This is a genomic window from Streptomyces sulphureus DSM 40104, assembly GCF_000381025.1.
Lineage (GTDB): Bacteria > Actinomycetota > Actinomycetes > Streptomycetales > Streptomycetaceae > Streptomyces > Streptomyces sulphureus.
In genome coordinates, this window is sequence record NZ_KB905832.1 from 1 (window position 1) to 53237 (window position 53237).

Sequence of the window (53237 nt, forward strand, 5' to 3'; positions counted from 1 at the left end):
ACTGGGTTGATAGGCCGGGTATGGAAGCCCTGTGAGGGGTGGAGTTGACCGGTACTAATAGGCCGAGGGCTTGTCCATAGAGGCTTCGCGTCCACTGTGCAGTTCTGAAACAACGAACAGCACATACCGGCCCCCTGTTGTGGGGGGGTTGGGTGTGTTGGTGTTGTGTGTGTTTCGGTGGTTATAGCGTTGGGGAAACGCCCGGTCACATTTCGAACCCGGTAGCTAAGCCTTTCTGCGCCGATGGTACTGCATACGGGAGTGTGTGGGAGAGTAGGACACCGCCGAACTACCATTAAAGGCCCCTGGCCCCCAGCGTTCAGACACTGGAGGCCAGGGGCCTTTTTCGTTTGTGGAACGGATTCTGCCGCGCTTTCTTCGTGGGGAAGAGAGGGGAGGGAGAGTAGGGGAAACCGCTCCGGGGATACCGGGATGGTCTTCTGTACTCTCCCTCTTTCCATACCTGACGGGATTCCAGCACCGTTCAGTCAGTCGAGGTCCAGGCCCGGGAGAGGGAGGACCGTGGTGAGTGGTGGGTCGAGCCGGCCGGGGGATGACCGTGCGGCCATGCGGCGGCCGTGCTCGACCACGTACTGGGTGAGGGCGTTGAGGAGCGGCATCGTCTGCGGCTCGTTGCCCACTACGTAGAGGGTGCCCAGTTCGTCGAGGAAGGATTCCAGCGCGATGCGGTCGGCTCTGCGGGCCGTGCAGGAGTCGCGGACGTGGAGGCGGTCGAGGGGCGAGAGGGCGGTGCGGACCAACTCCGTTGCGTCCTGGCGGAGTCGGGGATGGCCGGTGAGGAGGGATTCCAGCTCGCCTGCGGTGCCCGGTGCTGCCTGGGGGTGGGTGCGGAGGGTTTGTACGGGGTCGGTGGCGGGGGTCTTGGCCTGGGCCCAGCGGTGCACCTCGCGGAAAGGGCGCTCGTCGAGGGCTGCTGCGTGGAGCCAGCAGCGGAGGAGGGTTTCGGCCGCGGTGTGCGTCGTCGCGTCGATGGGGCGCGGGGACCGGAGCGGGGCCAGGAGGGCTGCTGCGCGTGAGGTTGCTGCGTGGCGGTCGGCGCAGCCGTGGTGCGGGGACCAGCGGAGCCGGTCGGGGGTGTCGCACTGGTGGGTCGGGTCGAAGAGGTGGACGGGGCCGATTTTTGCCCGGGCGTCCTTGGTGCCGGCCCACAGGGCGGGGTCGTCCGTCGCGACGAGGACGGCGCCCGGGGCCTCCAGGATGCGGAGTCGTGCGTCGTCCGATGGGTCCGCCGCGTCGGGGACCGTGGCTGGTCGCTTTGAGAGGGACGGGGCGGCTGTCGGGGCTTCGGGCTCGGTGTCGGGTTGCGGGGAGTCCGGCAACTGTTGGGTTTCGGTGAGGTGTTGCTTGCGTGCGCGGTGGGCGGCGCGTGCTGCTCGCGCGCGGGCGACGGTCCCCAGGGTGAAGACTGTGAGGACTGTGAGGACGAGGAAGTGGCCTATGAAGATGCCCCAGAAGAGCCCGTAGCCCGAGAGTTGGGAGGGCGGGGTGCCGGGCCAGGCGCCTGCGAGGTCGTGGGGCTCGGTGACGAGTTCGCGCAGGGCCAGCGGTGTGCGGCCGAAGGTGACGCCCTCCGGCCAGGCACCGTGCGAGAGGAGGCCGGAGATGCCCGTCGCCGTCCAGGTGAAGAGGGCGAGGCCGAGGAGGAAGGCGAGGACGGCGAGGAGGAGGCCGTCCGGGACGCCGCCTTGGCGGCCTTGGGCGGGCTGGGGTCTGCGCGGCTCCGGGGCGGTCTCGTGCGGCATCGGCATCGGCGTCCCGTGGTGGTGAGGGGGTTGGTCAGGCGACGGTGTGGTTGCGCGTTGAGCGTTCGATCGCCAGGGCGCGGGCCTCTGCCTCGGCCTCCAGGTCTGCTTCGAGCGCGCCCTGGAGGGTGTCGGGGGCCTTGGCGGATTCGGTCATGGCGCGGTCGGTGAAGACGAGCGGGCGTTCGGCCTCCGTCACGAGGTGTTTGACGACCTGGACGTTGCCGTTGACGTCCCAGACGGCGATGCCCGGGGAGAGCGTGGGGATGATCTCCACCGCCCAGCGGGGGAGGCCGAGGACCTTGCCGGTGGCGCGGGCTTCGTCGGCCTTCTGCGCGTAGATGGTGCGGGTGGAGGCCATCTTGAGGATGGCGGTCGCCTCCCTGGACGCGGCGCCGTCCATCACGTCGGAGAGGTGGTGGACGACGGCGACGAAGGAGAGGCCCAGGCGGCGTCCGAACTTCAGCAGACGCTGGAAGAGTTGGGCCACGAACGGGCTGTTGATGATGTGCCACGCCTCTTCGACGAGGAAGATCCGCTTCATCCGGTCGGGGCGAATCCAGGTGTGCTCCAGCCAGACGCCGAGGATCGCCATGAGGATCGGCATCGCGATGGAGTTGCGGTCGATGTGCGAGAGGTCGAAGACGATGAGGGGGGCGTCGAGGTCGATGCCGACCGTGGTCGGGCCGTCGAACATGCCGCGGAGGTCGCCGTCTACGAGGCGGTCGAGGACGAGGGCGACGTCGAGGCCCCACTCCCGTACGTCGTCGAGGGCGACGTTCATCGCTTCCGCCGCCTCGGGCTTCGGGTGGCGGAGTTGCTCGACGATGTCGGTGAGGACGGGCTGGCCCGCGGCCGTGGTGGCGTTGACGTACGCGTGCGCGACCTTGAGGGCGAAGCCCGAGCGCTCGTCGAGGCTGTGGCCGAGCGCGACTTCGATGATGGTGCGGAGCAGGGCGAGTTGGCCCGTCGTGGTGATCGCCGGGTCGAGCGGGTTGAGGCGGATGCCCTGGTTGAGCGCGTTGGTGGGGTCGAGGCGGATCGGGGTGATGCCCATCTGCTCGGCGATGAGGTTCCATTCGCCGACGCCGTCCTCGCCCTGCGCGTCGAGGACGACCACCTGGCGGTCGCGGAAGCGGAGTTGGCGGAGCACGTACGTCTTCTCCAGCGCGGACTTGCCGTTGCCCGACTCACCGAGCACGAGCCAGTGCGGGGCGGGGAGTTGCTGGCCGTAGAGCTGGAAGGGGTCGTAGATGTAGCCCTTCCCGCTGTAGACCTCGCGGCCGATGATGACGCCCGAGTCGCCGAGCCCGGGGGCCGCCGTCGGGAGGTAGACGGCCTGGGCCTGGCCCGTCGAGGTGCGGGCGGGCAGGCGGGTCGTCTCCGTCTTGCCGAAGAGGAAGCTGGTGAACGCCTCGGTGAGGGCGTTGAGGGGATCGAGCGCGGTCATGGTGGGCTACTCCCTCAGCGGCGGATGCCGGTCGCGAACGGCAGGGTGTTGACGAACGCCCTGTGGTGCTCCCGGTCGCACCACTCCAGCTTCAGGTAACTCTTCCCCGCCGAGGCCCGTATCGTGCGCTTGTCCCGGGAGAGCGCGTCCGGGGTGCGGGAGGAGACCGTGATCCAGCCGACGAGGTTGACGCCGGCGGCTCCCGAGGCGAGGTCGTCGCCGCGCTGGTCGATGCGGCCGTGGGCTGCGACGTCGCGCGGGTCGACGGTGCGGTTCATCTTCGCTGAACGGCTCGCCTCCGCCTCATCGTTGGTCTTCTCGGTGAGCATCCGCTCGATCGCCACCTCTGTGGGCTCCAGGTCCATCGCCACCGCGACCGTGCGGATGACGTCGGGGGTGTGGACGAGGAGCGGGGCGAGGAAGTTGACGCCGACGGGGGTCATCGGCCACTCCTTCACCCACGCCGTGGCATGGCACCAGGGCTCGCGGGTGCTCGACTCGCGGGTCTTGGCCTGGAGGTACGTCGGCTCCAGTGCGTCGAGCTCGGCCGGCCAGGCGTTCCGCTTCGACATCGCCTGGATGTGGTCGATGGGGTGGTCGGGGTCGTACATGGAGTGGATCAGCGAGGAGAGTCTGGCCTGGCCGAGGGGTTGGCGCACGCGGATGTCGGCCTCGGCCAACCTGGCGCAGATGTCGGTGAGTTCGCGGGCCATGATGATGGCGAGGCCCTCGTCCCTGGAGACCTTGCGGCCCGCGCCGCGTCGTGCGGCCTTCGCTATCGTCGCGCCTTCGGCGGCGAGTTCGCGGCCGTAGTGCATGCAGGCGACGAGGTAGGCGCGGTGCTGCTCGCTCGACGTCGACACCATGGACTGCAGGTGGTCGTAGGACTTGCGCAGCCATTCGTCGGCACGCTCGTCGCCGCGCTGCTCGACGTCCTTGGCGTGCGCGTCCGGGTCGGCGGGGAGGGTGCGGGCGAGCATCTGGAGGCGGGAGACGTATCCGTCGCCGTTGGCGACGTGCTTCAGCAGGGTGCCGAAGCGGTCGACGAGCGCCTCCTGGTCCTCGCTGTCGCGCAGGCCGACGCCGGGACCCTCGATCTCTATCGCCGCGGTGACGGTGCGGCGGTCGGCGTGGAGGAGCACCGCGAGTTCGTCCGGGCCGAACGGCGCCGAGAGCCAGTTGATGCGCCCGACGCCGGGCGGCGGGCCGATCTCCACCTCGCGGCCGTCGAGCGAGGTGCCCGCCTCGGCGGCGGCTGAGCGGTACGTCGTGCCGTTCCGCCGGAGCCGGCGGAACGAGCGGTTGATCTCGTACCACTTGTAGACGGTGCGGCCCCTGTACGGGACGTAGACCGCGGCGAGAGCCAGGATCGGGAACCCGACGAGCGCTGGGATGCGCAGCGAGAGGACGGGGATGATCAGGCCGCTCATCATGCCGAGGAAGGCGCCGGCGACGATCAGCGCGATCTCGCCCGTCTCGCGGTTCTTGCCGATGATCGCGTTGGGCCTGGCCCGGCCGATCATGTAGGTGCGCCGCGGAGTGGCGACGGGGGTGGACGGGGTGGTCAACGAGGGTCACCTCTCTCCGGGGCTGTTGCTGCGTGCGGTACGGGAGTTGTCGGGGGGCGGGGCCGCGCGGCGCGGCGGCTCCTTGCGTGGCGGTTCGGGCGGTGCGCCGCCGCGGCTGCCGTGTGCGGCGACGCCGCCCGAGACGGGGTTCGACGGTTTCGCCGAGGCCGCCTCGCCGCCGCCCGCGGGTGCCGCGCCGCCGCCTCCTCCGCCGCCGCCTCTGCCCCCGTGGGTGTTGATGCCCTGGCGGACGAGGGAGGCAGGGGACGAGACGATCGCCGCGCCGGCGCGGGAGGCCGGGTCGCTGCTGGCGTTCCGCTGGTTGACGATCTCGTCGCCGAAGCCGGGTACGAAGCGGTAGATCATGGCGCTGGCGAAGATCGCCAGCAGGATGATGGCGAGTCCGGAGACGATCGCGGAGAAGGAGTCGGGCCCCTCGGACCCCGAGAGCGCCCCGGCGAGGCCGAGGACGATCACGATCACCGGCTTCACCAGGATCACGGCGATCATGATTCCGGCCCAGCGCCGTACGTGGCCCCAGAGGTTCTTGTCGACGAGCCCGGCGTAGACGGCGGTGCCCAGCAGCGCGCCGACGTACAACAGGGCGGCGCGGATGACGAGTTCGAGGTAGAGGACCCCCGCGGCGAGCACGGAGATGAGCGACACGACGATCAGCATGATCGGGCCGCCGCCGATGTTCTCGCCCTTCTCCAGCGCCTTGGAGAAGGTGCCGAAGAACTGGTCGGTCTTGTCCGTGGTGCCGCTGGCGATGACGTCGGTGACCGCGTCCGTCGCCGAGACGACCGTGTAGAGGATCAGCGGGGTGAAGGCCGAGGCGATCACCGTCAGCCAGAGGAACCCGATCGCCTCGGAGAGCGCCTGGGTGAGCGGCACCCCGCGCACCGCCCGCTTCGCCACGGCGAGGAGCCACAGGGTGAGCGTCAGGACCGTCGAGGCGGCGAAGACGACGGCGTACTGGCGGAGGAACTCGGGGTTGGTGAAGTCCACCTTGGTGGTGTCGTTGACCAGGTCCGAAAGCTTGTCGACGGTCCACGCCGCGGCCTTGGCGCAGCCCTTGGCGAGGGAGGTGAGCGGGTCGAGGGTGGAGAGCGGGCTCTCCGGGTCGCTCGGGCCGCCGCCCGATCCTCCCCCGGCGCCGCCGCTGCCGTCGCCGGATTCGCAGTAGTCCCGCGCGGGGCCCGGGACCGATTCGCAGGGGTCGTCGTCGGGCGCGGCCGCGGCCTTGCCCGAGAACGCGACGGCGAGTGCCTGGAGGGGGACGAGGAACCCGGCGACGGCGGCGAACCGCAGGCGGCTAGCGGGCATAGGTGAAACCTCCGAAGCCATCGACGGCCCCCGCGATCTCCTCGGCGCCCGAAGCGGTGCTGTCCCCGCTCACCGGGGCGGGGCCGGCCTTCTGGGCCTGCGCGGTCGCCTTCCAATCCCCGTTGTTCCAGGCGAGTTTCATCGTGAGGGTGAACCAGCTGTCCGTCACGGGTTTCTTCGACCCCTCGCCCGCCAGGCCGAGGAGGCCGGAGCACCAGACCTGCACCGTCGCGCGGGAGTCGCTGTAGTTGACGGTCTTGGTGCCGACGGGCGTCGTACGCGAGACGAACGCGTAACCCTCGGGTGCCGAACCGTCCTTGTCGAGGCCGACCTTCTTGAGGAACGCGGGGGAGTAGGTGTCGTCCAACCTGCTGCGGAACCGCTCGACCGCCTTCGGTGCGATGACCGCGTCGAGGACCTCGTTGCGCTTGTCGGCGTCGAACATCTCCGTGCCGCCCAGCGCCACCGCGTAGTTGGCAGCCGCGCTCTGCGCCCCTTGTTCCGTCTGCGCGAACCCGGAGGGGATGGCGCCCTCCTCGGTGTCGACGGGCTTCTTCCCCGTGGGCGCCGTCGGTTGGGCCGCTCCGCCCTTGCCGTCGGCGGCTTCCTCGCCGGAGCCTTCGGGGCTGCCGGAGCCGCCGCGGTTGGCGAACGCGATCGCGGCGATGAGGAGGACGACGACGCCGAGGACGGTGACGAGGCTGCGGCCGGGGCGTGCGGGCTGTCTGGTGACACGTTCGCCGTCGGGGAGGCGTGTCCTCGTGGTGAGGCGGCCGGAGGCGTCGCGACCGTGTGCCGGCCCGTCCTCGCCGGTGTGGTCGCGCTCGCCGTAGCCGCCGTCGCCGATGCTCATGTCGGGCGTGCCCCCTCGACCTGTGCCGCTCAACTGTCGTTCAAGCGTGGTGATGTGCCGTCAACTGCCGTCCCTGCATTGTCCCCTCACCCGACGTTAGCTGTGCCACCGCGCGGATGTGCGCGGTGCGCTCAGGGAGTCGGGTCACAGGGTGAATCGTTACGCTCGGTGGTTGCTCCGACGCACCGCAAGCACCTCCAAGACACCCTCGTATCACGGGTATCCACAGCTTGTGGAGGGTTGCCGGGCGTTCGGCCGCCGCTCCGGGCCTGGTCCAGGCCCGGAAGCCGCAGCTCCGTTACGACTGTCCGTGTGCGGGAGGCCGTCCCCGTAGTCTCCGTCACATCCCCCGATGGGGCCGTTCCGAGGCGCGGGGGCGTGGCGGCGGGGCGTGTGCGGGCGCGACGGCCTGGAATCGGTGCATGAGTGAGCACCGCCACCGACCGCTCCGGGTTCCGAGGTTCTCCTGGTACCGCCCCATGCGCGGCCGTACGGACGAGGAGGAGGGGCGTGCGGCGACGCCGCTGGAGCTCCTCTTCGACCTGTGCTTCGTCGTCGCCGTCGCGCAGGCGGGCTCCCGGCTCGAACACACCGTCGTGGAGGGACACTTCGGCGCCGGGCTCCTCGGTTTCGCGGTGACGTTCTTCGCGATCTGGTGGGCGTGGATGAACTTCACCTGGTTCGCCTCCGCCTACGACACGGACGACGTCCCCTACCGGATCGCCACGCTCGTCCAGATCGCCGGAGTACTCGTCCTCGCCGCCGGGGTGCCGAGGGCGTTCGACCAACTCGACCTGACCATCCCCATCCTGGGGTACGCGGTCATGCGCACGGCCCTCGTGGCGCAGTGGCTCAGGGCAGCGGCGGGGGAGCCCGACGGGGGGCGCCGCAGCGCCTGCCTCCGGTACGCGGGCGGCATCGGCGTCGCCGAACTCGCCTGGCTCGTCTGGCTCTTCCTTCCCGAACGCTGGCAGCCGTGGTGGTTCCTCCTGGGGGTGCTGCTGGAGGTTGCGGTTCCGGTCGCGGCCGAGCGGCGTGCGGTGACGCCCTGGCACACCTCGCACATCAGCGAGCGGTACGGACTCTTCACGATCATCGTTCTGGGCGAGAGCATCTCGGCCGCCACGAGGGACGTGCAGGAGGCCGTAGAGGGCGAGGTGCACGCCGGTTTCGGGGAGTTGACGAGCGTGATCGTCGGGGGGCTGCTGATCGTCTTCTCGATGTGGTGGCAGTACTTCGCGCTCCCGGCGTCCGCGATGATGCAACAACGAGCCGGGTCGCTGCGCTCCGTGCTGGCCTGGGGGTACGGGCACGTCCTCGTCTTCGCCGGGGCCGCGGCCGTCGGGCCCGGGCTCGTGGTCGCGGCCCATCAGGCCATCGGCGGCACGGAGTTGACGCAGGTGGAGGCCGGTTCTGCGGTGACGGTGCCGGCCGCCGTCTACGTACTCGCCGTCGAGTACCTGCAGTTGCGGCCGTTCCAGCGCAGCCGGCTGGTCCGCGGCGTCTACCCCTGCTGCGCGGCTGCGGTCCTCGGGGCGACGTGGACGCCGGAGCCGGTGCTCGTCACGGGGTTGCTTCTCGTGTGCGCGCTGCTCGTGGCGATCGCCGGGCGCGTCAGGGCGCAGCGGGCGGCGGGCTAGACCGCCATCCCGTAGACGATCGTGAAGAGCGTGCCGAGCGAGCCGATGATGAAGACGCCGGTGAGCCCGGCGACGATCAGGCCCTTGCCCTGCTCCGCCGAGAAGGTGTCGCGGAGCGCCGTCGCGCCGATCCGCTGCTTCGCGGCTCCCCAGATGGCGATGCCGAGGCAGAGGAGGATCGCTATCGCCATCACCACCTCGATCATCACGCGGGCTTCGTTGCCGAGGGACCCGAAGGGGCCCCAGTCGGGCGCGATGCCGCCGATGATGGTGGTGATATCGCCTTTGTCAGCCGCCAGGAACATGGTGAACTCACCGACCTAGTCCGAGGGTTGTCCCCTCGGATTGTGCCATGACGGTGTGCTGCTCGCCGATCCGTATCCTGACGGGGCGCCACCTCTCGGACCGCGCCCATGAGTTCGACGATCCCCGTACCGTGGTGCGTACGTGCGGTGTCCGTCCGGCGGTGGACGCGTTCACGCCGTTCACCCGGGAGCGGTACTGAACACGCGGGTGGTGGGGGAGGGTTGGAGCGTGCAGGGGAAGAAGGTCTGGCTGCTGGGCGCGGGCGGAGCACTCGGGTTGCTCGCGCTCTTCGTCGCGCTGCTCGTCGTGGGAACGTACGTCGCCGCGGCGAACCTCGCCGGCGGTGCGAGCAACACGTCCGTCAGCCTTGCGCGCGGCACGGTCCCGGCCGCCTACTCGGGGCTGGTGCAGAAGTGGGGCAACCTCTGCCCCGCCCTCAACCCGGCGCTCCTCGCCTCCCAGCTCTACCAGGAGAGCGGCTTCCGCGCGGACGCGCAGAGCCACGCGGCGGCGCAGGGCATCGCCCAGTTCATCCCCGAGACCTGGGCGGCGCACGGCTTCGACGGCGACGGCGACGGCGAGGCCGACGTCTGGAACCCGAAGGACGCCATACCGTCGGCGGCGAGCTACGACTGCAAGCTGGCCGAGTACGTCTCGGACGCCTCGGGCGACCCGACGGAGAACATGCTCGCCGCCTACAACGCGGGCGCCTACGCGGTGATCAAGTACGACGGCGTGCCCCCGTACGGCGAGACCGAGAACTACGTGTCGACCATCCGGAAGCTCGAGAAGTCGTTCGCCTCCAGCAAGCAGAAGGTGGAGCCGTCCAAGCAGTCGGCCGGCGCCATCTACTACGCGCAGGAGAAACTCGGCACCCCGTACCTCTGGGGCGGCGACGGGACGCCCGAGGACAACGGCAGGTTCGACTGCTCGGGCCTGACGAAGGCGGCGTACAAGAGCGTCGGCGTCGACCTGCCCCGCGTCGCGAACGACCAGTGGAACACGGGGCCGCACCCGGAGCGGGACGAGCTCCTCCCCGGCGACCTCGTCTTCTTCGGGACCAACCTCGACGACCCGCGCTCCATCGACCACGTCGGCATCTACGTGGGCGGAGGCCACATGATCGATGCGCCGTACACGGGCGCGGAGATCCGATTCGATCCGATCGACACCCCCAACTACTTCGGAGCGACCCGGCCGACGGCGGGATGAGCCCGCGCCCCTCACTCCGAAGAGGGGTCACCCTTCGATAACGTCCGGGTGATCTTGGCCGCAGGGCGGAACGCTGTCACTGTCCGGCGGCGTTCTAGTGGGGGTGTACGGAACCCGCACGGGGTTCCGGCAGCCGCGGGGGATCGGCAAGCAGACGGGCAGGGCGCCGGCCGCACCGGCGACGACGCAGAGCAGAGTGAAAGGGCCGCACCACGATGGCTGTTTGGGACAACCCCGATGTCGACCTGCTCTACGACATCAACGGCCTGGCGAAGGACGCCCCCGGCTGGACCGACCGCACGATGGAGTTCATCGGCGAGTACGGCATCGCCTTCGGCCTCGTTGCGCTGGCGCTGTGGACGTGGTGGGGCATCGTGCGCAAGCGCGAAACGCAGCAGGACGCGGCGAGCGGGTTCGCCGGCCTCATCTGGGCACCGTTGGCCGCGGTGATCGCACTGCTCGTCAACTACCCGATCCGGGAGTTGGTCGAGCGTCCCCGCCCCTTCCTCGACCACCAGGACCTGGAGGTCCTCATCGAGGGGAAGACGGACTACTCCTTCGTCAGCGACCATGCGACCCTCACCATGGCGATCGCCGTCGGCATCCTCCTCGTCAGCCGCAAGTACGGGATCGTCGCGATCCTGCTCGCGGTGCTGGAGTGCTTCTGTCGCGTGTACATGGGCGTCCACTACCCGACGGACGTCGTCGGCGGGCTCGCGCTCGGTACCGCGGTCGCGCTGCTGCTGGCTCCGCTCGCGATGTGGGCGCTGACACCCCTCGTGCGCTACGCGATGCGCGTCTCGCTGCTCTCCACGCTGATCTGGGCGGGCCCCGTCACGCAGCGCCCGGGCGGCGGTGCGGCCGGCGGTGAGCGCGAGAACCGGGACAGCGACCTCGCCGCCTGATCCCCCTGCCCTGCGGTGACGTTCCTCCGCCGGCCGTGACGGGCGGCCGGCGCGCCTCGTTGCACTCGTCAGTGGACGAGGAGTGAGCCGGCGGCGAGGGGCTGCGGACGATGAGGGTGCGGGCGCGAGGGCGGGGCCGACGGGCGTTGCTGCCCGGGGTGCTCGGCGCCGCTCTGCTCGCCGGTGTGCTCGGCGCGGGCGGCTGCGCCCGCTCCGGCGCTCCCGCGGAGCGCACGGTCCCGGGCCCCGAGCAGGTGCGCCGGGCGGCGGCGACGCTCGCCGCCACCGGCACGTCGAAGGTGCGTACCGCGATGGAGACGGCAAGCGGCGGCACCCGCGTGACCCTGGAGGGCGCGGGCGTCTTCGACTACGTGCAGCGCACCGGCCGCCTGCGGGTGTCGCTCCCGCCCGGCGCCTCCGGCGCACGCGCGGGCGAGCGCCGTACGGTCACCGAGGTGCTGGCGCCCGGCGCGCTGTACATGAAGAACCGAGGCGCAGGGGTGCCGCAGGGCAAGTGGGTCCGGGTCGGCACGGAGCAGGCGCCGGACGGCAACCTCGTCACCGCGGGCGCGACCGACCCGCTCGTCGCGGCCGAACTCCTCCGCGGGGCACGCGGTGTCACACTGCGCGCGGTGGAGCGGCGCAACGGCGTGCGCGTCTGGCACTTCACGGGGACGGCCGCGCTGGCACGCGCCGTGCGCGACGCGCCTGCCGGGGCGAGGAAGCAACTCGCCGCCGCCGAGCGTGCGTTCGCGCGCGCGCACGTCCCGTTTGACGCCTACCTCGACGGGCAGGGGCGGCTCAGGGAGGTCACCCACCGCTTCAGCTACACCGGGGGCGAGGGCACGGCCGGAGTCCCCGTCTCCTCGACGGTCCGGCTCCACGGCTTCGGTACGGCGGTACGGGTCGCCGCTCCGGCGCGGGGCGAGATCTACTCGGGCCGGGTCGCGCACTCCTGACCGCGGTACGGCTGCTTCGGCGGCCGTGGCGCGGGCGGGGCCGTGACGGGCGGGTGGCGAATGGTTCGGAAGTGCCATGCCCGGACGGTGCGTACCTCCCTACTCTGGGGAGGCGTCCCGGAGTTACCGGAGTGGGTGTGCCTCGCGTTGCGACGGCGGGCACAGGAGGTGATGTGTGTGTCGACGCCGACGACGCCCTCAGGCCGCGGCGCCGCCGCCGGCCGCCGGGTGCGTCAGGGTCGCCGGTCCGCGGTGCAGGACCACGTCGCCCTCGCGGAGATCGAGCTCTGCGGCGAGCTGATGATCGCCGCCTCGGCCGCAGAGGAGGCCGGGGAGGAACGTCTGAGCCGGGAGCGGATCGACGAGGTCCTCAACCGCGCCCCCGCGGAGCTCGACGGGACGCTGCCGCCCCGCTTCGCGGGTGGGCGCGGGTCCGTGTGAGCCGCCTCACCCGTCGCTCGGCTCACGTGCGCAGCATGCGCGCGATGGCGGCCGTGGCCTCCTCGACCTTGGCGTCCATCTCCTCGCCGCCCTCGACCGCCGCGTGCGCGACGCAGTGGCGCAGGTGCTCCTCCAGGAGTTGCAGCGCGAAGGACTGGAGGGCCTTCGTCGAGGCGGAGACCTGCGTGAGTATGTCGATGCAGTAGACGTCCTCCTCGACCATCCGCTGGAGCCCGCGGACCTGGCCCTCGATCCGGCGCAGCCGCTTGAGGTGCGCCTCCTTGTCCTTGGTGTAGCCGTGCTCGCCGGTGGCGGCGTGCGCGGAGCACTGGTCGGGCTCGGTGGTCACGGGGTCCTCCTGGGGGCTTCGGCGTGCGCCTGCCTCAAGACGGTACGGGCGCGGGAGCGGTTGCGGTACAGGGGCGACGGAGGCGCGGGTCCGGGTGCGGCGACCGCCTCGGCGGGACCCTTGAGCGGAGCCCCTGAACACCCGCGTCGGCCATACCCCGCCCGGGTATAGGGTAACGGTTTTTTCGGAGGCAGATTCAAGCCAGCCACCTCGATAAGCGACACTGGGAACGCCGGTTCGCCGTGGCCGGATGGTGCGCCTAGCATCAACAGGACCGATACCGAGGCATCCGAGGAACCCTAGTGCGCTTTCGTCTTACCCCAAGGGAGACGAGCTTCTACGACATGTTCGCGGCCTCCGCGGACAACATCGTGACCGGCTCAAAACTCCTCATGGAACTGCTCGGGGCGGAACCCTCCGCACGCACCGAGATCGCCGAACGAATGCGCGCAGCGGAGCACGCGGGCGACGACGCCACCCACGCGATCTTCCACCAGCTCAACTCGTCGTTCATCACGCCGTTCGACCGCGAGGACATCTACAAACTCGCCTCCTCGCTCGACGACATCATGGACTACATGGAAGAGGCGGTCGATCTCGTCGTCCTCTACGAGATGGAGGAGCTGCCGCGCGGAGTGGCGCACCAGATCGAGGTGCTCTCCCGGGCCGCCGAGCTCACCGCGGAAGCGATGCCCAACCTGCGGACCATGGACAACCTCACCGAGTTCTGGATCGAGGTGAACCGACTGGAGAACCAGGCGGACCAGATCCACCGCAAGCTTCTCGCGCACCTCTTCAACGGGAAGTACGACGCCATCGAGGTCATGAAGCTCAAGCAGATCGTCGACGTGCTGGAGGAGGCGGCCGACGCCTTCGAGCACGTGGCCAACACGGTCGAGACCATCGCGGTCAAGGAGTCCTGACCTTCCGTGGACACGTTCGCGCTGATCCTGACCGTCGGGGTCGCACTCCTCTTCACGTACACCAACGGGTTCCACGACTCGGCGAACGCCATCGCCACCTCCGTCTCCACGAGGGCGCTCACCCCGCGGGCCGCGCTCGCGATGGCCGCGGTGATGAACCTCGCCGGCGCGTTCCTCGGCAGCGGCGTCGCCAAGACCGTCAGCGAGGGGCTGATCGAGACCCCGCACGGCGACTCCGGCATGGCGATCCTCTTCGCGGGCCTCGTGGGCGCGGTGATCTGGAACCTGATCACCTGGTACTTCGGCCTTCCCTCCTCCTCAAGCCACGCGCTCTTCGGCGGCCTCGTCGGCGCTGCGCTCGCGGGCGGGATCACGGTCTTCTGGAGCGGTGTGCTCGAGAAGATCGTGCTGCCGATGTTCATCTCGCCGATCATCGGCCTCGGCCTCGGCTACCTCGTGATGTGCGTCATCATGTGGCTCTTCCGCAAGTCCAACCCGCACCGCGCGAAGCGCGGCTTCCGCATCGCGCAGACCATCTCGGCCGCCGGCATGGCGCTCGGGCACGGCCTCCAGGACGCGCAGAAGACGATGGGCGTCGTCGTCATGGCGCTCACCATCGCCGACGTCCACCGGAGCGACCAGATCCCGGTCTGGGTGAAGATCGTCTGCGCCATGATGCTCTCGCTCGGTACCTACGCGGGCGGTTGGCGGATCATGCGGACGCTCGGGCGCCGCATCATCGAGCTGGACCCGCCGCAGGGCTTCGCGGCCGAGACGACGGCGGCCTCCGTGATGTACACCGCGTCGTTCATGTTCCACGCCCCGATCTCGACGACCCACGTCATCACCTCGGCGATCATGGGCGTCGGCGCCACCAAGCGTGTCTCGGCGGTGCGATGGGGCGTCGCGAAGAACATCGTCCTCGGCTGGTTCATCACCATGCCGGCGGCGGCCGTCTCCGCGGCGGTCTGCTACTGGCTGGTGCTTCTCTTCTTCGGCTGACGCGCCCCCGGCACAAGAAACCCGGCCCCCGGACAACCCGCCGAGCGGGCCGGGGGCCGGGCGGGCTCGCGGTGGCACCGCCATGCAGCACCGCGAGGCAGCCGGGGCTCGACGGCGTCAGCCGAAGCGCCCGGAGATGTAGTCCTCGGTCGCCTGGACGCTGGGGTTGGAGAAGATCCGCTCGGTCTCGTCGATCTCGATCAGCTTTCCCGGCTCGCCGACGGCGGCGAGGTTGAAGAAGGCCGTACGGTCCGAGACCCGGGCCGCCTGCTGCATGTTGTGGGTCACGATGACGATCGTGTACGCGGACTTGAGCTCTTCGATCAGGTCCTCGATGGCGAGGGTCGAGATCGGGTCGAGCGCCGAGCACGGCTCGTCCATCAGCAGCACCTGCGGCTCGACGGCTATCGCCCGGGCGATGCAGAGCCGCTGCTGCTGACCGCCGGAGAGCCCCGAACCCGGCTTGTGGAGCCGGTCTTTGACCTCCTCCCACAAGTTGGCGCCGCGCAGCGACCGCTCGACGACGTCGTCGAGCGCCGCCTTGCGGTGGCCGCCGTTGAGCCGCAGCCCCGCCGCGACGTTCTCGTAGACCGACATCGTCGGGAAGGGGTTGGGTCGCTGGAAGACCATGCCGACGGTGCGGCGGACCGCGACGGGGTCTATCTCGCTGCCGTAGAGGTTCTCGTCGTCGAGCATCACCTTGCCCTCGACGCGGCCGCCCGGAGTCACCTCGTGCATCCGGTTCAGGGTGCGGAGGAACGTCGACTTGCCGCAGCCCGAGGGGCCGATGAACGCGGTCACCGAGCGGGGCTCGACGGTCATGGAGATGTCGTCGATGGCGCGGAAGCCGCTGTAGAAGGCCGTCAGGCCGCTCACATCGATGCGCTTGGCCATGTCACTCACTTCGCTTCCTCGGGTGTCCGCGCTCGCGCCCGGACGGTGGTTCTTCGGGTCTGGTCGGCCGCGCGCCTCAACTGCGGCCCTGCGCGGGCGCCTTCCAGCGGGCGAGGCCGCGGGCGAGGAGGTTCAGCGCCATGACGAAGGCGATGAGCACCAGTGCGGCGGCCCAGGCGCGGTCGTAGGAGGGGGCGTTGCCGTTCGCCCACTGCTCGTAGATGTAGTAGGGGAGCGAGGACTGCGCGCCCTCGAACGGGTTGGCGTTGATCTGCGCCGAGCCGAAGACGAGGAGGAGGACGGGCGCCGACTCACCGGCGATGCGGGCGACCGCGAGCATCACGCCTGTGGTGATCCCGCCGATGGCGGTGGGGAGCACGACCTTGAGGATCGTCTTCCACCGCGGTACGCCGAGGGCGAGCGACGCCTCCCTGAGCTCGTTCGGGACGAGCTTGAGCATCTCCTCCGTCGAGCGGACGACGATCGGCATCATCAGGATCGCGAGGGCCATGGCGCCGGCGAACCCGGAGTAGCCGAAGTCCAGCAGGATGATCCAGAACGAGAGGACGAAGAGTCCGGCGACGATCGAGGGGATGCCGGTCATCACGTCGACGAAGAAGGTGATGGCGGAGGCGAGCCGTCCGCCCCCGTACTCGACGAGGTAGACGGCGGTGAGCAGCCCGATCGGGGCCGCGATGAGGGCGGCGAGGCCGACCTGTTGGACCGTGCCGAGCAGGGCGTGGTAGATGCCGCCGCCCTCGTCGAGGGTGAGGACGCCGTTCATCGAGTGGGTGAGGAAGTGGCCGTCGAGGACCCTGCTGCCGCGCGCGACCGTCTCCCAGAGGAGGGAGGCGAGCGGGATCACGGCGACGAGGAAGCTCACCCAGACCACGCTCGTCGCCAGGCGGTCGCGCGCCTGCCTGCGGCCCTCGACCGCGGCGGCGAGCAGGTAGCTCGCGACGACGTGGAGGGCGGCGGCGAGCAGCCCCCACTGGACGCGGCTCTCCCACCCCGCGAGGAGGCCGAGTCCGCAGCCGGCGAGGGCGGAGCCGAGGGCGGTGGCGGCCGGTGCCCACCGCGGGAGCCGCGGTTGCCGCAGTTGCGCCGGCGCGGGAGAGGGCGCCGGGGTCGTCTGCCTGGTCATGGTCTTGCTCATGCCGCTGCCCCCGAGTACTCCTTGCGCCGGGCGATGATGAGGCGGGCCGCTCCGTTGACCAGCAGGGTGATCAGGAAGAGGACGAGCCCCGAGGCGATCAGCGCGTCCCTGCCCATGGTTCCGGCCTCCTTGAAGCCGGCCGCGATGTTCTGCGCGAAGGTGCCGCCGCCGGGATCGAGGAGGCTCGCCTGGAGGACGAAGCTCGGCGAGAGCACGGTGGCGACGGCCATCGTCTCGCCGAGCGCGCGCCCGAGCCCGAGCATGGAGGCGCTGATCACGCCGGAGCGGCCGAAGGGGAGGACGGACATCCGGATCACCTCCCAGCGCGTGGCGCCGAGGGCGAGCGCGGCTTCCTGGTGGGCGGCCGGCGCCTGCCGGAAGACCTCGCGCGAGACGTTGGTGACGATCGGCAGGATCATGATCGCCAGCAGGATGCCGACGGTGAAGAGCGACCGCGGCGCCCCGCCCGCGTAGCCGAACACCCCGGTCCAGCCGAGGAACTGCTCGAACCACTCGTAGAGCCCGCTCAGGTGCGGCACGAGGAAGAGCGCCCCCCACAGGCCGTAGACGATCGAGGGGACGGCGGCGAGGAGGTCGACGACGTAGCCGAGCGCGGCGGCGACCCGGCGGGGCGCGTAGTGCGAGATGAAGAGCGCGATGCCGACGGCGACCGGCACCGCGAGAAGCATCGCGAGCACCGAGCTGACGGCGGTGCCGAAGACGAGCACCGCGATGCCGAAGACCGGCGGGTCCGCGTTGGCGTCCCACTCGAAGGTGGTGAGGAAGTTGCCCTCGTCGGCTTGGATCGCGATGGCGGCGCGCCAGCTCAGGAAGGCGGCGATGGCGGCCATCACGACGAGGAGCGTGATCCCCGAGCCGCGGGAGAGCCCGCGGAAGACACGGTCGCCGCGGTGGGTCGCGCCGCGGCCGGCTCGGAGCGCGGGGCGGTCGGGCCGCTCCTCGGGGGATGGCGCCGGCGGGGGGTGGACGGCGTCGGTGGTCATGGGCTCTCCGGTCTGGTGCGGGCCCCGTGCGGGGGCCGTGGCGGTGCACCGGATGGTTTCTGCCGCGTCCGCTGCGGGACGGCGGCGGTGTGCGGGACGGCCGGCCGGGCGCCCGAGTGCGGCGCCCGGCCTCGGGCCTGTGTCAGGCGAGGCCGTCGACGGTCTGGCGGACCTTCGCGGCGATCTCGGCGGGGAGCGGTGCGTACCCCTTCTCGGCGAGGACGTTCTGGCCGTCCTCGCCCGCCGTGTAGCGGAGGAAGGACTTGGTGGCGTCGAGGGTCTCCTTCTTGTTGCCCCGGTCGCAGACGATCTCGTAGGTCATCAGGACGATCGGGTAGGCGCCGGGCGCCTTGGTGCGGTGGTTGAGCTCCAGGGCGAGGTCCTTGCCCTCGCCGACGATCTTGGCGTCGGCGATCGCCTTCGACGCGTTGTCCGTGGTCGCCTCGACGGGCTCGGAGGCGCCGGTGTCGAGGTCGACCGTGTCGAGGTCGTTGCCGGTGGCGTAGGAGAGCTCGACGTAGCCGATGGCGCCGTCGTTCTGCTGGACGTTGGTGGCGATGCCGGAGGAGCCGTCGGCGCCCTGGCCGCCCTTGGTGGGCCACGCCTTGGCCGGCTCGTGCTGCCATGCCTTTGGGGCCGCTGCGTTGAGGTACTCGGTGAAGTTGTCGGTGGTACCGGACTCGTCGGAGCGGTGGAACGCCTGGATCTTGGTGTCCGGGAGGTCGGCGTCGGGGTTGAGCTTGGCGATCGCCTTGTCGTTCCACGTGGTGATCTCGGAGTCGAAGATCTGCGCCAGCACGTCGGCGTCGAGGACGAGGTCGTCGACGCCCTCGACGTTGTAGGTGACGGCGATCGGGCCGCCGACCATCGGCAGGTCGATCGCGCGGCCGTCCTTGCAGACCTTCTGGGACTGCTGGACCTCGTCCGGCTTCAACGCCGAGTCGGAGCCCGCGAAGGCCGTCTTGCCCTGGAGGAACTCCTGGATGCCGGCGCCCGAGCCGGTCGGCTTGTAGTTGATCTCCGTGGTGTCGCACGCCTGCTGGTACGTCTGCGTCCAGATGTCCATGGCGTTCTTCTGCGCGCTCGACCCGGACGCGAGCAGCTTGCCGTCGCCGTCGCACTTGATGTTGCCGGCCGCCTTGCTCGTGGCGTCCCCGCCGCCCTCGGAGTTGTCGTCCGAGCCGCAGGCGGTGAGTACCAGGGCGCCGGAGGCCGCGACGGCGCAGAGCGCGACGGCGCGGGACCGGTTGGTGCGCTGAGGCTTCACGTTGGTTCAGTTCCTTCCATGGCCGCGCCGCCGGTGCGACGCGCACGTGGGGCGGGGCGGTGGCCCCGTCTCCTTCGGTGTCCTGAGTGAGTTGTTCTGCTTTCGCCGGCCGGCCCCGTGGTCCGGTCGGCGCCTCTCGGGTGCGCCCCTTCCCAGCGGGGGCGGCCGACTCCCCGACTCGGCGCGAAGCTCGGGCGTACGGTCGAAATTAGGCAGCACAAGTGAATCGACCTGCCGGGACCGGTGAACGGGCGGTGAATCTCGGCCGTCGGGGCGGTGGCTGCCGTCATCTTCTGCGACGCCGGCGGGGCAGTGTGGCTGCGGGGCCTCTGTCGGAATTCGTTCCGGCATGGCAGCATCCGCGGAGTCGGTAGGGCTACCTGCGGGTAGCCGCGGGAGCTGCGAGGGGGTTCCGCGTGGGGCGGCGACTGGTCCGTATGGCGAGAAGCGGCGCACTGGTCTCGGTGTGCACGGTGGGGGCGCTGGCCGCGGGCACCTTCGTGCACCCGGCGTACGCACAGCCCGGGCCGCCCGGCGGTGGGGGCAGGTTGGAGCAGGTGCGCAAGGAGATCGCCGCGCTCCACGACCGCGCGGGCTCCGCGACGGACGCGTACAACGCGGCGGAGTCGAAGGCGTCGAAGCAGCGCAGCAAGGTCCGCGAGCTCCGGGGCAAGGTCGCATCGACGGAGCGCCGCCTCGCGTCGATGCGCGACACGGCGGGCGCCATGGCGCGTGCACAGTACCGCGGCGGCGGACTGCCCGACGAGGCGAAGGTGATGCTCCAGGACGACCCGGAAGCCTTCCTCCACTCCGCCTCGCTCGCCCGCAAGGGGCAGCAGGCCGCGAAGGGCTTCCTCGCCGACCTCTCCGGGACCCGCAGCCGGCTCCGGGGATACGCCGACGACGCCGCCTCGGAGTGGGAGCGCCTCGACGCGAGCCGTGCCAAGAAGGCGAAGGCGAAGAAGCGCATCGAGAGGCAGCTCAAGCAGGCGAAGCGGCTGGAGTCCCAGCTCGCGGAGGAGGAGCGCAAGCGGCTGCGGAAGCTGGAGGACGAGGCCGCCGCCGCGGCGCAGGAACGCTGGCTCGACTCCGGGGTACTGGAGAAGATCGACGGCAAGGCGTCGAAGGCGGGCAAGCGCGCGCTGGAGTACGCGGCGGAGCAGCTCGGCAAGGAGTACGAGTGGGGCGCCGAGGGCCCGCGCACCTTCGACTGCTCCGGCCTGACGATGCGCGCCTGGCAGGCGGCGGGCGAGCGCGTACCCCGCACCTCGCAGGAACAGTGGAAGCACCTTCCCCGGGTGCCGGTCGAGCGGATGCGCCCAGGGGACCTGCTGATCTACAAGCAGGACGCGAGCCACGTGGGGATCTACGTCGGAGACGGCGAGGTGCTCCACGCCCCGCGGACCGGGCGGCAGATCACCGTCGAGGGGGCGGGTGCCATGCCGATCCTCGGGGTGGTCAGGCCCGACAAGTGACCCGACGCCCGCGCATGCGGGCTCTGGCGTCGCACCCGCGTGAGTTTGGTCATGCCGACGCCGCGTAGGCGGAGCCGGGTTCGTGTGAATTGCCCCCGCGGCAGGGGCATATGACAAGGGCGAAGGCCCTTGAGGCATTCCGTCCGCACACGCCGGGACGCTAAGGTCCCTCCGGGAAAGCCCGGGACGACGTGCGCACCGACCGACCGCAGTCGCCGCCCCGGGCCCTGTGGTGTGCCGCTCGGCTCACCGCCACTGCCCTCGGGGGGAGGGAAGAGGAAGCTGAGATGTCCGTACGCGCGGAGCGCCCGTCGGCCCCCGAGCCGGCCGCCCGTCTCCCCGAACAAGGGGGCGGGGAAGGGGAGGCGGACGCCGAGGTGCCGGCGCCGGACGAAGGGCTGAGCACCGCCGGGGCGAGCGGCGACGGGGAGATCGACTCCGCGCCGAGCGCGCGTACCAAGGCCGGCGGAGGGCTCACCCTGCTCGTCATCGAGGACGACCCGCACGGCGCCGTCCGCATCCCCGCCGTCACCGATGCGGCAGGGCGCGAGGCGCGGGTGCGCACCGCGCGCAACCTCACCGAGGCCGCGCGGCTCCTCACCGACGACGTCCACTGCATCCTCCTCGACCTCGAACTCCCCGCCGTCCGCGGCGAATCCGAGGACTCACCGGCCGCCGAGCCCGGCGAGCTCGACGTCCTCCACCGGGTGCTCGACCTCGCGCCCGGCCACGCCGTGCTCGCGCTCACCGGCGGAGCCGATCTGGAGCTGGGTGCCGAGGCGGTGCGCGTCGGCGCCCAGGACTACCTCGTCCGCGACGAGCTCGACGGGCGGCTCCTCAGCCGCGCCGTCCGCTACGCCGTCGAGCGCAAGCGGGGCGACCTCGCGCAGCGCCAGCTCACCGAGTCGCGCCTGCGTGCACAGGAGAACGCCCGGCTGGAGCGGGGACTGCTTCCGCGGCCTCTGCTGGACGGGAGCGACCTGCGGTTCGCCGCGCGCTACCGTCCCGGCCGCTCCCGGGCCCTTCTTGGCGGCGACTTCTACGACACCGTCCGCACGGCCGACGGAACCGTCCACGCGATGATCGGCGACGTCTGCGGCCACGGCCCCGACGAGGCAGCGCTCGGCGTCGAACTCCGCATCGCCTGGCGCACGCTGACCTTCGCCGGGATCTGCGGAGATGAACTCCTCGGCACCCTCCAGCGCGTGCTGGAGCACGAGCGGGCCAGCGACGAGATCTTCGCGACGCTCTGCACCGTCGACATCGCGCCCGACGGACGCAGCGCGGGCGTCTGCCTCGCAGGCCACCCCCCGCCGCTGCTCTCCGGCGGGGACGCGCCCCCGCGGCTCCTCACCCACCAGGAGGGCGGCCCCGCGCTCGGCCTGCTCGCCGAGGCCCGGTGGCCCCGGGGTGAGGTGGAGCTCGGCGGGGAGTGGAGCCTCATGATGTACACGGACGGGCTCGTCGAGGGCCGGACGGGGAACGGCGGGCGCGAGCGCCTGGGAGAGGACGGCATGCTCGAACTCATCGAGCACCAACTCGAAGCGGGGGCCTGCGGCGAGGACCTCCTCGACGGCGCGATGGCCGACGTCAGGCGGCTCAACGGGGGCGAGCTCACCGACGACGTGGCCGTTCTCCTGCTCGACCGGGCCTGAGCCCCGGCGGCTCAGCGGCCGTTGAACGGTCCGTACGGGCCGTCGCTGCTGCTGCCACCGCGGCGCGGTCCGCCGCCCATGACCTGCTTCAGGGCGGGACGGACGTCGACGAGGTAGACGATGGTGGCGATGAGGCCGATGATCTGGAACAGGATCAGCCCGAAGGGCAGCAGATTCACGACGACCACGAGTCCGAGGATGATCAACCAGAACCGCTTGGTCTGCTTGTCCGCGGCGCGGTAGGCGTCCTCCCTGCGCATGACGGCATCGACGAAGGCGAAGATGCCGATTCCGAGCACCACAAGGCTGATCAGCCAGAGCAGTGTCCCGAAGCCCTCCATCAGCATGGGTGCTCACTCTCTCCTGGTAGTCGCTGCGTGCCGTCGCGCCGCCCGTGCAGCACGGGCCGGTCGCCCACCGGGCAGCATCCTGCGCTCCGCCCGCATGCCCGCAACCGTACCCAAGGCCGCACCGGGAGTGCACCGAGCGGACGGCGCCTTCCTCCCGGAGGCAGGTGCGCGGAGGGGCGCCGTGTACGCCGGGGCACGCGGCGCGGCCGTGTGCGGGCCGCCGCACCCGGAGCCGTCGCCCTCGGCGGCTCCGGGGACGGGCGGCCGCTCAGGACTCCTCGCCCTTCGGCGACGTGCCGGGCGCCGTCGTTCCGCCGGTGGACGCGGTCTCCGCCGCGGTGTTGCGGTCCGACGCCGGCTCCGGCCCGTCCTCCTGCGGCGGCTCGGCGACCTTGACCGTGGTCCGCTCGATATTCACCTCCGGCCCGTCGTCCTCTCCGCGCCAGGAGGCGACGGCCCCGCGGCCGCGGACGGCCAGCTCGTCGTAGCCCTCCTTCGCCTTCACCGCGTACTCGGCGGCGAGACCCACGCCCTGGAGCGCGTACTGCTGGGCCTGCTCGCGCAGCCGCTTGATGTCGGCGTCGAGCCCGGTGAGGGTCTCGCTCACCTTGGCCTGGGTCTCCTTCGCCTGGCGCGCCAGCTTCTCCTGGAGCTCCCTGGTGTCGGTCTCGCGTGCGGCGGCGAGCCTGCCGGGGGCCTCCTGGCGGATCTTGTCGATGACGCCGGCCGCGAAGTAGAGCGGGGTCGGGTCGGTGAGCGTCTTGCGGACGTCCTCTGCGAGGGGCATGCGAACTCCTTTGCGTGTGCTGCGTGTTGCGTCCTGGCACCGCCGACGGGTGTGCGGTGCCGTCCGTGCGACCTGTCGTCGTACGGCTGGACTTCGGTTCGGTGTGCTGTTGGTCGGCCTGCCGCGCGGGCAGGCTAGGCGCCCGTTGCGGCCTCCGGCTCCCCCTGCCCGGGCGGCCCGTCCGCTGCGGCGTTCTCCTTGCGGAACGACTCGTAGATCTGGAGCAGCGCCTGCTTCTGCTGCTCCTGGAGCGACGGGTCGGCGAGGATCGCCGCCGGCACCTGGAGCGACTCCGCCCGGTCGCGCTCGTCGAGGATGCCGGCCTGGACGTAGAGGGACTCCGCGGAGATCCGCAGCGCCTTGGCGAGCTGCTGGAGGATCTCGGCGCTCGGTTTGCGCAGGCCCCGCTCGATCTGGCTCAGGTAGGGGTTGGACACCCCTGCGGCATCGGCGAGTTGACGGAGCGACAGCTTGGCGTTGCGCCGCTGCTCCCTGAGGAACTCACCGAGGTTGCCGACGTTGAGCGAGGCCATGCGCCCAAGAGTGCACCCCCGCGCTAACTTTTGCAAGCAAGTCGCTTGCTGGAGGCTGTTCTTCGCGGGACGGCTTGGTGCGCTGGTTGACCATCTTCCAGGCCAATTGGCTGTTTCGGGCAGCTTGGTTGGTCGGCTTGGGTGTGAGTCAGGCGGCTCGACCGGGTGGTCGGGGAGGCATTATCCACGGTGTGCTGAATTCAGTAATCCGTGTACTGTGGCCATGTGCTGACTGTTGCCTCTGACATCGACGTGCTGGCCCGGTTCGGCCGCGCGCTCGCCGACCCGATCCGCTGCCGCATCCTGCTCGCTCTCCGTGACGCCCCCGCCTACCCGGCCGACCTCGCCGACATCCTCGGCATCTCCCGTACTCGGCTGTCGAACCATCTGGCGTGCCTGCGCGACTGCGGATTGGTCGTCACCGTGCCCGACGGCCGCCGCACCCGTTACGAGCTGGCAGACGAACGCCTCGGCCACGCGCTGGACGATTTGCGCACGGCCGTGGTGGCCGTGGAGACCGACCGCACCTGCCCGAACGCCGGGACGAAGGGCTGCTGTTGACCATGACCGCCGAAAGATCGCTGTTCCTCGGCCCTTCCCCGGCTCGCCGCGACGTGCTCACCCGCCGGGTACGGCTGTTGGTCGCGGCCACCATTGCCTACAACGTCATCGAGGCGGTCGTCGCCGTCACCGCCGGCAGCCTCGCCTCCTCCACCGCTCTGATCGGCTTCGGTCTCGACTCGGTCATCGAGGTCTCCTCAGCCGCGGCCGTCGCCTGGCAGTTCTCCGCCTCCGACCCTGCTGTTCGCGAGGCGCGCGAGCATCGGGCCCTGCGGATCATCGCCGTCTCCTTCTTCGCTCTGGCCACCTATGTCGCCTTCAGCGCCGTCCGCTCGCTCGTCGGGGCCGGGGAGGCGGAGCGGTCGTTTTCCGGCATCGTCATCGCCGCCCTGTCGCTGGCGATCATGCCGTTCCTGTCCGCCGCCGAGCGCCGCGCCGGGCGTGAACTCGGTTCCGCCACCGCGGTCGCCGACTCCAAGCAAACGCTCCTGTGCACGTACCTGTCCGCCGTCCTCCTGCTCGGTCTGGTCCTCAACGCCACCCTCGGCTGGTCCTGGGCCGATCCCCTCGCTGCCCTCGTTATCGCTGCCATCGCCGTCAAGGAGGGCCGCGATGCCTGGCAGGGCAAGGGCTGCTGCGCGCCTCCGGCCGCCGCGGCCATCCCTTCTGACGGCAAGGACGCGGACGCCTGCGGCTGTCGCCCCGGATGCGACTGCTGCGCTTGAGCACCGCCGCGACCGGGCGCACTGGGGTGTGGCCACCTTCCGTGCTCGGATCGGCCAACGAGCGCGGTCAGTCACGCACGGGACGGGACACGCTCGTCGGTGAACTCCAGCGGCGCGCGGCCGACTTGAGCACGAGCCGGGTGAGCAGCCCGCCCTGCGCCGCGGTGCCGGTCAGCGGGCGGGCAGGAGCCGGGGCACCGCCCGCACGTAGACGACCATGCCGACCACCTCGACCAGGGTCTGGGTGACCACGACGACCGCGGCGATCGCCAGCCGGTCCGGCAGGGCCAGGGCGAGCGGCAGCACGACGAGGGAGTTGCGGGTCGCTCCGGTGAAGACGAGCGCCCGTCCGGCCGGCACGTCGAGACGGAACAGGCGGGCGATGCCGACCCCGGCGAAGGCCATCACCACGAGGAAGAGGAGGTAGAACGGCACGACGCGGACCACGTCGGCCAGGCTGTCGCCCAGCTCGGGGACCTGGGAGGCGACCACCGTCAGCAGGGTCGCGGCCATCAGCGGCACCATGGCCGTGCCCATCGCATCGGCCGTCTTCTGTCCGGCCGGGCGGCGGGCCGCCCATGCCTGGGTGCACCACGCCAGCGTCAGCGGGACGACGATCAGCACGGCGAAGGCTTCGACGAACGGCCCGGCCTCGACCACGTCGGCCAGGTCCGCACCCATGAGCAGGAAGAGGAAGCCGGGCAGCAGCACCATCTGCGCGAGCAGCAGCAGCGGAGTGGCCGCCAGCAGCCGCTGGCTGCTGCCCCCCGCCAGCCCCGAGAAGACGATCACGTAGTCCACACAGGGAGCCAGCAGCACCAGCAGCACGCCCAGCCGCACCGCCTGGTCCTCGGGCAGGAAGGCGAACATCGCCGTGACCACCAGCGGCACCACGACGAAGTTCACCACCAGCGCGGCGGCCAGGAACCGGCCCGCCTTCAGCGAGCGGAGCAGTTCCGCAGCGGGCACCTGGAGAAACGTGACGTACAACAGGGCGGCGAGTACGGGATTGATGGCGTACTCCAGGCCCGGTCCCGCGGCGGGGGCGGCCCGGCCCACCAGGCCCCCGGCGGCGAGCGCCCCCACGTAGACGGCGACCTGGTGGCGTTCCATGCCCGCGACGAGGCCGGATGAGCGGGACACGTGCGTGCTCCTTGGGAAGGGCGGCCGCGAGAGCCGTATCGTGCTTACCTCACCGAACCTTCGACCCAGGCGAAGGTCAAGGCAGTGACTTCTCGAGGAGAGCGAACCAGGCGTCCACGAAGTGCTGATTCCAGGGTCTCCTGTCTCCTGTACCCGGCTGCCGCACCATCTGGCGTGCCCGTACGAGATCGGGATTGTCGTCGCGGTGCCCGACGGCCGCCGCACCTGCTACGAGCTGGCCGACGCGCGCTTCGGCCACGCGCTGGACCGCCTGCCGACGCGGAGCGGGCGCCTCAAATTCTGCCGGTGTCCACTCCGTGGCGGCGTCACGATAAGTGTTCGGCACCCGGTACTCCCCTTCAGCCTGGCCCGGGGAGCGTGGGTCTACGAGCGCGTCGCTGTCGCGTCGCGGCGAGGGTGGATGCATTGACCACTCGTACGTCGCGGGCTCAACGGGCGGCGCGGCCGAGATGGGTGACGAGAATGCGGATCACGTCGTCGTCGACGAGGTAGAGCACCCGGTAGTCGCCGACCCGGAGGCGTCGATAAGTGCCGCCGTGCGGTGTGGAGTTGGCGGGACGGGGGTTTTCGGCCAGAAGGTCGACGGCCTCGTACAGAGCGGTCAGACCCCGGGGGTCGTCCTTCAGGAAGCGCACGGCGGCGTTGGTGGCCTCCGGCTCCCAGACGATGCTGTAGGTCACGGACGAAGTCCCAGCAGGCGACCGACCTCCTGGTGCGACATGCCCTCCTCCAGAGTGCCCTCCGCCTTGCGCCGCTCACGCTCGGAGAGGGCCAGGGCGTCTTCGAGGTCCTCTATGACCTGGGGCGAGACGAGCAGCGCGGCCACATGGCCATGATCGGTGAGGGCGATGGTCTCCCGACTGTGGGCGGCGCGACGCACCAGGTCGCCGAGTTCGGAACGGGCCTTGCTGATGGCGATCTCAGTCATGGCTACATGATGGCAGAAGAGTAATCTTGTGGGCACTTCCAAGCGTTCTGTCGGCACAAGTCTCCGGAGACGAACCTTCCGTCCTCCACGTACGAGCCCGCCCGGGACGCCGCAGGCCATGGGGACGCGGTCGCCTACGGGCGAGCCGTTTCAGGCGGCGAACAACGGCTGGATGCAAGCGCTTGAAACCCCTCCGCCGCTTGGCGAAAGTGACGGGATGCCTCCCACCGACGCACCCGAACCCCACCGCAGCCACCCCATGGCGGAGTCCTTCGGCGAGGACGCCGCGCGGTACGACCGTGCACGGCCCCGGTACCCGGACGCGCTCGTGGCGGCGGTCGTCGCCGCGAGCCCGGGCAGGGCGGTGCTCGATGTCGGCACGGGTACCGGCATCCTCGGGCAGCAGCTACGGGCGGTGGGCTGCCGGGTGCTGGGTGTCGAAGTCGACGCGCGGATGGCCGAGTTCGCGCGCCGTGCGGGGCTCGACGTCGAGGTGGCCGCCTTCGAGGAGTGGGAGCCGGAGGGGCGCACCTTCGACGCCGTCGTCTCGGGGCAGTCCTGGCACTGGGTGGACGCCGCCGTCGGCGCGGCCAAGGCCGCCAGGGTGCTGGTGCCCGGCGGGTTGCTGGCGCCGGTGTGGAACACGTTCAACCCCTCGACCGAGGTGGCGGAAACCTTCGCCAAGGTCTACCGCCGCGCCGTGCCGGAGGCGCCGTTCAACCCCTGGTCGCCGGAGAGCCTCGGCGGCTACTCGCGGCTCTTCGCGCGGGCGGTCGAAGTCCTGCGCGAGGCGGGCGGGTTCGGGGCTCCGGAGGAGCGGCGCGTCGCGTGGGAGCGTCCGTACACGCGCGACGAGTGGCTGGAGCAGGTGCTCACCCACGGCGACGTCCTTCGGTTGCAGCCGGACGAGCGCGAGGCGCTGCTGTCGGGGATGGCGGAGGCGATCGACGCCTGGGGCGGGCGCTTGGCGATGGGGTACGAGACGGTCGCACTCTTCGCGGTGCGCGACGCCTGAACCGGGGGCCTGTCGTACCCGCCTGGCACGATGTTTCCATGACGCCGCCCGATCGCCCCATGCCGCCGCTCGCCGCCGACGAGCGTACGACCTTGGAAGGATGGCTGGACTTCTACCGCGCCACGCTCGCGCTGAAGTGCGCGGAACTGAGCGAGACGCACCTGCGCACCGCCTCGGCCGCCCCCTCCGCGCTCACACTCCTCGGCCTCGTCCAGCACCTCTCGGAGGTCGAACGCAACTGGTTCCGCCGGGTATGGGCAGGCGAGCAGGTACCGCCGATCTACGAGCCCGACGCCGACCCGTCCGCGCCGGACGGCGGCTTCACGCTCTCCGAGCGGGTCACCCGCGAGGACGCCCTCGCGATCTGGGAGGGCGAGATCGCCTGGGCGCGCGCCAACTGCGCCGGAAGAGCGCTGGACGAGACGGTCCCGTTCGGTGCGGCGCAGGTGAGCCTGCGGTGGATCTACGCGCACATGACGGCCGAGTACGCACGGCACTGCGGCCACGCCGACCTGCTCAGGGAGCGGATCGACGGGAGCACGGGGGTGTGATCAGGGCCGCCGCTCGTGCGCCGAACTCCCCGGCGTCGGAGCGCGGTTGCCCCGGTCGCAGGAGGGCGAGGTGCCGCGTCAGCCCGCGAGCCCGGGCACCGCTTCCGCGCCGGGGAGCCGGACGAGTGCGCCGCCGGGGAGGATCAGCTTGCCCCGGCGGCGGCCGCTGCCGACGAGTACGTACGGGGCACGCGCCGCCTCCTCGTCGATCAACAGCGGCCATTCCGGCGGCAGTCCGAGCGGTGTGACGCCGCCGTACTCCATCCCCGTCTCCTCGACGGCCGTCTCCGTCGGCGCGAACGACGCCTTGCGCGCGCCGAGGTGCTTGCGGACGGCGCGGTTGACGTCGATGCGGGTGTGGGCGAGCGCGACGCATGCCGCGAGGGTGGTCTCGCCGCCGCGCTTGGCGGCGACGATGACGCAGTTCGCGGACGCCTCCAGCGGTACGCCGTAGGTCTCGCAGAAGACGGCCGTGTCCGCCTTCTCCGGGTCGGTGTCGACGAAGAGGGCCGCTTCGGCGCTGTCGGACGCGGTCCAGTTCTTCAGCGCGTCCGCGGTGGGCGCGGCGAGCATCTCGGTCGCGTCGAGGGCGCGTTGGACGGAGTCGAACGTGCCGAGGGGGGATACGGGTCGGTCGCTCATGGACGGGACTGTAGCGGGTGCCCCGGGGTGGAGGCTGCTGTGGCTCTCCGTCGTGGGCGAGCGGGGGTGGGCTGCGTCGGGAGGGCGTCCCGGCGGGCGTCGGGGTGCGGAGGGGGCGCCGCGATCGCCCTCCCGTGGCCCGTGAGGCGGAAGACGCGGGGCGCTCCCTCGCGCTCGCCCTTGCGTGCACGGAGCGTCGACGCCGGCGGGCCACCAGCCGCGGTGCTGTCGGCTGCCGTGCGGCTCCGGGTACGCGTCGAACTCGCGGGCGGCGGCGGCCGGATGGGGGCAGCCGGCCTCGACGCGGCCGGACGGCGGTGTCGAGTGCGTGGGCGCCTGCCGCGCGCCCCGGCGTGTGCCGGGCGCCCGTCGTCAGCGCCTGTTGCGGTGGAACGCGCGGGGCATAGGGCGATGACCCACGGCCCCCTCGGCAGTCGGTAGAGGGTGAGGCCGGCGCCGGGCCGGCGCTTGCACCGAAACCGTGAAGGAGAGACGAGTGGCCGGGAGCAGCAGGAACGACGAGGACCAGAAGATCAAGACCTGCCTGTGGTTCGAGGGCGACGCGGAGGAGGCCGTGGAGTTCTACACTTCGCTCTTCCCCGGCGCGCGCACACTGGAGGTGCAGCGCTATCCCGAGGCGGGGCCGGGGGAAACGGGTTCTGTGATGACGATCGTCTTCGAGCTGGAGGGACGGCAGTTCATCGCGCTCAATGGAGGGAAGGTCCCGTTCCGCTTCAACGAGTCGGTGTCGCTCTCCGTCGAGTGCGACACCCAGGAGGAGATCGACAGGCTCTGGGCGTCGCTCACCGAGGGCGGCGAGGAGGTGGAGTGCGGCTGGCTCAAGGACCGGTACGGGCTCTCCTGGCAGATCGTGCCCCGCGTGCTCAAGGAGCTGCTGCGCGACGCCGACCAGCAGCGGGTCGAGCGTGCGATGCAGGCGATGCTCGGCATGTGCAGGCTCGACATCGCGCAGTTGGAGGAGGCGGCCGCCGGCTGAGCGCGGGGCAGGCCTGCGTCGGGAAGGTGCGGGAAACCGTCGTCAACGACCCCAGGATCGGGGAGAGTTGCTCCGCGGGACCCGGCCGGCCCCGCGCAGGCCCACGTCGCCCACGAGAGAGCGGATATGACCGAGACGCGACAGGAGATCGACTCCACCCGCCCGCACCCGGCGCGGATGTACGACTACTACCTCGGCGGCAAGGACTGGTTCGGCGTCGACAGGGAGGCGGCCGAAGAGGTGCTCAGGGCCGTTCCGTTCGCCCGCACCGGGGCGCGGCAGAACCGCGCCTTCATGCAGCGGGCGGTCCGCGCCCTCGCAGCCGAGCACGGCATCCGCCAGTTCCTCGACCTCGGCAGCGGCATCCCCACGGAGCCCAACCTCCACCAGGTGGTACAGCAGGTCGCGCCGGAGTGCCGTGTCGTCTACGCCGACAACGACCCGATGGTCCTCGAGTACGTCGACGTGCTGATGCACGGCACAGCGGAGGGCCGCACCGCCTACGTCGAGTCGGACGTACGCACGGACGACCTCCTCTACGACGAACGCGTCCGCGCCGTCCTCGACCTGACGCAACCCGTCGCCCTCTCACTCGTCGCCCTGCTCCACTTCTTCCCCGACGAACTCGACCCGCACGACCTCGTCGGCACGATGGTGGAGCGCCTCCCGGCCGGGAGCTGCCTCGTGCTCTCGCACGCCACCAACGACCTCGCGCCGGAGGAGGGCCGCCGCATCGAGGAGCTGTACCGGCGGGGCGGCAACCACATACAGGGGCGTACCAGGGAGGAGTTCGCGAGGTTCTTCGACGGCCTCGAACTCCTCGACCCCGGAGTGCAGTTGGTGCACCGGTGGCGACCGGAGGAGCGGCCGGAGCTGAACGACGCGGAGGTCTCCTTCTACGGCGCCGTCGCCCGCAAGCCCTGAACCGTTGACTCTTCCCCTGGGGCAGCCCGCAGCGTGTGCGTCCCCGGGCCCGAAGCCCGGGAACGAGGAGGGGAAAAGCGTGCGACTGCTCACGATCGGTACCTTCGCCCGCGCCGCGGGCCTCTCGCAGAAGGCGCTCCGCCTCTACGACGGCACCGGGCTGCTACGCCCCGCCCACGTCGACCCGGCCACCGGCTACCGCTACTACGCCGAGAGCCAGTTGGCCGAGGCGCGGCTCGTCGCCTGGCTGCGCCGGCTCGGGATGCCGCTGGCCCGGATCACGGAGCTGCGCGACCTGCCTCCGGCCGAACAGGCGGGCGCCGTCCGTGCGTTCCGGTCGGAGCGCGAGGCGGCGCACGCAGCCTGGCGGGACCTCGCCTCTCTCCTCGTCGACGAACTGACACGAAGGGCAGAGCCGATGACCGCATTCCGGGAGAGGGAAACCCCGCTCACCCTGCGCTACGCCGCCGCATCCGCGACCGGCCGCGAACGCCCGGGCAACCAGGACGTCGCGTACGCCGACGCCCGACTCCTCGCCGTAGCCGACGGTTTCGGGCCGCTCGGCCGGGAGGCGAGCAGCGCCGCCGTCGACGCGCTCGCCTCCGGCGAGGCGCCCGCGGCGCCCGAGGGCGCGCTGGCGACGCTGCGCCTGCTGCTCGACCGTGCCTCGGCCGCCGCCCGCGCCACGTCCGACGGCGCAGCCGACACGGCAGACGCAGGGACGACGCTCACCGCGCTGCTCCTCGCCGGGGACCGCCTGGCACTGGCCCACATCGGCGACACACGCGCCTACCTGCTGCGCGGCGACAGGTTCAGCAGGCTCACCGAGGACCACACGCACGTCGCCGCGCTGGTCGGCGCGGGCGAGCTGACGCCGGAGGAGGCGGAGTCCCACCCGCAGCGCACGCTGCTGCTCAGGGCGTTGACGACCGGAGCCGACGCGTCCTCGTACGACGCGGAGTTCGGCCTCCACGAAACGCGCGCGGGCGACCGGTTCCTGCTCTGCTCGAAAGGCCTCGGTGCGGCCGTCCCACCGTGGCGCGTGCGCACGGCCCTCACCTCGCACACCGAGCCGTCGGAGGCGGTGGCCGAGCTGATGCGGCTCGCGGACGCCGCGGGCGGCCCCGACAACGTGGCGTGTGTGGTGGCCGATGTCGTCGGCGGTTCGCCGACGGTGGTGGGTGCCGGCGGTTCGCCGACGGCGGCCGGCGGCCCGCGGCTCAGCTAGCCCCGTGTCGTACCGCGGACCGGTGCCGCCGCGTGGCGAACTCCACGCGGCGGCCGAGGAGTTCGGACGGGCGGCTGCCGTGCGGGGACCCGGGACACTCGCCGGCATGTGGCGGGCGTTGCGGAGGAGGCTCTCGAACCCGGCGCCGAGCCCCCTCAACTCCGGTCGAGCAGCTCCAACTTGTCGAACATCCGCGCTGTCTCGACGGCCGAGGGCTGTCCCTCCTCCGGATCGGCCCCGGCATCGAGGAGGACGCGTACGACCTCCTCCTCGCCCTTGAACACGGCGCCGGCGAGAGGCGTCTGCCCGCGGTCGTTGGCGCGGTCGGGGTCGGCTCCGCGCTGGAGGAGGGCGCTCACGGCCTCCGCGTGGCCGTGGTAGGCGGCGAGCATGAGGACGGAGTCGCCGCGGTCGTTGGTGAGGTTGACGGGGACGCCCGCGTCGACGTAGGCGGCGAGGGTCGCCGAGTCGCCCTTCCGCGCCAGGTCGAAGACGCGCTGGGCGAGTTCGAGCACCTCGGGGTCGTGCGCGGGCTCGTTGCTCTCGGGGGTCGGGGCGTCGGTCAAGGCGGTCGTCCTCCCTTGTGACGCGGTCACGCGCCGTTCCTCGGTGGCTCGGCGCACGGCACCGCCGCCGTGCGCCGACGGTCAGCTTACGTACGCGCCGGCGCCCGGAGCGTACGCGCCACCGCGCCCCCGTCGCGGAGGCGTGCCGTGCGCCTGCCCGCACACCAACGGAACATCCGTGGGAGCTTCAGACGTGCGCTCCTGGATCGATCGCCTGCACCACTTCGCGCAGGGACGCCGCGCTCCTCTCGGCCCCCGCCGCGGTGAGCGCCTCCCGCTCCTCGTCGCCCCTGGCGCAGCCGAGGAAGGGGACGCCTGCGGCCTCGGCCGCCTCCAGCGCCTTCGGCGTCCCGCCGACGAGCAGCGCGTCCGCCGCGTGCACACCCGCGGCCTCCAACGCGCGTGCGACGCATCCGGGATGGGGCATCAGCGGTCCCGTGCCCCGGCGTCCGTGGAGGTGCCCGGCGAGGAGGTGGCCTAGGCGCCGCCCGTCGAGGTAGCGGGCCGCCGCCTCCTCGCCGACGTCCGTGACGACGGCCGGCCGGCGTCCCGTGGCGACGAGGGTGTGCAGCAGCGTGTCGCTGTACGGCGCGGGAAAGGCGAGCGGCGCGGCGGCGTGCTCTGCGCGCTCGACGGCCGCCGCGACCTGGTCCGCCGTGCCGTCGCGTCGCAGCGTCGGCTCCGCGAGCGCGGCGCGCAGCGTCTCGTAGGGGTCTTCGCGGGCGAGCGGCGGGTGGCCTGCCGCGCGGACGAGGTCGTCGAGGGCGGTGGCCAACTCGCGCCGTGCCGTGGGGGAGAAGAGTCGGCAGACGGGGCCTTCGAGGACGAGCAGCACACACTTCGCCGTGTCGAGGAGATCGCGCATAGAGGTCCTTCGCAGCCGGGACGTGGCCGCTACAACTATTGCCCGGTGCCGGCGCGCCGTACAGCCGTCCGACCGAACGGGTCCTGTGGGGCGACCCCCGAGGTGTCAGAACAGGTCGGGACACCACGGCTGCCGGGAGGTCCGGAAGAGCGCATCGGCGGCGAGGGCCGCACCGGCACGCTCCTCCCCGACCCGGCCCACCGAGGCGAGCCGCACCGCGGACTCGCCGCCGAGGTAGAGCGCGCCCAACTCCCCGACGTCGAGCGAGAGTTCCGCCTCCTCGCGGGTGGGTGTGCACACGGCGCCCTCCGCGCCCGCGTCGAGTCGGAACCTGCCGCCGGCGAGCCCTGCGGCGTCCCGTACGTCGAGGACGAGCGAGCCGGGCGCCGCGTAGCGCCGCGCGCCGAGCATCCGCGGTACGTCGAGCGGGCGCAGCCACAGGAAGTCGGCGTGCACCAGCGTCTTCGCGGCGCGCGGGTTGGGGAGGAGGAGCGGCAGGACGTCGTCGGGGGCGCGCGTGCCGGAGCGGACCTGCGCGACCCAGTCGAGCGAGAGGACGTGCCGCCACAGCGCCCGCTCGGCCTCGGGCGTCACCGCGAAGAGGTCGTGGACCCGCGCCGTCTGGCAGGGCAGCTTCGCCTCCCAGTGCTCGTCCACGGTGTACGCGACGGCGCCCTGCGGGGTGCCCGACGCGTCGCGGTGGACGGCGTGGAGTGTGGGCGTGCGCTCCGTGCCGGGGAAGCGGGCGAGGGCGAGCTGCGTCTGCCAGCGGTGGTCGGGGCGGTCGATGGCGCCCTGGCGCTCCGGCAACAAGCGGAAGCGGTCGAAGACCTCGGGGAGGAGCGTGTACGCCTCCTGCGCGTCGACGAGTTCCACCCGCGCGCCGTCCTCCGGGCCGCCGTACCGCGGGTCGAGGCCCGAGCGGGCGATCTCCACCTCGAACTCGGTCGAGGCGGTGGCGGGCCCGAAGCCGAACCTGCCGTAGATCGGGTACTCGGCGGCGACGAGGATCGAGCAGGCGTCACCGCGCTCGCGGGCGGCGGCGAGGCTCTCCGCGACCATCCGCGAGAGCAGGCCGCGCCTGCGGTGCGTCGGCAGGACGGAGACCTGCGTGACCGCGTCCGCGGGGAGCTCGCCGCCGCCGGGGACCGTCAGCCGCCGCGGCATCGTCCGCAGCGCGCCGACGGCGCGAGCGCCCTCGAACGCGCCCCAGGTGCGGTCGAGTTCGACGTGCGGGAGGCGCGCGGCGAGCTCTTCGGACGACACCTCGGGCAGCCGGTGGAACCCCAGCTTCGTGCCCCGCAGCCACTCGGCGAACTCCTCCTCGGCGACCGTGCGGACGACCGGGTCAGGGGCATGGGCGACGGCGGAGGCGGTTCTCGTCGGCATGGCGTCACCCTAGGGACGCCCCACCACCCCCGCACCTCCTTTTCCGCGCGCGCCCTCACACCACGGCCCGCACCTCGCCCACCGTCCCGCCGCCGCCGAGCACCGGCTGGCGCTCCACCTGCTCCAGCACCTCGCCCGAGACCCCCGCGCCCCGCAGCAGCGAGGCGAGCACGGGGCCGAGGGCGCGCGCGGCGCCGTCGTCCACCTTGAACGCGAGCGCGCGGCCGTCGGGGAGCGCGAAGCCCTGCACTCCCTCGGCGCCCATCTTGCTGACGGCGCCCGGGAGTTCGCGCATCAGCCAGGTGTCGTGCCGCCGGGTGCCCGCGACGTACTCGGGGTGCGCCCGCATCGCGTCGGCCACCCGCCCCTCGGGGGTGCCCGCGTCGGCCGTCGCCAGAGTGCGGAAGGCGCGGGCGAGGCCGGTGAGGGAGACGGCGAGGAGCGGGGCGCCGCAGCCGTCGACGCCGGTGTGCGCGACGGGCTCCTGGGCGGCGGACTCCAGAGTCGCGCGGATGCCCCGCTGGAGGGGGTGGTCGGGGGCTAGGTACCCCTCCGTCGGCCAGCCGCGTTCGGCGCAGACGGCGAGCATCGCGGTGTGCTTGCCCGAGCAGTTCATGGCGATCCTCGAGCGTGTCCGCCCCGCGGCGAGGAAGCGCTCCGCCTCCTCCGCGTCGAGCGGGAGGTCGGGAGGACAGCCGAGCTGCTCCTCCGCGAGCCCGTACTCGGCCAACATCCGCTCCACCAGCTCCAGATGGAACGGCTCGCCCGAGTGGCTCGCTGCCCCCAGAGCCAGCCGCCTGCCCTCCAACCGCAGGCCGGCGCTGAGCATCCCGGCGGCCTGGAACGGCTTGTTCGCCGACCGCGGGAAGACGGGCGCCCCCGGATCGCCCCACTCCCGCTCCACGCTCCCGTCGGCACCGAGCACCACGGCCGAGCCCCGGTGCCGCCCCTCGACCAAGTCGGAGCGGACGACCTCGGCGAGGAGAACGGAGGACGGGGAAGTGGACATCGGCGCACCCTTCGACGGTTCGGCTACCCCACCATCCTGAACCCGTCGCCGAACGGCGAGGTGCGCGGCCTCAGGAGAGCAGGTCGTCCACCTGCGCCTCGCCCTCGCGATAACGGCGCGCGATCTCCCTGCTGCACCCGTCGGCCGTCCGCTGGAGCGACTGCCTGCGCTGCGAGACCCGCTGCTCCCGCTGGACCAGACGCTCCATCGCCTCCCGGAGCTCCCCGTCCGTACGGGCCGCGAGGTCGCTCAACTCCACCTCGGAGAGCATCTCTTCGGCGAGCTTGCGGTACTCCGCGCCGCGTGGTGCGCGCAGCGTCACGTGACGCGCCGAGGTGCGGTGGGCGGAGGGGGTGTCGGTGAGGATCTGCGGGAGCTGGTCGAGCAGGCAGGAGCCGGGCTCGCTGCGGCGGGCCAACTCGGCGGCGAGGATGTCGATCCGGCCCTGGAGGAGGCGGCGGAGGTAGCTGAGGTCCGCCTCGTCCTGCTGCGCCGCGCGGCGCAGCCGGCGCACTTCGGGCAGGCGCAGCAAGCGCACGTCGGGGGCGTCCTCGGAAGGTGTGCTGCCCGGGCCGCTCGCGCCTGGTGCGACCGAGCCGGCGCTGACGGGTCCGCTCGCGCGGGTGTCGCCGGGAATCGTGCCGGTGCGGGCCGTCGGTACACCGCTGGGCGTCCTGCCGGCTCCGGTTGTGCTCATGGGCTGGTGTCCCCTCATCCCCTTGCGCGGCAGCAGCCGTTCGCGCCGCGTCACCGCATCGTGCCACTCCATCACTGCCCGCCGCAGGCTGCGGCACCCATACGGCGGCAGCGCGCCCCCCGTGCCCCCGCGCCCCCGGAGTGCGTTGCATGATGGCCGAATGCGAGCGGTGGTACAGCGGGTCGACGGCGCGAGCGTCGTCGCGGACGGCGCGACGGTGGGAGAGTTCGCCGGTGAGGGCCTGTGCGTCCTCGTCGGCGTCACACATGAGGACACTTCGGCCAAAGCTGCCCAACTGGCCAGGAAGCTATGGACGGTTCGCATTCTTCACGATGAGAAGTCCTGTTCCGACACGGGAGCGCCGCTCCTCGTCGTCAGCCAGTTCACTCTCTACGGTGACGCCCGCAAGGGCCGCCGCCCCACCTGGAGCGCCGCGGCACCGGGCCACGTCGCGGAGCCGCTCGTCGACGAAGTCGCCGACGCGCTGCGCGCGTTGGGCGCCGAGGTGCACACCGGCAGGTTCGGCGCCGACATGCGCGTCTCGCTCACCAACGACGGACCGTTCACCGTCCTGCTCGACGTATGAGAACGGCGCGTACGCATCGGAACCGTACGCGCCGCAACCGACTCAGGGTGCTACGACGACCTCCTGGGCCGCCGCCGTCGCCTCGGGCCCCGCGATGAGGCGGGCGTCCACCGGAACGTTCCGCTTGATCAGCGCGAGCGCGATCGGACCCAGCTCGTGGTGGCGCGCGGAGGTGGTGACGAAGCCGAGCTTGCGCCCCTCTTCGCCCTCCTCGGCGAGGCGCACCGCGTCCCCGTGCACAGGCACGGAGACCTCGCTCCCGTCGAGGTGGAGGAAGACCAGCCGCCGGGGCGGCTTCCCGAGGTTCTGCACCCGCGCCACCGTCTCCTGGCCGCGGTAGCACCCCTTGTCGAGGTGGACGGCAGAGCCGATGAGCCCCACCTCGTGCGGGATCGTGCGGTGGTCGGTCTCCATCCCGATCCGCGGCCGGTAGGCCTCGACGCGCAGCGCTTCGTGCGCGAGCACACCCGCCGGCGGCCCGTACGCCTCCGCGAAGGAGCGCAGCTCGGCGCGGGGCAGGAAGAGGTCGCGCCCGTACGCCGTCTCGCGCACCGTGGCGCCCTCCGGCGGCTCGGCGATCGAGCCGGCGGGGAGCTGGACGACCGCGAACTCCTCGGTGCGGTCGGCGATTTCGACGCGGTAGAAGAACCGCATGCTCTCCAGGTACGCCAGCAGGCTCTCCTGCGCCCCGGGCTCGGTGTGGATCCAGACGGTCGAGCCGTCGTCCACGAGCGACAGCGCGTGCTCGATGTGGCCGTGCGCGGAGAGGACCAGCGCCTCGGTGGCGCGGCCGCTCGGCAGGTCGCTCACGTGCTGGGTGAGGAGCAGGTGCAGCCAGGAGAGGCGGTCCTCGCCTGAGACGGTGATCACGCCGCGGTGCGAGAGGTCGACGAACCCGGTGCCGTCGGCGAGCGCACGCTGCTCCTTGAAGAGGTCGCCGTAGTGCGCGGCGACACCCTCGTCGGGGCCCTCGGCTGCGACGGCGCCTGGCAGCGAGAGCAGCGGACTCGGACTGTTGAAGGCCATACGACAACCCTACGACGAGCGGCCGGCCGTCTTCGAGTGACGATCGGCCCCTTCTCCCGTCGGGACCTGCGACGTTGCCGCCGGGCCCGTACCGTCGGACGACTCCTCCGCGGCCTTGCGTGCGCACTCCGCGCACCGGCCGAAGATCGCGAAGTGCCGTATGTCCGTCTCGAAGCCGAAGGTCTCGCGCAGCGTCGCCGTGAACGGCTCGGCCACCGCGAGGTCCGCTTCGATCACCTCGGTGCAGTCCCGGCAGACCAGGTGCATGTGGTGGTGGCGGTCGGCGAGGTGGTAGGTCGGGGCGCCGTGGCCCAGGTGCGCATGGGAGACGAGGCCGAGCTCCTCCAGCAGGTCCAGCGTGCGGTAGACCGTGGAGATGTTGACGCCGCCGGCGGTGCGGCGGACCTCGGAGAGGATGTCGTCGGGTGTGGAGTGCTCCAGCTTGTCCACGGCCTCCAACACGAGCTGGCGCTGCGGGGTGAGCCGGTACCCGCGCGCTCGGAGATCGCTCTGCCAGTCGGTGGTTGCCACGCTGCAAGTGTAAGAGGGTTCGGTGCGCGGCAGGACCTCCCGGACGCCGCGAGCGGCCCCGGGGTCACTTGAAGAAGGCGATCCCGTCGTCCGGCAGGTCCCCGAGGTCCTTCGCCCACTGGCTCGGGTCGACGGTCTTCTTGAGCTGGGCCGACATGTACGGGCGGAGCGGCACCTGCGGGGTGGACTTCTCGCCCACCCAGAGAAGCTCGCCCTTGACGTAGCCGTAGAGGCGCTTGCCCCCGCTGTACTCGTCCGCGGAGGCGGTCCGCGCGATGGCGTCGGTGGCGAGGTCGACCTGCGGCTTCTGGTCGGCGAGCTCGCCGTACCAGACCTCGGCGACGCCCTGGTCGCGGATCATCACGACCTCGACCTGGCGCTCGGAGTCGATCCGCCAGTAGCCGGTCTCGGTCTCCAGCGGACGTACCTTCTCGCCCTCGTCGTCCAGCACCCAGCTGTGCGAGGTGTACTCGAGGAAGTCGCGTCCGTCGTGGCGGAAGCTGGCCTCCTGGCCGAAGTTGCACTTCTCCGCGCCGGGGAACTCGGCGACGCCGGCGCCTGTCCAGTCGCCGAGGAGGAAGGCGAGCGGGACGAGGTCCGGGTGGAGGTCGGACGGGATCTCGATCATGGGAACTCAGTCGTTCTGTGGGAGCGGCAGGGGCGGCTGCGAGCGCCTTCTCAGCGCTGGCCCTGGAAGAGCTTCTTGAGGGTGAGGCCGGCGAAGGCGACGGTCCCGACGCAGACCAGGACCATCAGAGCGGTGAAGAATGCCTCAAGCACGGTGGCTCTCCCTTGGGCGGTGCAGTTGTTCCACGGACGTGGGCGGACGTCCGCAGTCTAGTAGCGGCCTTTCGGCTCGGCTCTGTGAGCCCCGGCAGGCGGGGCACCGCCGCGAGCTGGACCCGTCGCGTACGGATCAGTAGACGAGCGCCTGTGCCCCGTCGGCCGTCGCCTCGGCGACGAAGACCTGGGCGCCTGCGATCCGGACGCCGTCGAGCACGTCCGCTTCCACGATGCCGCGGCGGGCTGCGCACTGGGTGCACAGGGTGATCCGGCCGCCCGCCTGGATACCGGCGATGAGGTCGGGGAGCGGTGCCGCGTGCGGGAGTTCGAACTCGGCCGCCCGGCCCGGGAGCGCGAACCACGACGACTCGCCCGTCAGCCACAGCGAGACCTCGATCCCGCTCGCCGCGGCGACGCCGGCGACCGTGAACGCCTGCGAGCACCTCTCGGGGGCGTCCGCGCCTGCCGTCACCTTGATCACGAGCTTCTTGCCGCCGGCGGCGGGAGGGGGAGTCTCAGCCATGCGCCCCAGCCTACGGCCGGGCCCCGCGCGCGCCGCTCACGAGCCCTTGCAGGTACGGCAGTTCGCGACCGCGCGCCCCGTTCCGCACGCGGGCGCGGTGTCGCACGCCGAGGGCGGCGCCCCAGGCGTCCAACCCGTGGGACGCCGCCCTCGGCGCAGCCGCGTCAGACCGCGATGGCGACGTCGGCGAGGCCGCCCTGCTCGGCCACGACCTTGCGCTCCGCCGTCCCGCCGGGGACGAGCGCGCGCACCGTCCAGGTGCCCTCGGCCGCGTAGAAGCGGAACTGTCCCGTGGCCGAGGTGGGTACCTCGGCGGTGAACTCGCCTGTGGCGTCGAGGAGTCGGACGTAACCGGTGACGGGCTCGCCGTCCTTGGTCACGTTGCCCTGGATCGTGGTCTCTCCGAACTTGGCGGTGGACGGGTCGGGCCCGCCTGCCTGTGCTCCGCACATGGGGATGAAGCCTCTCTCTTCGTGGCCGCGGTGGGTCCGGCGGCCCGCGGGGCGCGGGCCGCCGGTTGCTCAGTCCTCGGTGCCGACCGCGACCGGGACGCCGATGAGGGAGCCGTACTCGGTCCAGGAGCCGTCGTAGTTCTTGACGTTGGGCTGGCCGAGCAGCTCGTGCAGGACGAACCAGGTGTGCGCGGAACGCTCGCCGATCCTGCAGTACGCGATGGTGTCCTTGCCGAGGTCGACGCCTGCGTCCTCGTAGAGCTCCTTCAGCTCCTCGTCGGACTTGAAGGTGCCGTCGTCGTTGGCCGACTTCGACCACGGGATGTTCCGCGCCGAGGGCACGTGGCCCGGACGCTGCGACTGCTCCTGGGGCAGGTGCGCCGGCGCGAGCAGCTTGCCGCTGAACTCGTCGGGCGAGCGGACGTCGACCAGGTTCTTGCTGCCGATGGCGTCGACGACCTCGTCGCGGAAGGCGCGGATCGAGGAGTCCTGCGGCTGCGCCCTGTACTGGGTGGCCGGGCGCTCGGGCACCTCGGCGACGAGGTTGCGCGAGTCGAGCTCCCACTTCTTGCGGCCGCCGTCGAGGAGCCTCACGTCCTCGTGCCCGTAGAGCTTGAAGTACCAGTAGGCGTAGGCCGCGAACCAGTTGTTGTTGCCGCCGTAGAGGACGACGGTGTCGTCGTTGGCGATGCCCTTGGCGGAGAGGAGCTTCTCGAAGCCGGCCTGGTCGACGAAGTCGCGGCGGACCGGGTCCTGGAGGTCCTGCTTCCAGTCGATCCGGACGGCGTTCTTGATGTGGTTCTTGTCGTAGGCGGAGGTGTCCTCGTCCACCTCGACGAGGACGGTCTTCGGGTCGTCGAGGCGCGCCTCGACCCAGTCGGCGTCTACGAGGACCTCGCTGCGGCTCATGCTGTCTCCTGAGGGCTTGACGGGATGGAGCGGTGGAGCCCGCCGCCGTCTCGGGCGACGGGATGCGCAGCCGGACGGGCCCGCACGGTCGTGGGTGCGACGGACCGCCCGGACACGCCGGGTACGGGATCGACGCCGCTTCCGCACGACATCACACCGGTCGCAGACCCGCCCGCTCCCGGACGTGGACTGCGAGGGGCTGCGCGCGCGGCCGGCTGCGGCCGATCAGCGGGCCGCGGAACAGAGCATGGCGGCGACGCGGCAGAGATCGACCGCCCGTCGTTTGGTGAGGTCCGCCTGTGGCTTCATGCCCCCGATCGTAAGGAGGGAGCGGGGACCGTGTCACCGGCGATCCGGATGGTGAGAATCTTTTGACCGGGATTTGAGATTCGGGTGCTTGTCGGGGTGCGATGCCGGGGTCTGCGTGGGGCGTCCGGGGGCTCCTGGCCCTGGTATCCGGACGGGGTGTCTCGCGCAGTGGGACGTCGCGGTGGGGGGGTGCCTCTTTGTCTTTCGTCAAGTGAGGCGAGGCGTTCGGGGTTTGTAGAAGGTGCCGTTGCGGAGCATCGCGAAGAGCACGTTGATGCGTTGTCGGGCCAGGCGGAGAAGCGCTTGGGTGTGGGTTTTTCCTCGGGCCCGGCATTTGTCGTAGTAGGTGCGGGAGGCGGGATCGTGCAGGGCGGCGAACGCGGAGAGGAACATGGCGCGTTTCAGGACGCGGTTGCCGCCTCTGGGTGCGTGTTCGCCGTGGATCGAGGTGCCGGACGACTTGGTGGTTGGGGCGAGGCCGGCGTAGGAGGCGAGGTGGGCGGCGGAGGGGAAGCTGGTGCCGTCGCCGACGGTGACCAGCAGGGTTGCGGCGGTCCTGACCGCGACCCCCGGTAGCGAGGTCAGGACCTTGGAAAGAGGGTGTTGTTCCAGCAGGGCGCTGATCTGTGTTTCCGTGGCGCGGCGTTGGTCGTGAACGGCGCCGAGCGAGCGGGCCAGCGACGGGATCACGATGTCCAAGGTGCCGGTGCCCGGGACCACGACGGTCTGCTCGTTCAGTGCGTCGAAGACGTCGTCGATCAGCCGGGTCGCCATGCGTGGGGCCTTGGGCCGGATCAGCTCTACAAGTCTGCGGCGTCCGGCCTTTCGCAGGGCTGCCGGGGAGCCGTAGCGTTCCAGCAGCCAGGTCACGGCCTGATGATCGGGCCGGGGGCCGAGGACTCGTTCGAGGCTGGGGTGGAACTGGGTGAGCAGGCCGCGGATCCGGTTGCTGGTGCGGGTGGCTTCGGCGGCGAGGTCTTGGTCGAAGCCGGTCAGCACGGTCAGCTCGGCGGTGATCTCGTCGGTGACCTCCAGCGAGCGCAGGGTGTGGGGCATGGTCCGGGCGGCGTCCGCGATCACGGCCGCGTCGCGGGCGTCGGTCTTGGCCTCGCCGGGGTAGAGGTCGGCGATCCGCCGCATCGACAGGCCCGGCAGATAGGCGACCGTGCAGCCCGCGTCGCGGGCGACGGTGAGCGGGAGGGCGCCGATCGAGGCGGGCTGGTCCACGATTACCAGGACAGTGCCGAACTTGTCGCGGAGCTTGTCGAAGACGGCCCGCAGCTTCGGTTCGGTGTTGGGCAGTTGCTTGTCGAAGACCTTCTTGCCGGCCGGGGTGAGCCCGTGGCCGAGGTGAGCCGTCTTGCCGACATCCAGGCCCAGGAAGACGCCTATCTCGTCGCGGTCGTTCAAGCCGTCCTCCCGAACGGGATCGTGCGGTGCTGGCCCGGGCGTTGGCGTCGTGCGCGCATCCACGTTATGCAGACCTGCCGCCCGCGTAGTGCCGGGCGTTGCGCTCGGCGGGGCGGTAGTCGGACCTCTCATCAGCGTCTCCAACGGCGCCTCTCGGGCCCGGTGGCACCACCCCCCAGGTCATCGGTTCGACAGGGGGGAACAGCCATGCCGGGCCCGGAAGCCAGCAGCCCTCTTGCAGGACCGCATAGAAGATAACGAGGGGGCGCCGTTTGGGTCGGCTCACGTCGGGTGCTTGCTGGGCGGGGTCATCCCCGCACGCGCGGGGAGCACCTCCACGGGGTCCACGGGCGGGTTGTGGGTGTGGGACCACCCCCGCACGCGCGGGGAGCACATGGCGCTGGCGGAGTACCGAGAGCTGTACTGGGGACCACCCCCGCACGCGCGGGGAGCACTCCACTCGGCGCCGGGGGCAGACCGCGGCGGCGGGACCACCCCCGCACGCGCGGGGAGCACGAGCGCGGCGACGAAGCTGCCCCCCGGGGCTGGGGACCACCCCCGCACGCGCGGGGAGCACCTGGTCTGGGCGAGCGGTACGCCCATGGCCAGGGGACCACCCCCGCACGCGCGGGGAGCACCCTCCGTGACCTGCGCGTTCATCGGTCGGGAAGCCGATCCCAAGCAACTTCCGCAGAATCCGGCAATATGCACACAGAGGACAGAAGCCCACCTTCCTCCCGGCGCAAGCAGTTCACCCAGCCCGCTGCCACGACCAACTCTGCCCCGACGACGAAGAGTTCACGCAGTAGCCGACCCGGCCCACCAACCGTCCTACCCCGTGAACTTCACGTCCTTGCCGCTGAGGGTCACGACGATGCCCTCCTCGGTGGGGCGGGCCTCCTCCAGCTTGAGTTCGGAGGGGAGGGCGTCGAAGTCCCAGTCGTCGTCGATCCGGTCGCGGACGAGGCGGTCGAGGACGCCCTTGGCCATGCCGAGCGGGCCCTCGCCCTTTATCTCGTCGGCGTTGAGGCGGACGGTGTGCTTGTCCTTTATCGTCGCCGAACTGATCACCGTCACGGAGCCGACCACCGGGACCTTCTTGGTGATCTTCACCTTCTCTGGGTCGTCCTTGCCCGCCCAGGCGACGCTTGTGCCCTCGCCGGCGGCGGAGGAGAGGGCGTCGTACTTGATGAGTGCCTTGCCGCGGGCGCGGTCCGCCGTCACCTCGCTGAAGTCGCCGTTGGTGCGGACCTGTTCGCCGTGGACGTCGACCTTGGAGATGGTGATCTTGCGGTCGCCCGCCCCCGTCGTGAGCCCCTTGAGCTCGAAATCGACGTCGCCGAACTCTCGGGAGGCGAGCTGCGTGAGGAAGGGGAATCCGTTGATGGAGACGGACGTGTCGACGTTGCCCTCGACCGACTTGTGCCCCTCGATCTGCTCCTGGACCTTGTCGGCAGCCTCGTCCTCGGCGAGGTTCACCGCCAGGCGGTCGGCCCCGACGGCGAGTCCTGCCAGGACCACGAGGACGACGAGGACTATGCGAAGTGCGCGCATCGCGGTTGCTTCCCCCATACTCTCGGCTGCCGCGAGCGTAACCGAGCCGGCGGACGCGCGGGTCAGGGAGCTGATGACACCGCGCGACGCTCCCCGGTCGGCCGAGCGCTCAGCCGAGCACGGAGCCGAGGAAGTGCGCTACGGGCGCAGCACAGGCGAGTGGCAGCGCCACCCCCGCCGTCATGTGGACGAACCGCGACGGGAAGTCGTAGCTCGCCACCCGCAGCCCGAGGAGCGCGGCGACCCCCACCGCGAACCCGAGCGCCGCACCGGGCGCCCCCATCCCCGTCAGCTCACCGATGCCCCAGCCGGCGGCCGCACCGGCGAGGAGGGCGACCGGAATCCCGGCGACCCCCGGCACCACGGCACGCACAACCGCCGTGCCCGCTACGGCGATCACCGTGACGACGACGGTGTCCCGCGGAGCGAGCAGGTATCCGGAGGCGAGCAGGGTGACGACGGTCGCAGTGCAGTCGGCCGTGAGCGCGTAGAGGCGTTCGTCGGGCCCCGACCGGTCGCGCAGCCGTGCGGCGAGCGCGAGGAGCAGCCACACGCCGAGCGTCCCGAGGATGACGAGCGGTGCCCGTTCGGCACCGGCGAGGAGCAGCCCGCCGTCCGCGACGAGCGCGGAGAGGAAGACGAGCGCGATCCCCTGCCGCGCCGGCCACATCCCGTTGAGCCGGTACCAGCCGGCCGCGGTCACGGCCTGGAGCAGCACGACGGCGACGGCGAGCGCGGGCAGGCCCGGCTGCGCCCCCGCGGCGAGCAGCGCCGCGAGCCCGGCGGTGCACAGCGCCGACGCGATGCCCGGCGCGATCAGCGGCGAGCCGGGCGCCCCCGGCGCACGCGTCGCGACGTGGCGTCCGCCCGAACGCGGTTGCGGCGGCGCGGCGTCGGGGGTCGCGTCCGGCGCCTGCGGCGCGGTGACCGCGCTCTGCGGCCCGCCCTCGGGCGGGAGCGGTCCGGGATGCGGGTGACCGGTCATCGGGCACCTCCGGCGAACGGCGGGAGGACCTCTACGGTGCTGCCCTCGCGCAGCTCGACGCTGTCGTGCGGGCGGGCGCCCACCTGCTCCCCGTCGACCAGGAACGAGCAGCGCAGCAGCACCCGCGCGAACTCCGGCCGGTCGCTGCGGTGGGCGCGGGCGCCGTCGAGCGCGGCGGCCAGCGTCGCCGCCTCGTACCGCTCCTCCGCGGTGCCGGCGGCGGCCTTCGCCGCCGCCCAGTAGCGGATCGTGCCGCTCGGCATGGTCGTCCCTCTCAGTCCGTCTCAGTCCGTGTGGTTGCCCGGGGCCGCGTCGGTGCGCGGGCGCCCATCATGGCCCCTCCGCGACGCGGCCGCCGCATCCGCCCGGGATCCCGCTGCTGTGTGCAGCGTCGTCCACTCCCCGATGCGGTGCAGGAGCGGGGCGGACGCCGCGTTCTCCGCGTGGCCGAAGTCCGGTTCGATCCACAGTTCCGTGTGGTCCGGGGAGGCGGCCTCCGCGAGGGAGCAGGGGTGGTCGAGCGGGAAGTAGGGGTCGCGGTCGCCGTGGACGAGGAGCAGCGGGGTCGGCGCGACGAGCGGGGCCGCGGCGACGGGCGGGAGCGGCACGGGGTTCCAGTCGCCGGCGCGGACGCGAGTCCCTAGTCCGTATCGTGAGAAGAGCCGGCCCAGTGGGTGCTGGATGGCGAAGTGGAGCCGTCGCATCGAGGGGGTGCCGCGGTAGTACCAGCGAGCGGGGGCGCTCACGGCGACGACGGCGTCCGCGCCCGTGCGCTCGTCGGCGCCCACGAGAGCCCCGTGGCGCAGCACCACCGAACCGCCCATCGAGAAGCCCACGGTCGCCACCCTCTCGTGGCCGAGCTCGCGGGCCCAGGCGACGGCCGCTGCGAGGTCGTGGACCTCCAGGTCGCCGACGGTGGAGCGGCCGCCGGAGCGCCCGTGGCCCCGGAAGGAGAACGTGACGACCGAGGCGTACCGGGAGAGCAGCCGAGCGGCCCGTGCCAGAGCGGGACGGTCGAGGGCGCCGGTGAAGCCGTGCGCGAGGACGAGCGCGGGTGGCGCGTGCACGTGGTCCGCGCGGTCGAAGTACGCGGCCTCGAGGTCGACACCGTCCGCGGTGACGAGCCGGCGTCGGAGGTGCGGAGGCGGTGCGGAGGGCGGCAAGTCGCCACGCTCCGTGGCCGGTTCGCTGCGAAGGCGATCGATCTCACACTCGGCTGCGTCGTCCATGTCCGCTATTCTGCTCGGCAGAAGGACTCGGGCAGCGTCGCCCCCGGGTCCTTTTGTGCTTTCCGGGAGGAGGCTCCTCCCGGGCGGTACCGCGCCGAAGCGGCATAAAATGGACGCCGGTTCACCTGCGCCCCGTGAGCGGCGACGAGTACGAAGCAGTGCAGCCGAACCCCAGATTTCCGCCTGGGCGGCCCCTCTCAGAGGGGGCCGGGGAAGGGACCCCGATGGGCAAGCGAAACGCATCGACCCGCGACCGCAGGACCGCACACCATACGAGCCACGGGGAGGGCGCCCGCGCATGAGTTCGCTGCTGCTCCTTACCAACGCCGTCCAGCCGTCCACCGAGGTCCTCCCCGCACTGGGCCTGCTGCTGCACAACGTCCGCGTCGTGCCCGCCGAGGGCCCCGCGCTCGTCGACGCCCCCGAATCCGATGTGATCCTCGTCGACGGCAGGCGGGACCTTCCGCAGGTGCGGTCGCTCTGCCAGCTCCTGCGCTCCACGGGCCCGGGCAGTCCGCTGCTGCTGATCGTCACCGAGGGCGGTCTCGCCGCCGTCACGGCGGAGTGGGGCGTCGACGACGTCCTGCTCGACACGGCGGGCCCCGCCGAGGTGGAGGCGAGGCTCCGGCTGGCGATGGGCCGCAGACAGATCGCCGTCGACGAGGGGCCGACCGAGATCCGCAACGGCGACCTCTCCGTCGACGAGGCCACCTACAGCGCCAAGCTCAAGGGCCGCACCCTCGACCTCACCTTCAAGGAGTTCGAGCTCCTGAAGTACCTCGCCCAGCACCCGGGGCGGGTCTTCACGCGCGCCCAACTGCTCCAGGAGGTCTGGGGGTACGACTACTTCGGCGGCACCCGTACCGTCGACGTCCACGTGCGACGGCTTCGCGCCAAACTCGGGCCCGAACACGAGTCGCTCATCGGTACGGTGCGCAACGTCGGGTACCGCTTCGTCACACCCGAGAAGGGGGAGAAGGCGGCGGGCCGGCGGTCGGCGGCCGGCGGCGGAACGGTCGCGGAGGCTGCGACGCAGCTCGCGAAGGAGGCCGTCGAGGAGGCGGCGCCGGACGCCGAACAGGCGCCCGCACGCAGGGCGAAGGGATGACGCATCCCGCGTAGACTGGCCGAGTGGCCAAGGTGACGCGGGACGACGTGGCAAGGCTGGCGGGGACCTCGACCGCGGTCGTCAGCTATGTGATCAATGACGGTCCGAGGCCCGTCGCGCCGGCCACGAAGGAGCGCGTCCTCGCGGCCATCCAGGAGCTGGGGTACCGGCCCGACCGGGTCGCGCAGGCGATGGCCTCGCGCCGGACGGATCTGATCGGCCTGGTCGTGCCGGACGCCCGTCAGCCCTTCTTCGCCGAGATGGCACACGCCGTCGAACAGGCCGCGGCCGAGCGCGGAAAGATGGTCCTCGTCGGCAACTCCGACTACCTCGACGGCCGCGAGGTGCACTACCTCCGCGCCTTCCTCGGGATGCGCGTCTCCGGGCTGATCCTCATCAGCCAGGGGCCGAGCGAGCGCGCCGCCACCGAGATCGACGCCTGGGACGCCCGCGTCGTCCTCCTCCACCGCCGTCCCGAGGCGATCGACGACGTCGCCGTCGTCCTCGACGACACCGGCGGCGCCCAACTCGCCACCCGTCACCTGCTGGAGCACGGCCACGAGTACGTCGCCTGCCTCGGGGGCGTCGATTCGACGCCCCCGCAGGGCGACCCGGTCACCGATCACGTCGAGGGGTGGCAGCGCGCGATGGCCGAGGCGGGACGCTCCACCGAGGGCCGGCTCTTCCAGGCCCCGTACAACCGCTACGACACCTACCTCCTCGCGCTCGAACTGCTCGCCGGCGAGGACCGCCCGACGGCGCTCTTCTGCTCCACCGACGACCAGGCGATCGGCGTCCTCCGTGCCGCGCGGGAGCTGGGCCTCGAGGTGCCGCAGGACCTCGCCGTGATCGGCTTCGACAACGTGAAGGAGGCGGCGCTCACCGATCCGCCGCTCACCACCGTCGGCTCCCACCGCGAGGCGATGGCGAAGGCCGCCGTCGACCTCGTCCTCGACGACTCGTTGCGCGTGCCCGGCGCCCGAGGGGGCGGCATCACGGGCAAGGGGCGGGTGCGCCAGTTCCCCTCGGGGCTCGTGGTGCGCAGGTCGTGCGGGTGCCCGACGCCGAGCGGCGGGCCGCGGTAGGCGCGCCGAGCCTGGGCCGTCCCGGGGAGCTCCGGCCGGGCGGCGGAGTACTTCGCGGTTTTTCAGGGCGTCTTCAGCGGGTTCTCATGGTCGCGCCGCAGGCTCGGTCGTATGAGTGCACACGAGTCCGGACACCAGACCCGCCAGCAGCCCCCGTTCGACGAGCAGTCCCCGACCGCGCCGTTCCCGTCGGCAGGTGGTGACGCGGAGCCGCCGCCCGGATACGCACCCTTCGAGGGGGCGGCGCACGCCCGGCGCACGAGGCGCCGTCCGATCGCGCTCCTCGCCGCCGTCGCCGTCGGTGCGGCGATGGTCGGTGGGGGAGCAGCCGTCGGGCTGCAACAGTTCGTCGGCGACGGCGGGTCTTCGGCTGCGGCTCCCGTGGCCTCGGGGGACAACGCCTCGTCCGTCGGCGGCGTCTCCGAGGTGGCGGAGTCGGTGCGGTCGGGGGTGGTGGAGATCAAGGCCTCCGGCTCCGGGGGGCAGTCCACCGGCTCGGGGGTGGTGATCAGCGAGGGCGGCGAGATGCTTACCAACAACCACGTCGTTTCCGGTACCGACCAGGTGCGGGTCACCTTCGAGGGCGGCCGGACCGAGACGGCCAAGGTCGTCGGCACCGACGCCGACCACGATCTCGCCCTCCTCGAAGCGGAGGGTGACGGCGACTACGAGCCCGTCGAACTCGGCGACTCGGACGCGCTCGGCGTCGGCGACCAGGTCGTCGCGATCGGCTCGCCCGAGGGCCTCTCGGGGACCGTGACCAGCGGCATCGTCTCGGCCAAGGACCGCGAGGTGACGGTCCCGAAGGGCTCGGAGGGGGAGCAGAGCGGGCAGGAGCACTGGCCGTTCGAGTTCGGCGGCGGCGAGTACAACGGCGGCGTCGACGGCTCGACGACGACGTACAAGGCGATCCAGACGGACGCCTCGCTCAACCCCGGCAACTCCGGCGGGGCGCTCGTCGACATGTCGGGGAAGGTCGTCGGCATCAACTCGGCGATGTACGCGGCCGGTTCGTCGTCCGGGCAGTCCGCGGGCACCTCGTCGGGGAGCGTCGGGCTCGGGTTCGCGATCCCGGTCGACGACGTCGAGAAGCTCCTCGGCGACCTGCGCGGCCAGGGGTGAGTCAACCGCTGCTGCCGCGGTGGGAGGCTGTCCCCATGGCAGCCGCGAAGATTCTCATCGTCGACGACGAGCCGGCGGTGCGCGAAGCCCTGCGCCGGAGCCTGGAGTTCGAGGGGTACCGCACGGAGACGGCAGCCGACGGTCACGAGGCGCTCCAGCGCATGGGTATCGAGGAGCCGCCGGCGCGGTCTGCCAGGGCCGACCGCGCCGACCTCCCCGACCTCGTCGTCCTCGACGTGCTGATGCCGCTGATGGACGGCCTCACCGCCGCGCGCCGTCTGCGGGGCGCCGGCGAGCGGGTGCCGGTGCTGATGCTGACGGCCCGTGACACCGTCGGCGACCGGGTCACCGGTCTCGACGCGGGCGCAGACGACTATCTCGTCAAGCCCTTCGAGCTCGACGAACTCCTCGCGCGTGTCCGTGCGTTGCTCCGTCGGCGCTCCTACGCGGAGGAACAGGCGGCGGCGGGCGCGGCCGCGCCCGAGACCCTCTCCTTCGGGGGGCTGCGGATGGACCTCGGGACGCGCGAGGTCACCCGGGACGGCCGCCCCGTCGAGCTGACGCGCACGGAGTTCACCCTGCTGGAGATGTTCCTGTCCCACCCGAGGCAGGTCCTGACGCGGGAACAGATCCTGCAGGCCGTCTGGGGGTTCGACTTCGAGCCGGCCTCCAACTCCCTCGACGTGTACGTGATGTATCTGCGCCGCAAGACGGAGGCCGGGGGCGAACCGCGGCTCGTGCACACCGTGCGCGGGGTGGGGTACGTGCTGCGCGAGGGGCTCGGGTGAGCGACGGCGAGCGCGGGGAGGGTGCGCCTCCGTCGGCGCCCGACGGCTCGGGCGCCCCGGGGGCCGAGGACGACCGCTGCGGTGCCGGGCCCGACGAGCCGGAATCCGGTCCGGCGCCGGCCGGTTCGGGCGCGCTGCGGCGCGCGCTCCGGTGGGTGCCACTCGGGAGGGGGCGCCCGCTCCGCGCGCGGCTTGCGACGCTTGCGGCGCTCACTGTGGCGCTCGCCGTCGCCGCGTCCGCCGCCGCCTGCTGGTTCCTCGTACGGGCGCAGCTCGTCAACTCCCTCGATGATTCGCTGCGTACGACGGCCGTCTCCCCCCAGACCGTCATCGACCAGGTGCGCTCCGGGCAGTGCACGCCGCCGGACACCAAGGCGCCGAACCCCTTCGGCGCGACCGTGCAGGCCGTCGACGAGGCGGGGAACAGTTGCGTCCTCGTCGGCGAGGAGCTCGACGTCACCCAGGACGACACCGACGTCGCACGGCGCCAGTCGCACGAATCCCTCCACGACGCGCAGAGCGGCGACGGCGCCGACTACCGCGTCCACACGACGCCCGTGCCCGGCACCAGCCTCGCCGTCTCGCTCGCCCGGCCCCTCACCGAGACGGACGAGTCGCTCAACCGGCTGGCGCTCTTCCTCGCCGCGGTGGGGGGCGCCGGGGTGCTCGCCGCCGCGGGTGCGGGCGTTGTGCTGGCGCGCGCGGGGCTGCGACCCGTCGACCGGCTCACCGGCGCCGTCGAGCTCGTGGCGAGGACGGAGGACCTCACCGTCCGCATCCCCGTGGAGGGGGACGACGAGGTCGCACGGCTCTCCCGTTCGTTCAACTCGATGACGGAGGCACTCGCCTCCTCGCGCGAACTCCAGCGCCAGCTCATCGCCGACGCCGGCCACGAGCTGCGCACGCCGCTCACCTCCCTGCGCACCAACATCGAACTCCTCGCCCGGAGCGAGGAGACGGGGCGCCCGCTGCGTCCCGACGACCGCAGGGAGCTCCTCGCCTCGCTCACGGCGCAGATGACGGAGCTCAACACGCTCATCGGGGATCTCCGCGAACTCGCAGCGCCCTCCCCCGAGCAGGCGGCGCGGACCGGTGTGGTGGCGCTCCACGAGGCCGTCGAACGCGCCGTGGAGAGGGTGCGGCTGCGTGCGGCTTCGGTGGAGGTCGTCGCACGGTGGCAGCCGTGGTACGTGCGGGCGGAGCCGGCGGGGATCGAACGGTCGGTGGTCAATCTGCTCGACAACGCGATCAAGTTCAGTCCGGAAGAAGGCACGGTGGAGGTCTCGCTCGACGAGGGCGTCCTGGTCGTGCGCGACCACGGGCCCGGGGTTGCCGAGGAGGAACTCCCTTACGTCTTCGACCGGTTCTGGCGTTCTCCGTCCGCGCGGAGCATGCCCGGGTCGGGGCTCGGGCTCTCGATCGTGCAGCGGGCGGTGGAGCAGGCGGGGGGCGAGGTGCGGCTGAGGGCGGCCCCGGGCGGGGGCACGGAGGCCGTCGTCCGGTTGCCGGGGGCGCCGATTCCGCCGCCGGGGTGGACGGGTGCCGGGGAACCGTGACCGGCACGCCGGCGCGGGAGTTGTGTCGGGGCTCGGGGCTCGGGGCTCGGGGCTCGGGGCTCGGGGCTCGGGGCTCGGGGCTCGGGGCTCGGGGCTCGGGGCTCGGGGCTCGGGGCTCGGGGCTCGGCGGCGTGGACGTCCGGGCTCCGGGGGTGCGGCGGTAGGCTCGCGGTCATGGCCAGCCATCCACTCGCTGTTCCTG

Annotated in this window: 57 protein-coding genes, 1 rRNA gene and 1 CRISPR repeat array; of the genes, 23 read left to right on the forward strand and 35 right to left on the reverse strand. The window is 71.8% G+C overall.

Annotated elements, in window-relative coordinates:
• Window positions 1-173 precede the first annotated feature (173 nt).
• A 5S ribosomal RNA gene (gene rrf, locus F603_RS0130555) occupies window positions 174-290 on the forward strand.
• A 198-nt stretch (window positions 291-488) separates the two neighbouring features.
• On the opposite strand, the gene F603_RS0130560 is transcribed toward rrf, so the two are convergent.
• The 5 genes from F603_RS0130560 to F603_RS0130580 are packed head-to-tail and all read right to left on the reverse strand — an operon-like array spanning window position 489 to window position 6960.
• Window positions 489-1763, reverse strand: a complete 1275-nt coding sequence (locus tag F603_RS0130560) for a hypothetical protein (protein WP_037957527.1) — start codon at window positions 1761-1763, stop codon at window positions 489-491.
• Window positions 1764-1797: 34 nt separating this feature from the next.
• Window positions 1798-3213 carry an ATP-binding protein gene (locus F603_RS0130565; protein WP_019549729.1) on the reverse strand — a complete coding sequence of 472 codons (1416 nt, stop codon included), beginning with the start codon at window positions 3211-3213 and terminating at the stop codon, window positions 1798-1800.
• Window positions 3214-3227: 14 nt separating this feature from the next.
• Window positions 3228-4736 (reverse strand): SCO6880 family protein, encoded by a 1509-nt coding sequence (locus F603_RS0130570; RefSeq protein ID WP_425427033.1) that lies wholly within the window; start codon window positions 4734-4736, stop codon window positions 3228-3230.
• A gap of 51 nt (window positions 4737-4787) precedes the next feature.
• Complete coding sequence (locus F603_RS0130575; RefSeq protein ID WP_019549731.1) at window positions 4788-6107, reverse strand: hypothetical protein; 1320 nt, start codon at window positions 6105-6107, stop codon at window positions 4788-4790.
• Window positions 6097-6960: a DUF8175 domain-containg protein gene (locus F603_RS0130580; RefSeq protein ID WP_019549732.1), complete on the reverse strand. Its 864-nt coding sequence runs from the start codon at window positions 6958-6960 to the stop codon at window positions 6097-6099. The genes F603_RS0130575 and F603_RS0130580 overlap by 11 nt, the downstream gene beginning before the upstream one ends.
• Before the next feature lie 479 nt (window positions 6961-7439).
• On the opposite strand from F603_RS0130580, the gene F603_RS0130585 reads away from it, so the two are divergent.
• On the forward strand, window positions 7440-8600 hold the full coding sequence (locus F603_RS0130585; RefSeq protein ID WP_019549733.1) for a low temperature requirement protein A: 1161 nt from the start codon (window positions 7440-7442) through the stop codon (window positions 8598-8600).
• Here F603_RS0130585 and F603_RS0130590 read toward each other — a convergent pair.
• Entirely contained in the window at window positions 8597-8905 is a 309-nt protein-coding gene (locus F603_RS0130590) for a hypothetical protein (protein ID WP_016910415.1), read from the reverse strand. The genes F603_RS0130585 and F603_RS0130590 overlap by 4 nt on opposite strands.
• Window positions 8906-9134: 229 nt before the next feature.
• On the opposite strand from F603_RS0130590, the gene F603_RS0130600 reads away from it, so the two are divergent.
• The 4 genes from F603_RS0130600 (at window position 9135) to F603_RS0130615 (ending at window position 12423) form a co-directional block, all read left to right on the forward strand.
• Entirely contained in the window at window positions 9135-10118 is a 984-nt protein-coding gene (locus tag F603_RS0130600; protein ID WP_019549735.1) for a C40 family peptidase, read from the forward strand.
• Window positions 10119-10333: 215 nt separating this feature from the next.
• Window positions 10334-11023 (forward strand): phosphatase PAP2 family protein, encoded by a 690-nt coding sequence (locus F603_RS0130605; protein ID WP_019549736.1) that lies wholly within the window; start codon window positions 10334-10336, stop codon window positions 11021-11023.
• Window positions 11024-11133: 110 nt separating this feature from the next.
• Window positions 11134-11982, forward strand: coding sequence for a hypothetical protein (locus tag F603_RS0130610; RefSeq protein WP_051096442.1), 849 nt, complete (start codon window positions 11134-11136; stop codon window positions 11980-11982).
• A gap of 177 nt (window positions 11983-12159) precedes the next feature.
• Window positions 12160-12423: a hypothetical protein gene (locus F603_RS0130615; protein WP_019549738.1), complete on the forward strand. Its 264-nt coding sequence runs from the start codon at window positions 12160-12162 to the stop codon at window positions 12421-12423.
• Window positions 12424-12445: 22 nt separating this feature from the next.
• On the opposite strand, the gene F603_RS0130620 is transcribed toward F603_RS0130615, so the two are convergent.
• Window positions 12446-12772, reverse strand: coding sequence for a metal-sensitive transcriptional regulator (locus tag F603_RS0130620; protein WP_016910409.1), 327 nt, complete (start codon window positions 12770-12772; stop codon window positions 12446-12448).
• Between the two features lie 302 nt (window positions 12773-13074).
• Here F603_RS0130620 and F603_RS0130625 point away from each other — a divergent pair, with 302 nt between their 5' ends.
• Together F603_RS0130625 and F603_RS0130630 are read left to right on the forward strand one after the other, a co-directional pair.
• Entirely contained in the window at window positions 13075-13695 is a 621-nt protein-coding gene (locus F603_RS0130625) for a DUF47 domain-containing protein (protein WP_026328864.1), read from the forward strand.
• A 6-nt stretch (window positions 13696-13701) separates the two neighbouring features.
• Window positions 13702-14697, forward strand: a complete 996-nt coding sequence (locus tag F603_RS0130630) for an inorganic phosphate transporter (protein WP_019549740.1) — start codon at window positions 13702-13704, stop codon at window positions 14695-14697.
• A 117-nt stretch (window positions 14698-14814) separates the two neighbouring features.
• Here the strand turns inward: F603_RS0130630 and pstB are convergent, their stop codons facing one another.
• From pstB to pstS, 4 genes are all read right to left on the reverse strand, one after another.
• A complete protein-coding gene (gene pstB / locus F603_RS0130635) occupies window positions 14815-15591 on the reverse strand; it encodes a phosphate ABC transporter ATP-binding protein PstB (RefSeq protein WP_019549741.1) in 777 nt (258 codons plus the stop codon).
• 76 nt (window positions 15592-15667) lie between these two features.
• Window positions 15668-16747, reverse strand: coding sequence for a phosphate ABC transporter permease PstA (gene pstA / locus F603_RS0130640; RefSeq protein WP_019549742.1), 1080 nt, complete (start codon window positions 16745-16747; stop codon window positions 15668-15670).
• Window positions 16744-17751: a phosphate ABC transporter permease subunit PstC gene (pstC, locus tag F603_RS0130645; protein ID WP_019549743.1), complete on the reverse strand. Its 1008-nt coding sequence runs from the start codon at window positions 17749-17751 to the stop codon at window positions 16744-16746. Before pstC ends, pstA begins: the two co-directional genes overlap by 4 nt.
• A 142-nt stretch (window positions 17752-17893) precedes the next feature.
• On the reverse strand, window positions 17894-19018 hold the full coding sequence (gene pstS / locus F603_RS0130650; RefSeq protein ID WP_019549744.1) for a phosphate ABC transporter substrate-binding protein PstS: 1125 nt from the start codon (window positions 19016-19018) through the stop codon (window positions 17894-17896).
• Window positions 19019-19455: 437 nt separating this feature from the next.
• Here pstS and F603_RS0130655 point away from each other — a divergent pair, with 437 nt between their 5' ends.
• Window positions 19456-20493, forward strand: a complete 1038-nt coding sequence (locus F603_RS0130655; protein WP_019549745.1) for a C40 family peptidase — start codon at window positions 19456-19458, stop codon at window positions 20491-20493.
• A 287-nt stretch (window positions 20494-20780) separates the two neighbouring features.
• Window positions 20781-22148, forward strand: a complete 1368-nt coding sequence (locus F603_RS0130660; protein ID WP_019549746.1) for a PP2C family protein-serine/threonine phosphatase — start codon at window positions 20781-20783, stop codon at window positions 22146-22148.
• Between the two features lie 11 nt (window positions 22149-22159).
• On the opposite strand, the gene F603_RS0130665 is transcribed toward F603_RS0130660, so the two are convergent.
• The 3 genes from F603_RS0130665 to F603_RS0130675 form a co-directional block, all read right to left on the reverse strand.
• Complete coding sequence (locus F603_RS0130665) at window positions 22160-22495, reverse strand: DUF2516 family protein (protein WP_019549747.1); 336 nt, start codon at window positions 22493-22495, stop codon at window positions 22160-22162.
• Between the two features lie 271 nt (window positions 22496-22766).
• Complete coding sequence (locus F603_RS0130670) at window positions 22767-23285, reverse strand: hypothetical protein (RefSeq protein WP_019549748.1); 519 nt, start codon at window positions 23283-23285, stop codon at window positions 22767-22769.
• Between the two features lie 134 nt (window positions 23286-23419).
• The gene (locus F603_RS0130675) at window positions 23420-23818 is read right to left on the reverse strand and encodes a helix-turn-helix domain-containing protein (RefSeq protein WP_019549749.1); all 399 of its coding nucleotides are present in this window, start codon (window positions 23816-23818) and stop codon (window positions 23420-23422) included.
• Window positions 23819-24043: 225 nt separating this feature from the next.
• Between F603_RS0130675 and F603_RS0130680 the strand changes: the two genes are divergently transcribed.
• Entirely contained in the window at window positions 24044-24379 is a 336-nt protein-coding gene (locus F603_RS0130680; RefSeq protein ID WP_019549750.1) for an ArsR/SmtB family transcription factor, read from the forward strand.
• A gap of 2 nt (window positions 24380-24381) precedes the next feature.
• A complete protein-coding gene (locus tag F603_RS0130685; protein ID WP_019549751.1) occupies window positions 24382-25104 on the forward strand; it encodes a cation efflux transmembrane domain-containing protein in 723 nt (240 codons plus the stop codon).
• A gap of 171 nt (window positions 25105-25275) precedes the next feature.
• On the opposite strand, the gene F603_RS0130690 is transcribed toward F603_RS0130685, so the two are convergent.
• From F603_RS0130690 to F603_RS0130700, 3 genes are all read right to left on the reverse strand, one after another.
• Complete coding sequence (locus F603_RS0130690; protein ID WP_211231145.1) at window positions 25276-26217, reverse strand: arsenic resistance protein; 942 nt, start codon at window positions 26215-26217, stop codon at window positions 25276-25278.
• A 479-nt stretch (window positions 26218-26696) separates the two neighbouring features.
• Window positions 26697-26948, reverse strand: coding sequence for a type II toxin-antitoxin system RelE family toxin (locus tag F603_RS0130695; protein WP_019549753.1), 252 nt, complete (start codon window positions 26946-26948; stop codon window positions 26697-26699).
• Complete coding sequence (locus F603_RS0130700) at window positions 26945-27196, reverse strand: type II toxin-antitoxin system Phd/YefM family antitoxin (protein ID WP_019549754.1); 252 nt, start codon at window positions 27194-27196, stop codon at window positions 26945-26947. Before F603_RS0130700 ends, F603_RS0130695 begins: the two co-directional genes overlap by 4 nt.
• 217 nt (window positions 27197-27413) lie before the next feature.
• Between F603_RS0130700 and F603_RS0130705 the strand changes: the two genes are divergently transcribed.
• Window positions 27414-28211 carry a class I SAM-dependent methyltransferase gene (locus F603_RS0130705; protein WP_019549755.1) on the forward strand — a complete coding sequence of 266 codons (798 nt, stop codon included), beginning with the start codon at window positions 27414-27416 and terminating at the stop codon, window positions 28209-28211.
• A gap of 38 nt (window positions 28212-28249) precedes the next feature.
• Entirely contained in the window at window positions 28250-28762 is a 513-nt protein-coding gene (locus F603_RS0130710) for a DinB family protein (RefSeq protein WP_026328865.1), read from the forward strand.
• A 78-nt stretch (window positions 28763-28840) separates the two neighbouring features.
• On the opposite strand, the gene F603_RS0130715 is transcribed toward F603_RS0130710, so the two are convergent.
• Window positions 28841-29404: a YbaK/EbsC family protein gene (locus F603_RS0130715; protein WP_019549757.1), complete on the reverse strand. Its 564-nt coding sequence runs from the start codon at window positions 29402-29404 to the stop codon at window positions 28841-28843.
• Between the two features lie 496 nt (window positions 29405-29900).
• Here F603_RS0130715 and F603_RS0130720 point away from each other — a divergent pair, with 496 nt between their 5' ends.
• The 3 genes from F603_RS0130720 (at window position 29901) to F603_RS0130730 (ending at window position 32553) form a co-directional block, all read left to right on the forward strand.
• Window positions 29901-30401: a VOC family protein gene (locus tag F603_RS0130720; RefSeq protein WP_019549758.1), complete on the forward strand. Its 501-nt coding sequence runs from the start codon at window positions 29901-29903 to the stop codon at window positions 30399-30401.
• A 126-nt stretch (window positions 30402-30527) separates the two neighbouring features.
• The gene (locus tag F603_RS0130725) at window positions 30528-31325 is read left to right on the forward strand and encodes an SAM-dependent methyltransferase (RefSeq protein ID WP_019549759.1); all 798 of its coding nucleotides are present in this window, start codon (window positions 30528-30530) and stop codon (window positions 31323-31325) included.
• Window positions 31326-31404: 79 nt separating this feature from the next.
• Window positions 31405-32553 (forward strand): MerR family transcriptional regulator, encoded by a 1149-nt coding sequence (locus F603_RS0130730; RefSeq protein WP_019549760.1) that lies wholly within the window; start codon window positions 31405-31407, stop codon window positions 32551-32553.
• Window positions 32554-32708: 155 nt separating this feature from the next.
• On the opposite strand, the gene F603_RS0130735 is transcribed toward F603_RS0130730, so the two are convergent.
• The 5 genes from F603_RS0130735 to F603_RS0130755 all read right to left on the reverse strand — a co-directional run bounded on the left by F603_RS0130735 (window position 32709) and on the right by F603_RS0130755 (window position 37079).
• Window positions 32709-33119 (reverse strand): ankyrin repeat domain-containing protein, encoded by a 411-nt coding sequence (locus F603_RS0130735; RefSeq protein ID WP_019549761.1) that lies wholly within the window; start codon window positions 33117-33119, stop codon window positions 32709-32711.
• Between the two features lie 187 nt (window positions 33120-33306).
• The gene (locus F603_RS35285) at window positions 33307-33984 is read right to left on the reverse strand and encodes an HAD family hydrolase (protein WP_019549762.1); all 678 of its coding nucleotides are present in this window, start codon (window positions 33982-33984) and stop codon (window positions 33307-33309) included.
• 105 nt (window positions 33985-34089) lie between these two features.
• Entirely contained in the window at window positions 34090-35373 is a 1284-nt protein-coding gene (locus F603_RS0130745) for a GNAT family N-acetyltransferase (RefSeq protein ID WP_019549763.1), read from the reverse strand.
• Between the two features lie 55 nt (window positions 35374-35428).
• On the reverse strand, window positions 35429-36382 hold the full coding sequence (locus F603_RS0130750; protein WP_019549764.1) for an asparaginase: 954 nt from the start codon (window positions 36380-36382) through the stop codon (window positions 35429-35431).
• Window positions 36383-36452: 70 nt separating this feature from the next.
• Window positions 36453-37079: an RsiG family protein gene (locus tag F603_RS0130755; RefSeq protein ID WP_026328866.1), complete on the reverse strand. Its 627-nt coding sequence runs from the start codon at window positions 37077-37079 to the stop codon at window positions 36453-36455.
• A gap of 160 nt (window positions 37080-37239) precedes the next feature.
• Between F603_RS0130755 and dtd the strand changes: the two genes are divergently transcribed.
• A complete protein-coding gene (gene dtd, locus F603_RS0130760; protein ID WP_037957519.1) occupies window positions 37240-37665 on the forward strand; it encodes a D-aminoacyl-tRNA deacylase in 426 nt (141 codons plus the stop codon).
• 42 nt (window positions 37666-37707) lie between these two features.
• Here the strand turns inward: dtd and ygfZ are convergent, their stop codons facing one another.
• The 12 genes from ygfZ to F603_RS0130820 all read right to left on the reverse strand — a co-directional run bounded on the left by ygfZ (window position 37708) and on the right by F603_RS0130820 (window position 47376).
• Entirely contained in the window at window positions 37708-38691 is a 984-nt protein-coding gene (gene ygfZ / locus F603_RS0130765) for a CAF17-like 4Fe-4S cluster assembly/insertion protein YgfZ (RefSeq protein ID WP_019549767.1), read from the reverse strand.
• A 9-nt stretch (window positions 38692-38700) separates the two neighbouring features.
• Window positions 38701-39222: a Fur family transcriptional regulator gene (locus F603_RS0130770; RefSeq protein ID WP_019549768.1), complete on the reverse strand. Its 522-nt coding sequence runs from the start codon at window positions 39220-39222 to the stop codon at window positions 38701-38703.
• A gap of 64 nt (window positions 39223-39286) precedes the next feature.
• Window positions 39287-39850, reverse strand: a complete 564-nt coding sequence (locus tag F603_RS0130775) for a heme-binding beta-barrel domain-containing protein (protein ID WP_019549769.1) — start codon at window positions 39848-39850, stop codon at window positions 39287-39289.
• A 288-nt stretch (window positions 39851-40138) separates the two neighbouring features.
• Window positions 40139-40528, reverse strand: coding sequence for a DsrE family protein (locus F603_RS0130785; protein ID WP_019549770.1), 390 nt, complete (start codon window positions 40526-40528; stop codon window positions 40139-40141).
• A gap of 164 nt (window positions 40529-40692) precedes the next feature.
• Window positions 40693-40980 carry a DUF1416 domain-containing protein gene (locus tag F603_RS0130790; protein ID WP_019549771.1) on the reverse strand — a complete coding sequence of 96 codons (288 nt, stop codon included), beginning with the start codon at window positions 40978-40980 and terminating at the stop codon, window positions 40693-40695.
• A 69-nt stretch (window positions 40981-41049) separates the two neighbouring features.
• Entirely contained in the window at window positions 41050-41889 is an 840-nt protein-coding gene (locus F603_RS0130795) for a sulfurtransferase (protein WP_019549772.1), read from the reverse strand.
• A gap of 225 nt (window positions 41890-42114) precedes the next feature.
• Window positions 42115-42198, reverse strand: coding sequence for a putative leader peptide (locus F603_RS36640; RefSeq protein ID WP_420235649.1), 84 nt, complete (start codon window positions 42196-42198; stop codon window positions 42115-42117).
• A gap of 207 nt (window positions 42199-42405) precedes the next feature.
• Entirely contained in the window at window positions 42406-43608 is a 1203-nt protein-coding gene (locus tag F603_RS0130800; RefSeq protein WP_019549773.1) for an IS110 family RNA-guided transposase, read from the reverse strand.
• 304 nt (window positions 43609-43912) lie between these two features.
• Window positions 43913-44246: a CRISPR direct-repeat array (repeat unit 29 nt; unit sequence GGGACCACCCCCGCACGCGCGGGGAGCAC).
• 193 nt (window positions 44247-44439) lie between these two features.
• Window positions 44440-45162: an LmeA family phospholipid-binding protein gene (locus F603_RS0130805; RefSeq protein ID WP_019549774.1), complete on the reverse strand. Its 723-nt coding sequence runs from the start codon at window positions 45160-45162 to the stop codon at window positions 44440-44442.
• Window positions 45163-45271: 109 nt separating this feature from the next.
• Window positions 45272-46147: a hypothetical protein gene (locus F603_RS0130810; protein ID WP_019549775.1), complete on the reverse strand. Its 876-nt coding sequence runs from the start codon at window positions 46145-46147 to the stop codon at window positions 45272-45274.
• Window positions 46144-46410, reverse strand: coding sequence for a MoaD/ThiS family protein (locus F603_RS0130815; RefSeq protein WP_019549776.1), 267 nt, complete (start codon window positions 46408-46410; stop codon window positions 46144-46146). Before F603_RS0130815 ends, F603_RS0130810 begins: the two co-directional genes overlap by 4 nt.
• 21 nt (window positions 46411-46431) lie before the next feature.
• Window positions 46432-47376 carry an alpha/beta hydrolase gene (locus F603_RS0130820; RefSeq protein ID WP_019549777.1) on the reverse strand — a complete coding sequence of 315 codons (945 nt, stop codon included), beginning with the start codon at window positions 47374-47376 and terminating at the stop codon, window positions 46432-46434.
• A 298-nt stretch (window positions 47377-47674) separates the two neighbouring features.
• Here F603_RS0130820 and F603_RS0130825 point away from each other — a divergent pair, with 298 nt between their 5' ends.
• The 5 genes from F603_RS0130825 to F603_RS0130845 all read left to right on the forward strand — a co-directional run bounded on the left by F603_RS0130825 (window position 47675) and on the right by F603_RS0130845 (window position 53035).
• Window positions 47675-48484 carry a winged helix-turn-helix transcriptional regulator gene (locus F603_RS0130825; protein ID WP_019549778.1) on the forward strand — a complete coding sequence of 270 codons (810 nt, stop codon included), beginning with the start codon at window positions 47675-47677 and terminating at the stop codon, window positions 48482-48484.
• Between the two features lie 23 nt (window positions 48485-48507).
• A complete protein-coding gene (locus tag F603_RS0130830; RefSeq protein WP_019549779.1) occupies window positions 48508-49569 on the forward strand; it encodes a LacI family DNA-binding transcriptional regulator in 1062 nt (353 codons plus the stop codon).
• Window positions 49570-49680: 111 nt separating this feature from the next.
• Window positions 49681-50691, forward strand: a complete 1011-nt coding sequence (locus tag F603_RS0130835) for a S1C family serine protease (RefSeq protein ID WP_019549780.1) — start codon at window positions 49681-49683, stop codon at window positions 50689-50691.
• Between the two features lie 35 nt (window positions 50692-50726).
• On the forward strand, window positions 50727-51479 hold the full coding sequence (locus tag F603_RS0130840; protein ID WP_019549781.1) for a response regulator transcription factor: 753 nt from the start codon (window positions 50727-50729) through the stop codon (window positions 51477-51479).
• Entirely contained in the window at window positions 51476-53035 is a 1560-nt protein-coding gene (locus F603_RS0130845; protein WP_019549782.1) for a sensor histidine kinase, read from the forward strand. The genes F603_RS0130840 and F603_RS0130845 overlap by 4 nt, the downstream gene beginning before the upstream one ends.
• The last annotated feature ends 202 nt before the right edge of the window (window positions 53036-53237 follow it).

Excerpts from the sequence above, each read along its gene's own strand:
- F603_RS0130560 (WP_037957527.1), bottom strand. The coding sequence starts at position 1,763 with ATGCCGCACGAGACCGCCCCGGAGCCGCGCAGACCCCAGCCCGCCCAA.
- F603_RS0130565 (WP_019549729.1), bottom strand. The coding sequence starts at position 3,213 with ATGACCGCGCTCGATCCCCTCAACGCCCTCACCGAGGCGTTCACCAGC.
- F603_RS0130570 (WP_425427033.1), bottom strand. The coding sequence starts at position 4,736 with ATGATCGGCCGGGCCAGGCCCAACGCGATCATCGGCAAGAACCGCGAG.
- F603_RS0130575 (WP_019549731.1), bottom strand. The coding sequence starts at position 6,107 with ATGCCCGCTAGCCGCCTGCGGTTCGCCGCCGTCGCCGGGTTCCTCGTC.
- F603_RS0130580 (WP_019549732.1), bottom strand. The coding sequence starts at position 6,960 with ATGAGCATCGGCGACGGCGGCTACGGCGAGCGCGACCACACCGGCGAG.
- F603_RS0130585 (WP_019549733.1), top strand. The coding sequence starts at position 7,440 with ATGCGCGGCCGTACGGACGAGGAGGAGGGGCGTGCGGCGACGCCGCTG.
- F603_RS0130590 (WP_016910415.1), bottom strand. The coding sequence starts at position 8,905 with ATGTTCCTGGCGGCTGACAAAGGCGATATCACCACCATCATCGGCGGC.
- F603_RS0130605 (WP_019549736.1), top strand. The coding sequence starts at position 10,334 with ATGGCTGTTTGGGACAACCCCGATGTCGACCTGCTCTACGACATCAAC.
- F603_RS0130610 (WP_051096442.1), top strand. The coding sequence starts at position 11,134 with ATGAGGGTGCGGGCGCGAGGGCGGGGCCGACGGGCGTTGCTGCCCGGG.
- pstB (WP_019549741.1), bottom strand. The coding sequence starts at position 15,591 with ATGGCCAAGCGCATCGATGTGAGCGGCCTGACGGCCTTCTACAGCGGC.
- pstA (WP_019549742.1), bottom strand. The coding sequence starts at position 16,747 with ATGAGCAAGACCATGACCAGGCAGACGACCCCGGCGCCCTCTCCCGCG.
- pstC (WP_019549743.1), bottom strand. The coding sequence starts at position 17,751 with ATGACCACCGACGCCGTCCACCCCCCGCCGGCGCCATCCCCCGAGGAG.
- F603_RS0130655 (WP_019549745.1), top strand. The coding sequence starts at position 19,456 with ATGGCGAGAAGCGGCGCACTGGTCTCGGTGTGCACGGTGGGGGCGCTG.
- F603_RS0130660 (WP_019549746.1), top strand. The coding sequence starts at position 20,781 with ATGTCCGTACGCGCGGAGCGCCCGTCGGCCCCCGAGCCGGCCGCCCGT.
- F603_RS0130665 (WP_019549747.1), bottom strand. The coding sequence starts at position 22,495 with ATGCTGATGGAGGGCTTCGGGACACTGCTCTGGCTGATCAGCCTTGTG.
- F603_RS0130670 (WP_019549748.1), bottom strand. The coding sequence starts at position 23,285 with ATGCCCCTCGCAGAGGACGTCCGCAAGACGCTCACCGACCCGACCCCG.
- F603_RS0130675 (WP_019549749.1), bottom strand. The coding sequence starts at position 23,818 with ATGGCCTCGCTCAACGTCGGCAACCTCGGTGAGTTCCTCAGGGAGCAG.
- F603_RS0130685 (WP_019549751.1), top strand. The coding sequence starts at position 24,382 with ATGACCGCCGAAAGATCGCTGTTCCTCGGCCCTTCCCCGGCTCGCCGC.
- F603_RS0130690 (WP_211231145.1), bottom strand. The coding sequence starts at position 26,217 with ATGGAACGCCACCAGGTCGCCGTCTACGTGGGGGCGCTCGCCGCCGGG.
- F603_RS0130700 (WP_019549754.1), bottom strand. The coding sequence starts at position 27,196 with ATGACTGAGATCGCCATCAGCAAGGCCCGTTCCGAACTCGGCGACCTG.
- F603_RS0130705 (WP_019549755.1), top strand. The coding sequence starts at position 27,414 with ATGCCTCCCACCGACGCACCCGAACCCCACCGCAGCCACCCCATGGCG.
- F603_RS0130710 (WP_026328865.1), top strand. The coding sequence starts at position 28,250 with ATGACGCCGCCCGATCGCCCCATGCCGCCGCTCGCCGCCGACGAGCGT.
- F603_RS0130715 (WP_019549757.1), bottom strand. The coding sequence starts at position 29,404 with ATGAGCGACCGACCCGTATCCCCCCTCGGCACGTTCGACTCCGTCCAA.
- F603_RS0130725 (WP_019549759.1), top strand. The coding sequence starts at position 30,528 with ATGACCGAGACGCGACAGGAGATCGACTCCACCCGCCCGCACCCGGCG.
- F603_RS35285 (WP_019549762.1), bottom strand. The coding sequence starts at position 33,984 with ATGCGCGATCTCCTCGACACGGCGAAGTGTGTGCTGCTCGTCCTCGAA.
- F603_RS0130745 (WP_019549763.1), bottom strand. The coding sequence starts at position 35,373 with ATGCCGACGAGAACCGCCTCCGCCGTCGCCCATGCCCCTGACCCGGTC.
- F603_RS0130750 (WP_019549764.1), bottom strand. The coding sequence starts at position 36,382 with ATGTCCACTTCCCCGTCCTCCGTTCTCCTCGCCGAGGTCGTCCGCTCC.
- F603_RS0130755 (WP_026328866.1), bottom strand. The coding sequence starts at position 37,079 with ATGAGCACAACCGGAGCCGGCAGGACGCCCAGCGGTGTACCGACGGCC.
- dtd (WP_037957519.1), top strand. The coding sequence starts at position 37,240 with ATGCGAGCGGTGGTACAGCGGGTCGACGGCGCGAGCGTCGTCGCGGAC.
- ygfZ (WP_019549767.1), bottom strand. The coding sequence starts at position 38,691 with ATGGCCTTCAACAGTCCGAGTCCGCTGCTCTCGCTGCCAGGCGCCGTC.
- F603_RS0130775 (WP_019549769.1), bottom strand. The coding sequence starts at position 39,850 with ATGATCGAGATCCCGTCCGACCTCCACCCGGACCTCGTCCCGCTCGCC.
- F603_RS0130785 (WP_019549770.1), bottom strand. The coding sequence starts at position 40,528 with ATGGCTGAGACTCCCCCTCCCGCCGCCGGCGGCAAGAAGCTCGTGATC.
- F603_RS0130790 (WP_019549771.1), bottom strand. The coding sequence starts at position 40,980 with ATGTGCGGAGCACAGGCAGGCGGGCCCGACCCGTCCACCGCCAAGTTC.
- F603_RS0130795 (WP_019549772.1), bottom strand. The coding sequence starts at position 41,889 with ATGAGCCGCAGCGAGGTCCTCGTAGACGCCGACTGGGTCGAGGCGCGC.
- F603_RS36640 (WP_420235649.1), bottom strand. The coding sequence starts at position 42,198 with ATGAAGCCACAGGCGGACCTCACCAAACGACGGGCGGTCGATCTCTGC.
- F603_RS0130805 (WP_019549774.1), bottom strand. The coding sequence starts at position 45,162 with ATGCGCGCACTTCGCATAGTCCTCGTCGTCCTCGTGGTCCTGGCAGGA.
- F603_RS0130810 (WP_019549775.1), bottom strand. The coding sequence starts at position 46,147 with ATGACCGGTCACCCGCATCCCGGACCGCTCCCGCCCGAGGGCGGGCCG.
- F603_RS0130815 (WP_019549776.1), bottom strand. The coding sequence starts at position 46,410 with ATGCCGAGCGGCACGATCCGCTACTGGGCGGCGGCGAAGGCCGCCGCC.
- F603_RS0130820 (WP_019549777.1), bottom strand. The coding sequence starts at position 47,376 with ATGGACGACGCAGCCGAGTGTGAGATCGATCGCCTTCGCAGCGAACCG.
- F603_RS0130825 (WP_019549778.1), top strand. The coding sequence starts at position 47,675 with ATGAGTTCGCTGCTGCTCCTTACCAACGCCGTCCAGCCGTCCACCGAG.
- F603_RS0130835 (WP_019549780.1), top strand. The coding sequence starts at position 49,681 with ATGAGTGCACACGAGTCCGGACACCAGACCCGCCAGCAGCCCCCGTTC.
- F603_RS0130840 (WP_019549781.1), top strand. The coding sequence starts at position 50,727 with ATGGCAGCCGCGAAGATTCTCATCGTCGACGACGAGCCGGCGGTGCGC.